The sequence below is a fragment of the Ruegeria sp. CDSA033 genome (assembly GCF_059612305.1).
This window is the reverse complement of record NZ_JBXWQI010000002.1, coordinates 168335-223808: the sequence shown is the minus strand read 5'-3', so window position 1 is coordinate 223808 and position 55474 is coordinate 168335. Positions and strand designations below refer to the sequence as shown.

The window sequence follows — 55474 nt, the reverse complement described above, 5'->3', positions numbered from 1 at the left end:
CGTATTCGTTTTGATCAGGGGCCAGCCGGGTCAGGAACCAGTTTTGACCGGCCAGCCGAAATGATCCGCGCGGACAATGCGGAGGACGTGCCCCAAGCGTTGGAGGCGCTGGACGAGGCGCGCGCGCAAGGGGCTTGGTTGGCCGGCTATGCCAGCTATGAGCTGGGGTACGTGCTGGAACCGCGCCTGTCTGAGCGCATGCCAGAAGGCCGCCGGCTGCCTTTACTATGCTTCGGCGTTTATGATCGCCCCATTCAGCGGGAATTGCCCGCTGAATGGGGCGGGGTGACCCATTTTGAACCGCGCTGGGACGAGGCACGGTACACGCAGGCGTTTCAACACGTGCATGACGCCATTGGGGCAGGGGATATCTATCAGGCCAACCTGACATTCCCGATTGATATGACTGTAGAGGGCGACAGCGCCGCGCTTTATGCCGCGCTCACGGCCGGACAGCCCGTGGGTCATGGCGCGCTGATCCAGCAGGATGGATTGCCCGATCTACTCAGCCGGTCGCCTGAACTGTTCTTTCGCACAAACGCGGACCGCGGGATCGAAACCCGCCCGATGAAGGGGACCCAACCCCGCAGCGAGGATATGGCCGAAGACGCCCGGCGTCGCGCGTTCCTGGCAGTCGACGAAAAGAACCGGGCTGAAAACCTGATGATCGTCGATCTGTTGCGTAACGATATCAGCCGCGTCGCGATGCCCGGATCCGTCAAGGTGCCCGAGCTGTTCAAGGTCGAAACCTATGCGACCGTGCATCAGATGATCTCGCTGGTGCAGGCGCAGCTGCATATGGGCGCCGAGCTGTCCGATATCCTGACGGCTCTGTTTCCCTGCGGTTCCATCACCGGTGCCCCCAAAATTCGTGCCATGGAGATTCTGTCCGATCTCGAACCCTGGCCTCGCGATGTTTATTGCGGTGCGATCGGCTGGGCCGCGCCGGACGGGCGTTCAGAATTCAACGTGGCGATCCGGACGCTGATGGTCGAGGATGGCGCGGCCACCCTCAATGTCGGCGGTGGAGTGATTTGGGACAGCACGGCCCCATCGGAATATGAGGAAGCGCTATGGAAAGCTCGCTTTGCCCACCAGCTGACCCTGACTTCCGCCTGATCGAAACACTGGCCTTTCGACCCGGGCAAGGGTTTGTTCGCCGGGATCGGCATCTGGCCCGTATGTCTCGGTCAGCTGCGGCCATGGGCATTCCTTTCGATGCGGGCGCGGCCATCCAGGCACTGGAAACCGTTGTAGGGCAATCACCTCTGCGGTGCCGGCTTACCCTGGCAGTTGATGGAACATACGATGTGACAACCGGAGCTTTGGCCGACAACCCACCATTATGGCGGGTCACGGTCACCGATATGCGGCTTTCCGCGTCGGATGTTTGGTTGCAGCACAAGACGACACAACGCTCTGTTTATGACACGGCCCGCGCATCGTTGCCTGACGGAATAGACGAATTTCTGTTCCTGAACGAACGTGACGAACTGTGCGAAGGGACCATCACCAACCTGTTCTTGCACATGCCGGACGGCCGCCGTCTGACGCCAAAGCTGACCTGTGGGTTGCTTCCGGGAATTTTGCGTGAAGAACTACTTGATAATAAACAGGTTACCGAAAGCGCCTTGTTCTTGACCGATCTGAAAAACGCGGAAAAAGTTTTCGTAGGGAATTCCTTACGTGGCCTGATCCGGGCGGAGTTGGCGGTATTGTGAGCAAACAAAGCGATTGGGCGCATGACGGGGCGCTTCACCTGCGGTTACGGCTGGAATTCGGTCTGTTCTTTGTCGCAGTACCAGTTCTGATCGCGGTCTTTTTCCCTCCGGATTGGATGTTTCCGTCGCTATTCACGTTCACGGCCATCGGTATCATCCTGCTCCATTACACGCCCGGTTTTACGTGGGCCGAACTTCGGTACAACTGGCGCAATTGGACGTGGCGCGAGCTTGCTTTGTTCATTGTCACCATGATTGCTTTCTGCTCGGCGGTCGTCATGGCGACGCGGCCGGATGTTGCATTTCGCATGCTTCTCTACCGGCCCGAATTCCTAGCAGTGATCTGGCTGGCTTACCCGATTGCTTCGGCCCTTCCGCAAGAGCTTTTGTTCCGGTCGCTGTTCTTCCGCCGCTACCAGGCGATCCTTCCAAACGGGAAGGCGGCTTACCTGCTGAACGCGTCCCTGTTTTCGCTGGCCCACCTGATGTACTGGAGCTGGATTGTCGCCGTCATGACCTTTGGCGGAGGGCTGTTGTTCACTTGGGCCTACCGCCAACGCGGGTCATTTGTCTATGCGGTCCTGCTGCACGCGATTGCGGGAAATATCATCTTTGCGGCGGGTCTGGGCATCTATTTCTATTCCGGCAACGTGCAAAGGCCGTTTTGACAGCGCGACCTGCCTTGACTTTCCAAGCCTGACAGGGTGTACCGGCGCGACGAATTCTGCGCCCGAAGGGATATATCCATGCACGCCTACCGCAGCCACACCTGCGCCGCACTGACCGCCGCTAATGTCGGTGAAACCGTCCGCCTGTCCGGTTGGGTGCATCGGGTACGAGATCACGGCGGCGTGCTGTTTATTGATCTGCGCGACCATTTCGGTGTGACACAGGTTCTGTGTGACGGCGACAGTGCAGCTTTTGCCGAGCTTGAGAAAGTTCGTTCGGAATGGTGTATCCGCATCGACGGCACCGTCAAAGCACGTGACCCAGAACTTGTGAACTCGAAACTGCCGACCGGCGAGATCGAAGTTTACGTTCGTGAACTGGAAGTGCTGGGCGCGGCTGAAGAGCTGCCGCTGATGGTGTTCGGAGATCAGGAATACCCCGAGGAAACGCGTCTGCGCTACCGTTACTTGGACCTGCGCCGCGAGGCGATGCAGCAGAACATGACCCTGCGTTCGGACGTTGTCGCCTCGATGCGCAAGCGCATGTGGGATCAGGGCTTCCGCGAGTATCAGACGCCGATCATCACCGCATCTTCGCCTGAAGGCGCGCGTGACTTCCTTGTGCCGTCGCGTTTGCACCCGGGCAAGTTCTACGCGCTGCCGCAGGCACCGCAGCAGTTCAAACAGCTGATCATGGTGTCGGGCTTCGACAAGTATTTCCAGATCGCGCCCTGCTTCCGTGACGAAGACCCACGTGCCGACCGCTCGCCCACCGATTTCTACCAGCTTGACCTTGAGATGTCGTTTGTCGAACAGCAGGACGTGTTCGACACGATCCAGCCGGTTCTAACCGGTGTGTTCGAAGAGTTCGGCGGAGGGCGTAAGGTCGATCAGGAATGGCCGCAGATTTCCTACAAGGATGCGGCATTGTGGTACGGTTCCGACAAGCCTGACCTGCGGAATCCTATCAAAATGCAAGTGGTCTCCGACCACTTCCGCGGGTCTGGCTTCGCGATTTTCGCGAAGCTGCTGGAGCAGGAAGGCACCGAAATCCGCGCCATCCCAGCGCCGACCGGCGGCAGCCGCAAATTCTGTGACCGCATGAACGCATTCGCTCAGAAAGAGGGTCTGCCCGGCATGGGCTACATCTTCTGGCGCGATCAGGGCGAAGGGATGGAGGCCGCAGGTCCGCTGGCTAAAAACATCGGCCCCGAACGCACCGAGGCCATCCGTCAGCAACTGGGTCTGGGTGTCGGCGATGCGGCATTCTTCCTGGGTGGCAAGCCCAAAGCCTTTGAAAAGGTCGCTGGTAAAGCGCGTGATGTGATCGGTGAGGAACTGAACCTGACCGAGAAAGACCGCTTCGCCTTTGCCTGGATCGTGGATTTTCCGATCTACGAACAGGACGAAGAATCCGGTGCCATTGACTTTGAACACAACCCGTTCTCGATGCCGCAGGGCGGAATGGAGGCTCTGGAAGGCAATCCTCTGGATGTGCGAGGCTATCAGTACGACTTGGCTTGCAATGGGTATGAGCTGGTGTCGGGTGCAATCCGAAACCACAAGCCCGAGATCATGCTTAAGGCCTTTGAGCTGGCAGGCTATGGCGAGGATGAAGTCAAAAGCCGCTTTGGTGCGCTGTTCAACGCCTTCCATTATGGTGCCCCGCCGCACGGTGGCTGCGCCGCTGGTATCGATCGTATCGTGATGCTGCTGGCCGATGAAGCCAACATCCGCGAGGTCATGATGTTCCCCATGAACCAGCGTGCCGAGGACCTGATGATGGATGCGCCATCCGATCCGACATCGGACCAGATGATGGAGCTGGGCCTGCGGATTATCCCTCAGGACTGAGAATAACAAAACCCGCTGCTAACCCTGCAGCGGGTTTTTTCAAAGCTTGCACAAAGGTCATGGCTGTGGACCGGTGTTCATCGCCTTCTCGCAGGCCTGCATAGTCCGCTAGTCGGGGGGCTATTCCCATGGGTCCCTAAATGACTTCCGGCTGGAGCGAATATCGCGGGCGGTGGCGCGGGTTTGCCAGTAGACCCAAAGACACAGGATCGTTGCGGTTATGAAGTAAGCGGTCATCATCTCAAATCGCCTCACGCTGTTGCAAACGGGACTGCACAATCCCGGCGACCTGAGCGGCCACGGCCGTTACTGGGGTCCCGTCTGCCCGGGATTCGGCAAGCCGCTGCGCCGCTTCTGCCAGAACCGTATCGTCGGCATCGCGGGCGACCCCGCGCAGAAACTGTGCCGCGTAATCCAGCGTACGCTGATCATTCGGGCCAGCCAGAATGTCGGCGATATGGGCCATGTCATCCTGATAGGCCAACGGATCGGCGTTAATGATCTCATCCCGGACGGCATGCAGGCTGCTGGGGCGGCGATCTTCGGGCAAACGTTCCAGGATGGACGTCTGAAAATAGGCCAGCGATTTGAGGGGTTTCGCCAGAAACCCGTCGGCACCGGCCCGCATTGCAGTGCGTTTCATGTGGTCATCCCCGGACATGCCAAGAATGGCCCCAATACGAGGCGCAGCCTCAGACAGATCGGCGATCAGATCCGCGCCGGACCCGTCCGGCAGACCCATGTCCACGATGATGACAGAGGGGCGGTAGATCTGCAGGTGACGCCGTGCCGATTGCAGGCAATCCGCCCGCCTGATGCGCGCGCCGCTGTGCAGGCACATCAAGCGGATGGCGTCGCAGGCATAGCGGCTGTCTTCCACAACCAGAATAGTTTGTCCCAGCAGGGGCCGCGTGGCCGTCGGCTGCGCGGGAGAGGCGAAGGGGCTCGAATCGTCCATGGCGGAACTCCTAATCAGCAGATACCTCACGCTAGGAACTTCTGGCTAACAGGGCGTTAACGGCAATTTGGCGCACTTGTTCTTTGTTCAATCTGCCCCCATAACCGCTGCAACGCAGAATAGAGGAGAGTTCCATGATTGGTCGACTGAACCACGTAGCCATTGCCGTACCCGATCTTGAGGCCGCCTCTGAGCAGTACCGCAACGCGCTGGGCGCGAAAGTCGGCGCGCCACAGGATGAGCCGGATCACGGCGTCACAGTTGTGTTCATCGAACTGCCCAATACCAAGATCGAACTGCTCTATCCGATGGGCGATGACAGCCCGATCAACGGGTTTCTGGAAAAGAACCCCGCTGGCGGCATCCACCATGTCTGCTATGAGGTCGAGGATATCATCGCTGCCCGCGATCACCTGAAAGAAACCGGCGCACGCGTGCTGGGTTCGGGTGAGCCCAAGATCGGTGCGCATGGTAAACCGGTGCTGTTCCTGCACCCCAAAGATTTTAACGGCTGCCTGGTCGAGCTGGAACAGGTGTAACCTAACCCCGGAGGGGATGAGATGTCGATTACTGGTGCGGCCGTTCTGTTCGCCGTGATCTGGTTCATGACCTTGCTGGTGGTGCTGCCAATCCGCATCAAGACGCAGGGCGATCTGGGTGATATCGTTCCGGGCACCCACGCGGGCGCACCGGAAGAGCATCACCTGAAGAAAAAGATGTGGATCACCACCGGTATCACGGTGGTGCTCTGGGCCATTGTAGCAGGCATCATCCTGTCCGGCGTGATTTCTGTGCGTGATTTCGACTGGTTGAACCAGCTGGAGCCGCGCGGCTGATCTTTAAGCCATAGGCCCTGATAGCTTGTGGTAGATATGGGTGAACGTTGCGACCCCAAGGATTGGGATCACAAGGTTCACCAGGGGCACGGATAGCGGGATCGCCATCAAAATGCCTGCCATCCATATGGTCGTTGCGTGTTTGGCGCGCAGCTTACGTGCACCTTCCCGACCCAACCTGCGCATGGCAGCCAACGTAAAGTATTCCCGTCCCAACAAGAAACCGTTCATGCCCCAGAAGATGAAGGGTGCGAGCGGAGTAAAGATCGCATAGAGGATCAGGGCCAGCAGATTGGCAACGACCAAAACGCCCATGAAGCTCAGCCCGTCGCGCAGGCTTTCGCTGAATGGAATGCCGGGCACAGCAGGCAAAGATGGGTAATGCTTGTCTTCGACCGCTTGCGCAACGTCTTCCAGAAACATCGACGTAATCGCCGAGGCCACCGGAACCATCAGAAATATTGGCAGGATCAGGACGACAAAGATGCCGGAATAATTCAGCACGTCGTTCAGCCACGGCACGGCCCCGATAAAGGGCAGAGAGATCTCGTTCCCCGACAGCCGGTTGATCAGCCAAATCGCCAAAGCACAGGCGGCGATCAGCAAAACGATCGTCAGGCCAACGCCGCGCAACAGGACAGCCCGGAACTTTGGGTCGCCGATCTGTCCCAGCGCTGCAAAAAAGGCGTTGAGAATGGTCATTCCGAAACCCACTGCGTCAACCCATCCACGTCAGGGCGGGGTCTTTCGGGCGGTGCTTTGCCCTCGGTCGCGATATGGACCAGACCCGCGACGCGTTCGTATTCTTGCAGCCCGAACGCCTTTTGGCAAAAGTCGCGGTCGTGGGTCTGCCAACCGGACAGCCAGTTTGCGCCCCAACCCGCAGCAAGCGCCGCGTTCAGCAAAGCCAGGCACACTGCGCCAGCGGAATAGGTCTGTTCGATTGCAGGGATTTTCGCGGAGGGTTTTTGAACCTCGATCACGGCGACCGCCAGATGGCCCATGTCGAACTGGTTGCGGGCCTTGGCTATGTCCTCAGCGGATTTACCCAGCGCCGAGCCACATTCTTCGGTCAATTGCGCAAAGCGCGGCATGGCACTTTTCTCAAGCACGATAAAACGCCAGGGTTCCAGCTTGCCATGATCCGGGCTGCGTGCAGCGGCGGTCAGCAGGGGCAACAGCTGGTCCCGCGTGGGTGCTGGTTCAATCAGCGTTTTTGCGGGGCGCGACCGGCGCGATTGCAGAAACTCCAGAGCGGCCGGATTCTTCAAGGACATATGTTAACTTCCTTTACATAGGCGGTTGTGTATGTGGTTGAACATCTGGCGGGTTTCAAGGGCAAGTGGCTGGATGCAGGAGATCAATTTCACTCCCTGAGCGTTCGTGCAAGGGTGTTCAAGAAGAAGAGAGGGAAGATGGCCAAACCAAAGCTGCGAAATGTACCGGATCTGAGCGCGCGCGCCGTACCCGATGAAGGGATCGAGGTCCGGGTCACGCCGAAAGCTGCAAAGGATGGGATTTTGACCGATCACGGAAACATTCGCATCTTCGTCACCGCGCCGCCCGAAAACGGCAAGGCAAACGATGCGGTGCGTAACATATTGGCCGTGGCCATGGGGGTGGCACCGTCTACTCTGATCCTCAGGCGGGGGCAGGCGTCGCGTGACAAGGTATTTGTCTATTTACCCTGATCCGGTGTTTCCCGGATTTGGTACACGCCTTCTGGCAAATCTAAAGCCGCCGCCAGATCGCGCACCTGTTCAGGGGATAACGTGATCCTCTGAATCTGATCAGTGCGCGGGTCCAATTGTTCAAGCGTCACACATTCGGCGAAGCTGTTGATGACGACATCCTCTTGCAAAGGCTTTGGGCCTTCGTCCACCAGAGTAATGACTGTCGAGTCGAATTCATGCTCAATCGAAAACATGAAAGCAGAGTGCAGGTCAGCCGAATGCAATGCAACCCGTACCTTACCAATCGGGCTGTGGTGATTGGCGCGGCTCCGCGCTATGGTCGTGAAAACGGGCCAACCGTTTCAAAGGATTATGAATGTATCGTCTGATCTGTTTGTTTCTTCCTCTTTTTCTGGCGGCCTGTAGTGCTGGCGAGATGCGATTGCAGCCCGCAACCCAATGGTCGGGGACCTTGGGTGAGTATCAGGTAGAGGCGGCCGCGGTTCGGGATGTCAGCCGCTCCATCGGCAAGGAAGCCCGGGCAGAGTGTCTGAAGCGGGCCAAAGTCAAAAATTGCGATTTCACGGTTCTTGTTGATCTCAATCCACAAGCGGAAGCGAATGCGTTTCAAACCTTGGATGACAGGGGCCAGCCGGTGATCATAATGACCCGATCCATGATTCAGTCGGCGCAAAATCCAGATGAGCTGGCTTTTGTACTCGGGCACGAGACTGCTCATCATCTGCTGCGTCACATTCCGCGCCAGGCCGAAAACGCACAGGAAAGCGCAGTCATTTTCAACAATCTGGGCAAGCTCTTTGGAGAAGAGGGCGAAGACCTGGAGCGTACACAGAAAATTGGGGCGGAAGTGGGTGTGCAATTGAACGTTAAGGCCTTCGAGCTTGAGGCTGACCAGTTGGGCACAATTATTACCCACAATGCCGGATACAACCCGTTGATCGGCGCAAAGTACTTTGACCGCATCCCAGAACCGGAGGACAGTTTTCTGGCGTCACATCCGCCGAATGCGCAGCGTGTGCAGATGGTTCAGAACACGGCCCAAAAACTTGGCCTGACGCAATGACCCAAATAACAAGGCTGGGCGTAATCCTGACGGATCGTGGATCAAAATACGCGGTGTCGGGGGCTGCAGTGCAAACGCGCGAGGACGTGGATGCCGTGCTGCAAGATCTCAAGTCCGACAAAGCCTATGCCAAGGCGACGCATAATACCTGGGCAGCGATCTTGCCGACAGGGGCTCTCAAGGCCGACGACGGAGAAAGCGGTGCCGGAATGGTCATCCTGCGCATGCTCGAAAGGGCTGGACTGGAGGGCCACGTCATCATTGTCACTCGCTGGTACGGGGGCAAAAAACTGGGCGGTGACCGCTTTCGCAGGGTGCAGGACGCCACCCGCGCCTATCTGGATCATATCGGCGCTGGGTCTTGACCTGAGTCAAAGGCCTATTCGGGCCGCTGCGCTATCCTGTCAGAACCGTGCGACAGGGAGACAGCGCAATGCTTGGCAAAAATACTCTGAAACGACATGCGGAACTGGTCGACCAGATGGCTACCCACGTCGGGGTTGTTCTGGAAGATGCGGCCATAGGCGGTGACGTCTCGATTGACCAGATCTCTGATGCAGTCTTGCGTTGCAGAGATTGTTCGAACCCGGATCATTGCGCGCAATTTCTGGCACAATCTGCCCAAGACCAGAAAACGCCGGAATACTGCAGGAACACGGCCCTGTTTGACCGCCTCACTTCGCTGTCGGAAAGCAAACGCGACGGCTAGGAAAAATATTGCCCGGCCATCGCCGCGTTTGACGGCGCTTCGTGCAAACAAAAGGCAGATCTGCCAATGACCCGAGATATTTTGGGCGAAGTGGAGAAACACTTTTGGCTAACCCGGTCGGTGGCCAGATGTATGGATGTTTCGTTGACCGAAGCGATGGCCGAGGGGCGGTTGACCACCAATGGTTATGCGGAGATCGTGACGCGCTGTCGTGCCTCTGGGTGTAGCGACCAATGCGAATTGTGGCTGTCGAAACAACAGGTCAAAGCCGATTCGGCCCCTGAATTCTGCGCGAATGAGGAAACGCTGAACGCTTTGAAGACTTAGTCAGAGCTTGGAATGCGAACCGTCGCACAGCGGCGGATTGGCCGTTTGTTTGCACCCGCAAAAGAACACCTTCTTGCTGGTTTCGGCAGTAAACTTCACCGGTTCAAACTGGGTTCCCTTGTGTGAACCATCGCAGAAGGGCTGGCGCTCTGACTTGCCGCAAGCACACCAGAAATAGGTTTTCCCTTCGGTCACTTCGACCGGGTAGGGGGCTTTTTGGGCAGGTTTCGGCTGATCTGACATGTGGCTGCTCCGCTTTTGGCTAATGTCGCGAAACAACTATATGGTCTTTGGACAGGGCGTGTAGAGCGCTTTTTTTCTTTATACAGCAGCATGGTTTTGCCGCTCTCACAAATCCGTGATTGATTTTGTTGCAATAATTTCAACGAGGTCGTATTTTGAGACTGGCCCCAGAAAAAAGGGCAATATGAGAAAATTTTTAGAGGAATGACGGACATGAAACTTAAATTTGCTGCCGTTAGCGCAATTGCCCTGGTTCTGGCTGCATGCTCGCAGCAGGAAGAGCCGACGCCGGTTTACATCACGCCTGAATACGACAAGTTCGGCACACCGAGCTGCCCGGCTGGAACCGAGCTGGCCACGACCGAAGCGGGACAGACCATCTGTAACCCGGTCGCTCAGTAAGAATTCTGCGGGCGGTCTTGTTTTGGCCGCCCGCTTACTCAACGCAGCCGACCGCCCTTGTTGGGCGTTTTTTGTGCCCGCTCTATGCCGACGCGGCCTCGGATCAGAATGCGTCGATAATGGGCAGTCAACGCCTCACCAGCCGTCAGTATCCGTGTCCAAATGACTTGCGGTGATAGTGTTGACGCTTTGACCCGTACCGTGGCGCATAAAGGTAGCGATAGGATTTCTTTTTTAGCTTTTGCTGAACGTAGGGCGCGTTCTTAGGAACCGGTTTTGCGTGGTAGACTTTGTGTGTGTAGACTTTCGGAGAATAATAGTGCCGGTGAATGCGGATATTATTGCGGTTATGAACATGCTGCGACTTTGACCCAACAATGACTTGGCCGCTCGTTTCAACGGTGATGCTGCCTGCAGTCGCCGGGACGGCAAAAAGTTGGGACGCAAGTATCGCGGCCATGCAATTGAAAGAGATTGCACGAAAGTATGCCATGAAAATCCTCCTTCTAGCGAGTTGAGGTTTTCATTCATGGTCCGGGGAAATCCCGTCTCAAGCCAATAAACTTAAATCACGCTCTGCCTATCGGGGGTGAACGGGCACATTAAGGTCAGGTGCGAGTGCCCCATAAATCGTATTCGCCGGCCTCATCGATCTCGACCGACACGATGTCACCAGGCTTCAGATCATCGAAACCCTCATCGATGAACAGATTCCCGTCGATCTCGGGCGCGTCTGCCTTGGTGCGGCACGTGGCGGCTTCGTCATCAATCTCATCCACGATCACATCAATGGTCTGGCCGACCTTGGCGGCCAGCTTAGCTTCGGAGATGGCCTGCGCTTTTTCCATGAAGCGGTCCCAGCGCTCTCGCTTTACCTCGGCCGGTACGTGATCCGGCAGGTCGTTTGATCGCGCGCCATCGACGTTTTCGTATTGAAAGCAGCCAACACGATCCAGTTGCGCCTCGTCCATCCAATCCAGAAGGGTCTGGAACTCGGCCTCGGTCTCGCCCGGATAACCGACGATAAATGTGGACCGTAGTGTGATGTCGGGGCAGGTTGCGCGCCATGCGGCGATCTCATCCAAAGTCTTGGCTGCCGCTGCCGGGCGCGCCATGCGTTTCAGAACGTCCGGATGGGCATGCTGGAACGGAATATCCAGATAGGGGAGGATGTTGGATCCGGCGTCTGCCATCAGGGGGATCAACTCGCGAACATGCGGGTAGGGGTAGACGTAGTGGAGCCGAACCCAGGCATCCAACTGCCCCAGCTCACGCGCCAGATCGGTGATGTGGCTGCGCACCTCGCGGTCCTTCCACGGGTTCACGTCATACTTCCGGTCCAACCCATAGGCGGATGTATCCTGAGAGATCACCAGCAATTCACGCACGCCATTGTCGACCAGCTTTTCAGCTTCGCGCAGTACCGCGTGGGCTGGGCGGCTCGCCAGCTTGCCGCGCATGTCGGGGATGATGCAGAACTTGCATTTGTGGTTACAGCCCTCGGATATCTTTAGATAGCTGTAATGGCGTGGTGTCAGTTGCACACTTGCGGCGGGCAGCAGGTCCACAAACGGGTCAGGATCAGGCGGCACGGCCGAATGCACCGCATCCAGCACCTGCTCGTATTGGTGCGGGCCGGTAACGGCCATGATGCGTGGGTGATGTTCGCGGATGTAATCCGGTTCCGCACCCAGACAGCCGGTCACGATGACTTTGCCATTTTCCACCAGTGCCTCACCAATTGCGTCCAGCGACTCGGCCTTGGCACTGTCGAGAAACCCGCAGGTATTCACGATCACGGCATCCGCGCCTGAATAGTCGGGCGAGATGCCGTATCCTTCGGCCCGCAGGCGCGTCAGGATACGCTCACTGTCGACCAGGGCCTTAGGGCAGCCCAAGGAAACCATGCCAATCGTTGGCTGGTTCGAACGTGGCGTCTCGGGCATCCGGGCGGCAGGCGCCAGGTCGGGGCGGAGGTTTGGCGGGTTCGTTGTCATTGCGCGGCATATAGTGGGGAACGCTTCCCCTTGCAAATGCAGCGCAGGCTTTGGATGATCTTTTTTAACGCATGAAAAAGGCGGAGAGCAGAATATGAAGTGGCTGTTGCGCATAGTTTTCCTGTTGGTGGCGGTTTTTGGCTTGGTCATCGGGGCCTTGCTGCTGATGCCCGGCGACAAGCTGGCCACCATATTGGCCGAGCAGGTCCGCACCCAGACCGGGCGTGACCTGAAGCTTACGGGCGATGTGAACCTGTCTTTCTGGCCCGTGCTGGGGCTGGAAACCGGTCCGGTGACTTTTGGAAATGCACAATGGGCCGGTCCTGAACCAATGCTAAGCGCCGAAAGCCTGGCCGTGGGGGTTGATGCTGCTGCGCTGATCTCCGGGGACCTGCGCATCAAACGGGTGATCGCCGACAATCCGGTTCTGCGGTTGGAACTTTCGGATGGGCGTGGGAATTGGGAACTTTCGGCACCCGCAAGCACTGCCTCGGCAGGCGCCGCAAGTGGCGCGGCACCGCAAGGGCAGCAGGGCGAGGTGACGCTGGATCATCTGAAGCTGACGAACGCGCGCTTGGTCTACATCGAAAATGGCGCGATTAAGTTCGATTTTGCCAATGTCAATCTGACGGCCAGTTGGCCGAACGTTTCAGCGCCTCTGCAGGTTCAGGCTCAGATGGCGGTGCCCGGGGGGGCGGTCGATGTCGACCTCAAGATTCAAGATCTGCCAGCTTACGCTTCCGGCGCGGTAACGCCGTTGGATTTGACCATGACCGCGCCCGGGGGAGAGTTCGGTTTTGTAGGGCGGGTCAATCTGGCTGGTGAAATGGATGGCAGATTGCTGGCCAAAACGACGAACACGGAACGCATGCTGGCTGCTTTTGGGCAGGCCGGTGTTGGGGTGCCATTGGGACTGGGGCGCGAGGCCGATGTGGCTGGGCAGATGACCTATACCAGCGATGGTCGGATTTCGCTGCGCAACTTGGTGGCGTTGCTGGATAATAATCGCCTGACTGGTGAGGCAGATATCGTTATCTCGGACCCGCCGCAGATTACCGCACGGCTGGAAGGCGGTGACCTAGATCTTACTCAATTCAATGATACGCCTGGTGGCGCTGGCGGAGGGTCAGCGCCGTCGCCTGACCAAGGGTGGTCGACCATCCCGATTGATGCGTCTGCGCTGGCCTTGGCGAATGGCAAAATCCGCCTCAAAGCCAATTCCATTGCCGTACCGGGACTGACGCTGGGACCCAGCGATCTGACGCTTAACCTTGATCGATCCAGAGCGGTTCTTCAGATGAACCCTGCCACATTGTTTTCAGGGCATCTGAACGGGCAAGTGGTTGCCAATAACCGGAACGGTTTGTCGTTTGGCGGCAATCTGACCGCGGATGGCATGGACGTACAGCAAGCTCTGTCCGCCCTTGGCGGGATCGAGCGGTTGTCCGGCACCGGATCAGGGTCGTTTGAGTTTCTGGGAGTTGGACAAACCGAGGATCAGATCATGCGCTCGCTCAGCGGCAAGGGCCGTGTGGACGTGGGCAAGGGCGTAATCTCGGGGTTTGACCTGGACCGCCTGATGGGCCGCAGCGGGGGCGAGCGCGGCACAACCGTGTTCAACAGCTTGTCTGCCAGCTTCACCATGGATCAAGGGGTGTTGTGGAACAACGACCTGTTGATGTCTCTGGATAACTTCCGGGCCGACGGTTCCGGTCGCGTCGGAATCGGCAACCGCGATATCGACTATCTTTTCACACCTGTGGCGCTGCGCGCGAATTCGGGAAACGGCATCGCGGTACCAGTGAAAATTGTCGGGCCGTGGAGCAACCCGTCGATCAAGCCGGATCTAACCAAAGTCATCGAAGCTGTTGCTGAAGGAAAGGCCAAAGAGCTTGAAGATGAGGCCAAGCAAAAAGTTTTGGACAAGGTCGGGGACGAGCTGAATACGACGATTACGGACAGCGATCAGATCGAAGACGCGATCAAAAACAAACTGGCAGACGAAGTGAACAAGGGGCTGTTGAAGCTGTTTGGCGGCAACTAAAAAGCGCCAATACGCAAGGGCGCCGGGGCAGAAGGTGCCCCGAAACGCAGTAGCACTTAGATGGTCTGATCGTAGTCGCCCACACCGGGTTCCGTGCGAATGACCGCGTCGATATCGGCAAAGATTGCGCGCATTTCATCCTCGCTTTCGCTGCTTTCGCAGACCACGACAAGGTTCGGAGTGTTCGAGGATGCGCGCACCAGACCCCAGCTGCCATTGTCCAGAATGACACGGGCGCCGTTGACGGTGACGACCTCTTTAATCGCGCGACCGGCAAAATTGTCTCCGGCATCAGCTTTTGCAACTAGCTTGTCGACCAGCCGCTGAAGAATGTCATATTTCTCTGTATCGGCGGCATAGGGTGACATGGTCGGCGTAGACCAGGTTTTTGGCAGCGCCTTGCGCAAGTCCGACATTCTTTGATCCGGGTTGCGATCCATCAGCTTGCAGATCTCAACGGCGACGCGCATCCCGCAGTCGTAGCCGCGCCCGATAGGTTCAGCCAGAAAGTAATGACCAGACTTCTCAAAGCCGGCCAGCGCATTGATCTCTTTGACCCGACGCTTCATGTGGCTGTGCCCGGTCTTCCAATAATCCGCTTTGACACCAAGGGCCTGCAGTTCGGGGTCGCTGGCAAACAGACCAGTGGATTTCACATCTGCCACAAAGGTCGAGTTCGGATACAATTTGGCCAGATCACGGGCCATGATCACACCGACCTTATCGGCGAAAATCTCTTCGCCCTCATCATCCACAACACCACAGCGATCGCCGTCGCCGTCAAAGCCCAGAGCCAGATCAGCCCCGCTGGCTTTCACAGAGGCGGACATGTCGTGCAACATCTCCATAGCCTCAGGATTGGGGTTATAGTGGGGGAAAGTATAGTCCAATTGGGTGTGGCTGGGCACCATTTCGACGCCAATGCGCTCGAAAATCTCAGGCGCAAAGGCCGAAGCCGTTCCATTACCAGTTGCGCACACGACTTTCAGGGGGCGGGACATTTTGAAATCGCCGACCAGATCGTCGATGTAAGCTTCTTTTACACCATCAACGAATTCGTATGTTCCGCCTTCATGCGGGGTGCCTTCACCGTTCAGGACGATGTCGCGGAGCTCTGACATCTCGTCGGGGCCGTGTGTCAAAGGACGATCAAAGCCCATCTTGACGCCGGTCCAGCCGTTAGGGTTGTGGCTGGCTGTGACCATGGCCACGGCAGGCACATCCAGATGGAATTGCGCGAAATAGGCCATCGGGCTGAGCGCGGGGCCAATGTCCTTTACCTGAATGCCAGCCTGCATAAGACCCAGGATCAGCGCGTTTTTGATCGCCAGCGAGTAGTCGCGGTAGTCGTTGCCCACCGCAATCACCGGTTCGATCCCACGTTTGCGCATCTGTGTGCCCAGACCCAAGCCAAGCGCGGTCATGCCGGGCAGGTTGATCTCTTCGGGATATTTCCAGCGCGCGTCATATTCGCGAAAGCCGGTCGGCTTGATCATCGGATCGCGCAGAAAACTCCAGGTGTTCGGGGTCACCTCTGGGATGGGTTTGGTCATGCTATTGCTCTTGCTTAAATCTGTATAGGATTGGCTTTGGCCAATGCATCAAAGCGCATCAATGTGTCAATCAATTGAGGCATTTGATCCAGATAGATCATGTTAGGCCCGTCTGACGGAGACTTGTCCGGGTCTTCGTGTGTTTCAATAAACACAGCGCCTACGCCGATGGCGGCAGCTGCGCGCGCCATCACCGGAGCAAATTCACGCTGACCGCCGGTCGAACCTCCAAGCCCTGCAGGCTGCTGAACCGAGTGGGTTGCGTCCATCACAACCGGATAGCCTGTCGCCGCCATCTGCGGGAGCGAGCGCATATCTGTCACCAAGGTGTTGTACCCAAACGAGGTGCCACGTTCTGTCAGCAGAATATTCGAGTTACCAACACTCTCGATCTTGGCGACAATGTTCGCCATATCCCATGGTGCCAGAAATTGCCCTTTTTTGACATTGATCGCCGCGCCTGTTTGGGCTGCGGCCAACACCAAGTCGGTTTGACGGCACAATAACGCGGGAATCTGCAAAACATCACAAACGTTGGCCGCGTCTGCGCATTGCTCTGGCGTATGTACGTCAGTCAGGACAGGCACCCCAATTTGTTTTTTCACACCTTCCAGAATGTCCAGTCCTTTAGCAATTCCGGGCCCACGGACACCTGAAATTGATGTGCGGTTCGCCTTGTCATACGAGGCCTTAAAGACGTACTGCGCACCGGCGGCATCACAGGCTTCTTTCATTTTGCCTGCGATCATCTGCGCATGATCCGCGCTTTCAAGTTGGCAGGGGCCAGCAATGATCGTCAGAGGCAGATCATTGCCGACCGTGAGATCGGAGATTTTTACATGTTTCATGTGTCTTACGAGGATACCTGTTCACGAAGGACCGACGCGGTAAGCGAGATCAACAGGTAGATACCAGCAAACAACAGAAAAGCCAAAATCGTATTTTCGAACTTGCGCGGATAGGTGGGTTCCTGACTTGGCACCGGCCTCACGGACACTGTCAGATAACGCACTTTGCGGTTTGCTTCAGTCCGTGTGGTTTCCATTTGCTGCATAGCTGTCTGCAGTATCATGTCTCTGGCAACAAGATCGGCCTGCGCCATTTGAATTCGTACACTGAGCCGGGCAAGCGAGTTTTCGCCTGCTGACACATCCAGCATTTCCGCGTTGAGTTCTGCCAACACAGCCTCAAATCGTGCGATGTCCGCACGGGCACCATCCACCTTGGCCTGGTTCGGACGACGATTGTCCAGCAATGCGGCCAATTGTAGTTCTTTGTCCTGAATCTGCGTTTCCATGGCGTCTATGCGGCCACGCAAACTGGCGATAACGTTCTGAGGGTCCAGCAACGCGCCTTGAATCTGAAGTTCGATCAGATCTTCCTGCGCTTTTCTGCGTTCCTGCTGGGCCATTTCAAAACCATCCAGCGCATCGCGCATCTGGTCTTCGCGCTTGAGTTCTGTAAGCCCGTTTATGGTTTCTTCGGCGTAGGACAGAAGACGGTCAGAGATAGCCACCGAAATCTGCGGATCAGGGGCCGCGACTTCCATCCGGATAATGCCGTCGCTCGGGTCGTATCCGATGGTGATCATGCGTCGGAAGAGCTTGTAGGCCTCTTCCAGCGTGGCGTCCGGCGAAAGCCGTTGAATAGGATCGATCCACTCCTGCTTGAAAATTTCTTCAAAGCCCATGTCACGCTCAAGCCTCAGCAAGGCATCCTTGGACTCCAGAAATTCCTGTGTGGCGACAGAATCCTGCGCAGTGGCGTATTGTGTGCCCGCCAAAAACCCGCCAAACGATGCTCCACCGCCGTCCGCTTGAAGGATCGAGAAGGCCGAGTCGCTGGCATACATCGGTGTCGCCACGCGGTAAAAATAGAACCCGACAACAAAGGTGGGCAGGAAGACGAAAACCGCCAGGCGGGCAAACAGGGCAAGCAGTTTGCGGCGGCGGCGGCGGGCGATGTCTTTCTGTATTTCGCCAATTTCAAACTCGCGCCGTTGCGTAGGGGACATCTCGGGCCCGGGCAGGGTCCTTCCACCTTCGCTGACCGTTTGCGGCAAATGAATAGTGACCTTGTCCTTGGTCTGATCCTCGGTCTGCGTCGATTCACCCGCCATCCCCAGTAAATTGGCGCGATGAAACGGATCGATGCCATTTTGGCGCAGCAAACGCACCGCATCATAGTCCGAAGTCGCCTCCAGCCCGTTCTTTTGCGCCAGTCTGCGTGCCATCCGCAGTTGGCGCCCGGTCAGCCCCTCGCGTTTGATGGCGTCAATCTCGGTATTGGACTCCGAGTCATTGGCCGCAGCGGGTGGCCGCGTCGCGTTGCGAATGCGCGAAATGGCGTCAGCGCGGTCTTCTTCCGTTCCCGCGTTGCGGCGTTTGCGGCGCCAATTGTAGATGCTAGCCTTGGGTTTGGTAGTCATATAGCTGCTTTGCCTCTTCCAAGGTGTCGAACATATAGAGCTGGCCATCCATCAAAACGGCAGCCTCTTGCGCAAATTTCTCCAGCACGGCGGGGCTGTGTGACACGATCACCAATGTTGTCGTGCGTAGTTTTTCCCGAAGGATGTCGCCGGCCTTCCTGTTGAATTCAACATCAGTCGACGCCGGCATCCCTTCGTCAATCAGGTACATGTCGAAATCCAGGGCCAACATCAACGCAAACGTAAAGCGCCCCTTCATACCGCTGGAGTAAGTGGCCAAGGGTTGGTCGAAATACTCTCCCAATCCGCATAGCCATTTGCAGTAGGCTTCGACGTAATCGGGGTCCATCCCGTAGATGTTGGCGACGTAGCGCGCGTTTTCCAGGGCGGACAGTTTGTTTGCGACACCTCCGGTGAAACCCATAGGAAAAGACACTCGGCAGGACTTTCGAATCACGCCTTCATCGGGCTTTTCCAGGCCGGCCATCATATTGATCAAGGTGGTCTTGCCGGTTCCGTTAGGTGCAAGAATGCCAATCGAACGGCCCAACTGAACCCGAAACGAGACGCTGTCCAGGATCACCTTGCGGCGTGTCCCGGTCCAGAAGGACTTACTGACATTTTCAAACTCAAGCATTGAGGGCCTGCTGCTTGCACCATTTTAAAAGTACCGGATGTGCCGGTAATCGGGTTGTTATCCTACGTTTTATGTGGGCCATATTATGTCGAGTTTTGGTGGCAATGATCAATGCACCGGCACGTGTGCTGTTAGTAATGTGACTTTTCCATCGGTTGGACCCACGCATTGCGTTGACTATCTTTGAGAGTGACCGTCAACCAATTTGATGCAGGAAACCTTGCCATCTGATGAATTCGCTACAGAAAGAAATCTCGGCCTGCCGTATTTGCGCGGAAAGATTTGCCGCGACAGAGACCGCCCATCAGCCGCGCCCAGTGGTCTGGTTTCAGCCCGGGACGCCAGTTTTGATTGCCGGTCAGGCCCCTGGCGCACGGGTGCATGAGTCGGGCCGACCGTTCACCGATCCGTCCGGAGATCGTTTGAGGGACTGGCTTGGGGTGGATGAAGCTGTGTTCTACGATCGGTCACAGGTTTCGATCGTGCCGATGGCTTTTTGTTTTCCGGGGTATGATACGCGCAAGGCGGATTTGCCGCCGCCCCCCGTCTGCGGGAAAACCTGGCACAACAAAGTCATGCAAACGCTGGGGGAAATACCCCTGACTATTTTGGTGGGTGGGCACGCTCATAAATACCACCTGCATGCGCGCAGCTCGGTGACGGAAACGGTTCGCAACTGGCGGGACCATGCGCCGCGCGTCTTTGCCTTGCCTCATCCCTCGTGGCGGAATACGGCATGGATGAAGAAAAACCCGTGGTTCCAGACCGACCTTCTGCCGGTTCTGCGTGCACGGGTGCAAGAGGTTCTGAATGACTGAAACCACGGCTCTGGACACTGCCTACGCCGCAATGACTGCCGCCCCACAAGATGATGCAGCGCGATTGAGGTTCTTCGAACGGCTTGCCGACAGCGAGCTGTTTCTGATGCTGACAGAAGAGGCGAAGGGCGAAAACATCTCACCCGAGTTGTTCGACGTCGCCGATGGGCGCTTTGTGCTGGCCTTTGACCGAGAGGACCGGTTGGCGCGGTTTGCCGAACGTCCTGTCCCTTATGTGGCGCTTTCGGGCCGGGTGTTGTCCTCCATGCTCGCGGGGCAGGGGATTGGGCTGGGCCTCAACCTCGAAGTTGCGCCGTCCTCTGTGCTGATCCCGTCCGAGGCGCTGGGATGGCTGGCGGAAACCTTGCAGCATGGGCCAGAGGAGGTTCAGCAACGGGTGGCAGAGTTCTTGCCCCCTGCGGGTCTGCCCGACGAATTGTTGACCGGGCTGGACGCGAAACTTGCCACGGCCATTGGGTTGGCTGAAGCCGCATATCTGGTCGGAACGAAATCCGAAGGCGGCGGTTCCGGTCACCTGCTTGGGTTCATAGGTGTAGTCGAAGGGGCCGAGCCCGCTCTGGCCAAGGCTGCGTCCGAGGCGTTGACGTTTTCCGGGATTGAGGCAGGGGCAATGGATGTCGGGTTCTTCAGTGCACACGATCAGGCTGCTGCCTCATTGGCGCGGGTCGGTTTGCGGTTCGACCTGCCACAGCCAGAGGCCCGCGTTGTCACGCAGACGATACCCGGCAGCAACCTGGATAAACCGCCTATTCTGAAGTAGGAAATAAGCCCCGCACACGACTGATCTGCGGGGCTTTTTGTGATTATTCCGCAGCAGCTTCCAGTTTGTCTTGGGTGCGGGTTTCGAAATCGCTGGCCTCGTGGCGTTCGTGCAGCTGGGTATGAGGCTCACCGAACGGGCGGTTGACCATGCGGCCCCGCTGAACGGCAGGGCGTGCGTCGATGGCCTTGGCCCACCGCATGACGTTCTTGTAGGATTCCACGTCCAGGAATTCTGCGGCGCTGTACAGGCGGCCCAGAACCAGCTGGCCATACCAGGGCCAGATCGCCATGTCCGCGATGGTGTAATCCTCGCCCGCGATATACGTCTTGTCGGCCAGTTCACGATCCAGAACGTCCAGCTGGCGCTTGGTCTCCATCGTAAAGCGGTCAATTGGGTATTGGAATTTTTCAGGCGCATAGGCGTAGAAATGGCCAAATCCGCCGCCTAGATAGGGCGCGCTGCCCATCTGCCAGAAGACCCAATTCATGACTTCCGCACGCTCCGGTCCGGACGCGGGCAAAAACGCACCAAACTTTTCGGCCAGATGAAACAGGATCGACGCGCTTTCGAACACGCGTGTCGGCTTGTCGCCCGAGCGATCCCAAAGAGCCGGGATTTTCGAATTTGGGTTGGCCCCGACAAAGCCCGAGCTGAACTGATCGCCTTCGCCGATATTGACCAGCCAGGCGTTGTATTCGGCACCTTCGTGACCCAGCGCCAGCAGTTCCTCCAGCATCACGGTCACTTTGACGCCATTGGGGGTGGCCAGCGAATAAAGCTGCAGCGGGTGCCGTCCAATCGGCAGTTCCTTGTCGTGGGTGGCGCCAGCGATTGGGCGATTGATGTTGGCAAATTGGCCGCCATTCTGGCTGTCCCATGTCCAGACCTTTGGGGGCGTATAGGTCGGTTGCTCGCTCATTTCTTGCCTTTCTTCGCAAAGTGCAGGTGAATTGTCCGTCCATCACAACAGCTAATGTTGCAAAGCACCGAGTCCAACCCCCCAGAGCGCAGCGTTTTTGTAACAATCCTCACCCGACATCTCACGAATTCTCATTCAACGTCACAGCGACGCGAGGGGGACTTCGCAAGCGATCTGAATCACCTATTGTATGTTCAGACCCGCAAGTTCGGGCAAATCAACAACCCCGAGGACAAAAGGACTTACCACCATGAAACGTTTTGCCCTGACTGTAGCTGCGGCACTGACCCTTGCCGCTCCGGCTTTTGCTGGTGACCAGTATATCGATGGCACCGGGTTCGCCGTATCCGGCTACGATGTCGTCGCCTACCGCGGTCTGGATCAGGTTGCGGTTGGTCAATCTCAGCCCGCACCTGTACGCGGCCGTGCAGATATCACCGCGGAATACAATGGTGCCACCTGGGCATTCTCGTCTGAAGAGAACCGCGACAAATTTCAGGAGAACCCAGCCTTCTACGCACCGCAATATGACGGACATTGCGCATACGGTGTGTCGAAGGGCGGCAAAGTCCCTGCGAACCCGAATCTGTGGCGCATCGTCGATGACAAGCTTTACCTGAACATCACCGATGTGGTCGTCGGTTTCTGGGAAGAAGACGTGCCAGGCAATATCAACCTCGCCGAAGGCAACTGGCCGGGGATCGAACCCGATGGCGCATCCTCCAGCGTGATCCCGAAATTCACCTCGGACGGCCCGGTTACAAACTAAGTGGCCACTCACCAAGTCAAAGCCCGGCTCATTTCAGCCGGGCTTTTTCGTCAATGCGCAAACGAGAATTCGTCCCGCATCTGCTGATCGGCATCGAACCGAATGCGAACGCTTTTGGCCCCGGGGAACGTACGCGCAGTAATCGCTTCGGGCACAACAACCTCGCCGCCGCCAGAGTCGTTGGACTGGAAATTCAGTACCTCGGTTTCCGTCTGGCGTGAGCTCGCCAAAACCGACGTGGGCAATGCCACGCGGTTTGCACCTTCATAGACCGGCGTTGAGACAAAGAATGTCAAATGGCGCCCAAAGAACCCGACTGCATCGGGCACATGGTCCGATTTGCACATCAGTTCAGACTCCGGCGTTTCGACCTCGTCCGATCGGTCCGGCAACGCTGTGTTCAGCAGGGCGCGGCATGCGTTGATGTCGGCGGTTTCCAGTGTAAGAATACGACGGCGCAGTTTCGGGCGTCGGGGTTTTCCCGATCCAACACCTTTGCCCGCCAGCCCTTCCTTGCGCAAAAAATCATATGCATCTTTGGCGCGGGTAAATCCGGAACTATCGCCCTCGGCCTGGTCTGGATGACCATGGAACGCAATGTCCCGCCAAGCGCTTCTGATGTCGTCCGAACCGGCGTTTTGATCCAACCCCAAAGCATGCAGTGCTTCTGTGCGGGCTTTGATCTTCTCAACAGTTTCCATAACCCAATTTACTCATTACAAAATACAAAAACGTCACTGCTTCAGTTTGAGCAGGACGGTGAATTTGTCAAATTTCACGCAAAATTGAAGTGCTTACGGGAACAATTGCAGCGCGTCGCGGCAATTGTTCTTAGTTTCTTTCCTGGCAGTGGGATACCGTCTTTTGGGCCGACCCGGTTAGGCCACGTTTTGCAGATCAGCCTTCGGCGTGATGCCAAGGGCAAAGCACACGTCACGCGTCAATTCCGGCCGGTTCAGCGTGTAGAAATGCAGCTTGTCCACGCCCCCGTCGATCAGGTCCGAGCACAGCTCGGTACACAATGCTGTAGCCAGCAAATCCTCACGATCGTCGCGCACGGCCTTTTCAAACGCCTGTTCGACCCATTGGGGAATGCGCGTGCCACATCGTTTAGCGAAATTGCGTGCACCTTTCCAGTTCTCGATCGGCAGAATGCCGGGCACAATAGGCTTGTCGATGCCGGCTTTTTCGCAGGCATCACGGAACCGGAAAAACGTTTCGGCCTCAAAAAAGAACTGGGTCAGGGCCTCATCTGCGCCTGCATCCAGTTTGGCTTTGAGCCAATCAATATCGGTGCGGGCGTTTTGTGCCTCGGGGTGAATGTCTGGGTAGGCGCCGACTCGAATGTTGAACATCTCGGTCTCAGCCAGGGCCGAAATCAGTTCAACCGAATTTGCAAAACCGTCGGGGTGCGGTTGGAACCGGTCCTGACCAGCAGGCGGGTCGCCGCGCAGAGCCACGATGTCCTGAACACCAGCCCGCGCGAAGGTATCCGCAATTTCCAGCGTTTCTTGCCGCGAGGCATCAACACATGTCAAATGCGCGGCAACTGGTAAGCCTGACGATTTGTGCAGGGTCGCCACCGCATCGCGTGTCAGTTCCCGCGTTGTGCCGCCCGCACCATAAGTGACCGAGACAAATCGAGGCTCTAACGGGGCCAAAGTCTGGACGGTGTCCCAAAGACGAAACGAGGCTTCGAGCGTCTTGGGCGGAAAGAACTCGAATGAAATTTCTGGCTTGGTCATCACGGCCTCATTTGATTGGTACAAGGACCTTGTGCCAGTTTGGGCAATGTGAGACAAACTCATATTATTCAAGAACAACATGAGTATCACTGCAATGCACATTGAATTCCGCCACCTGCGCACGATCAAGGCGATCCACGAATGCGGTGGGCTTGCCCGTGCGGCGGATCAACTGAACATCACCCAATCCGCGCTGAGCCATCAGATCAAAGGGTTAGAGGATCAGGCGGGGGTTGAACTGTTCCTGCGCCGGTCCAAGCCGATGAAACTGTCGGCGGCCGGGTTGCGGCTGCTGCGATTGGCCGAACAGATATTGCCGCAAGTTCAGGCCACACAACAGGAATTCACGTCGCTTCGGGATGGGCGCACGGGGCGGATGCATATCGCGATCGAATGTCACGCATGTTTCGAATGGCTGTTCCCGGTGCTTGAATCTTTCAGGAAATCCTGGGGTGACGTGGACGTCGATATCCGCCCGGGTTTGGCATTTGACGCCCTGCCTGCGCTGCAAAAAGAAGAAGTCGATTTGGTCGTTTCGTCCGACCCCGAGGACCTGCCGGGCATCGAGTTCATTGAACTGTTTGACTATGACGCCGTTTTTGTCGCTGCATCATCCCACCCTTTGGCTCAGAAGGACTTCATCGAGGCCGAGGATTTCCGTGGTCAGACCCTGATTACCTATCCGGTGGAGCGCACCCGGCTGGATGTGTTCAGCCAGTTGCTGATACCCGCGCGGGTCGAGCCGGCCGCGATCCGGCAGGTTGAATTGACTGCTGTGATCCTTTTGCTCGTCGCGTCGAACCGCGGTATTTCGGTGCTGCCTGACTGGGTTGTGCGCGAAGTGAAGTACAATTCCGACTACGTCACCCGCCCCCTGACCAAGGACGGCATCACACGCAGGCTTTACGCGGCAGTGCGCAGCGAGGATCTGGAAAAACCCTTTGTGCAAGAGCTGATCAAGCTGGCTGAAACCGAGGCTCGCAAGCTGCAAGAGCAATAGGCAAAAAACGCGGGTCTGCTATGCGCATCATTCCTCTTGGCAAGGGCGCTTTGCATCAGTATACGCGCGGTTTGACCGGACAGGAGCCTTTGGACAATGGTTGGCAGTGCAAACCTCAACATCATGATCAAAGCCGCGCGTAAGGCGGGGCGTTCTTTGGTCAAGGATTTCCGTGAAGTCGAGAACCTTCAGGTTTCGATGAAAGGCGCAGGCGACTTTGTTTCCAAAGCTGACATTGCTGCCGAGGCGATCCTGAAAGAGGAACTGCTGGGCGCGCGTCCGACCTATGGCTGGCTGGCCGAAGAGGGTGGCGTGATTGAGGGCGAAGACCCGACCCGCCGCTGGATCGTTGATCCGCTGGACGGCACCACGAATTTTCTGCACGGTCTGCCGCACTGGGCAATCTCGATTGCGTTGGAACACAAAGGCAAGATCGTCGCCGGTGTTATCTATGACGCTGCCAAGGATGAGATGTTCTTTGCCGAAAAAGGCGAGGGCGCTTGGATGAACGACATGCGTATCCGCGTCTCGGGCCGTCATCGGATGATCGAGTCGATTTTCTCGACGGGCCTGCCTTTTGGTGGCCGTTCGGACCTGCCTGCAACGCTGCAGGATCTGGCGCGCCTAATGCCTGCTTGTGCTGGTGTGCGCCGTTGGGGTGCCGCCGCGCTGGACATGGCTTATGTGGCAGCGGGGCGTTACGAAGGCTTTTGGGAGCGTCGCCTGAATTCCTGGGATGTGGCCGCCGGAATCATCATCGTCCAAGAAGCGGGCGGATTTGTTCAGGCGCTAAACCCTGAAGGCAACGTTTTGGAAGACGGTGAAGTGATCTGTTCGAACGAGCCGATTTTCGACCAGTTTTCCAAGGTGATCCGAGGCTAATCAGCCACATAGCAATTCCGTAAGCGCGCCCCGATTGAGGCGCGCTTTTTTTGTTTTCAGAGGGTCGCGCGTTGCGCCAGACCTGCTTCGTCCGCCAACCGCGCGGCGACGGATGCAACAGCGAGGTCCTGCAGACCCACGCCAGTTCCGTCGAACAGGGTGATCTCGTCAGCACTGCTTCGCCCGGGGTGATCGCCGTTGATGACCGCACCAATTGGGGTGATTTGTGTTTCGGTCAAAGTGCCGCTTCCCATGGCGTGCTGCGCCTCGCCAATCGTCGCGGATTGGGCGACCTCGTCGGTGAAAACGGTGGCCGAGGCGACCAGCGCCGGGTCGACCTCCATCTTGCCTTTCGTGTCTGTGCCCATACAGGCCAGATGCGTGCCGGGTTTGATCCAGTCTTTCATCAATAGCGGCTCGAACGCCGAGGTGATGGTGATGATGACATCCGATTGGGCACCCAGCTCTTGTTGACTGACGGCTTCGAATTCCAGTCCGAATTCCTCGGCGACAGCCGCCAAACGCGGCAGCATGTCCGGGTGCGGATTCCAGGCGACAACTTTTTCAAAGTCCCGCTGTTCAGCGGCGGCGCGTAGCTGAAAGGCCGACTGATGTCCGGCGCCAACCATGCCCAGCACTTTGGCGTCTTTTCGGGCAAGATGTGCGATGGAAACCGCTGATGAAGCTGCTGTTCGCACGGCCGTTAGGTAGTTGCCACCCACCAATGCCGAAAGCCGCCCCGTGTCGGGATCGAACAGAAAAACCGTGGATTGGTGATTGGTCAATCCTTGTTCGGCATTGCCCGGCCAATAGCCGCCGGACTTAACGCCCAACACCTGTCCATCCCGATCAAAACCGGATTTGAACCCATACAGTGCATCAGCATAACCCAGTGCCTCGCGAACGACAGGAAAGTTCCATGCCCCGCCGTTGGCCATCGTACCAAACACGGATTGGACCGCGTCAAAGGCCTGTTGGCGGCCCACCAGCTGTTCGCACAGGTCTTCGCCCACAATCAGCAGGCCATCTTGCGTGGTCATAGCATCCCTCATCAATAAGCCTTTCCGCGGGCCGACACGGGCCACAGAGTCTCGACCTTGCCGTCGCGCACGCCGACATACCAATCGTGGACGTTGCAGGTGGGATCACAATGTCCGGGCACAAGCCGAAGCTTGTCGTTCACCTTCAAAACGCCGTCGGGGTCGCCGATGACACCGTGCTCGTCCGAGCATTTGAGGTATTCCACATCGTCGCGCCCAAAGATGAAGGGCAGGCCGCTATCGACCGATTGCGCCTTGAGGCCGGCGTCGCAGATGGCCTTGTCAGTCTTGGCATGGCTCATCACGCTGGTCAGAATGAACAGCGCGTTTTCCCATTCGCCCTGATCGATCCGCTTGCCGTTCTCGTCCAGAATGCGCCCATAATCCGCATCCATGAAAGCGTAGGATCCGCACTGCAATTCGTTGTAAACGCCCGAATTGCTCTCGAAGTAGTATGATCCTGTTCCACCGCCCGAAACCAGCTCGCAGTCGATGCCTTCGGTTTTCAAACCGTCAACCGCGTCTTTGACCATGGCGATGGCTGTATCCAGCTTCTCTTTGCGCGCCTCATAGGTGTCGAGGTGCTGCATCGCGCCCTGATAGGCCTGAATGCCGGTAAATTTCAGGTTGGGCGCTGCGTTGACTGCCTTTGCTATATCGACAACGGCTTGGGTCGTGGTCACGCCGCACCGACCTGCACCGCAGTCAATTTCGACAAAGACTTCAAGTTCCGTGCCGTGATCGACAGCGGCTTTGGACAAATCGGCGACATTGTCGATGTCGTCCACGCACACAATAGTGCGCGCGCCCAATTTGGGCAGTTGCGCCAATCGGTCGATCTTGGCCGGGTCGCGGACCTGGTTCGACACGAGGACATCCTTGATGCCGCCCCGCGCGAATACCTCAGCCTCAGATACCTTTTGACAGCAGACGCCAACCGCACCGCCGAGCTGTTCTTGCAGCTTGGCGACGTCGACGGACTTGTGCATCTTGCCGTGCACGCGGTGGCGCATACCGTGGGCCTTCGCATAATCGCCCATCTTCTTGATGTTCCGCTCCAGCGCGTCGAGATCCAGGATCAGGCAAGGGGTCTGGATTTCGCTTTCATCCATGCCGATGGCAGCGGGAATATCGAACCCGACTTCCAGCTCTTTGATGTTTACAGGTTTGTTCATGTCTTTCCTCCTTACCCTTTCATCCAGGGCAGTTTGTCCAGATCCACGTTGCCGCCGGTGATGATCACACCGACGCGTTTGCCGCGGAATACGTCCGGGTTCTTGAGTATGGTTGCCAGAGGCACGGCCGATGACGGCTCCATCACGACGCGCAGGTATTTCCACGTCAGTTTCATCGCTTCGATGATCTCGTCGTCAGAGGCGGTGAAAATGTCGGTCACATTTCGGGACACGAAGTGCCACGTGTTCTCTTTCAGCGGCACCAGCAGCCCGTCGGCGATCGTTTTTGGCGCATCGTCAGCGATGATGTGACCTGCTTTGAAGGACCGATACGCGTCATCCGCCTGTTCTGGCTCGGCGGCATAGATTGCGGTGTCGGGGGCCAGGTTCGACACCGTCAGGCACGTGCCCGAGACCATGCCCCCGCCTCCGATCGGGGCGATGACCGCATCCACTCCGTCTGTCTGTTCTAACAATTCGGCCGAGCAGGTGGCCTGACCCGCAATGACGCGCGGGTCGTTATAGGGGTGCACGAACTCTCCGCCTGTTCTGGCTTGAACTTCGGCAAAGGTCGCCTCGCGGGATGAGGTTGACGGCTCGCACTCCGTGATCGTACCTCCATAGCGGCGCACGGCGTCCTTCTTGGCTTGCGGCGCAGTGCGCGGCATCACCACGTTACAGGGAATACCCCGCCGTCCGGCGGCATAAGACAGGGACAAAGCGTGGTTGCCACTGGAGTGTGTGCAAACACCCTTGGTCGCCATATCATCACTCAGGCCGAAAACCGCATTGCTCGCACCGCGTACTTTGAACGCACCAGCCTCTTGGAAGTTCTCGCATTTAAAGAACAGCTGCGCTCCGGTCAGGTTGTTCAAATAATCCGACTCCATGATCGGCGTGCGCCGGATGAAGGGTTTGATCCGTTCATGCGCAGCGCGCATATCGTCGATCGTCAGATCGGCTGCGGGGATGTGATCCAGCATTGCCATCCTCCTCAGGCTGCGGCCTGGGCGCGGTCAGATGGGCCGGTGCGATAGAAATCCTGTGCGGCCGCGACCCCGCTGCCCAAAGTGATCGGATAGTTCAGATCGGCCATCGCCATCTCGATTGTGCTAAGGCCGGACAGAACCATCACATCCGTCAGACTGCCCAGATGGCCGATGCGGAACGCCTTACCATTCAGTTGACCAAGTCCAATACCAAAGGACACGCCATAAGCATTGAACGCGTGGTCAGTCAGTGTGTTGCTATCATACCCGTCTGGCACGTAGATCGCGCTGACAGTGTCAGAATACAGATCGGGCGATTGCGCGACCAGTTTCAGCCCCCATGCGTCAACGGCGCGGCGCACACCTTCGGCCAGTCGGAAATGCCGGGCATAAACGTTCTCAAGCCCTTCTTCGAACAGCATCTTGAGGCTTTCGCGCATGCCGTAGATCAGTTGCAGCGGCGGAGTATAGGGAAACCCGCCCGAGGCATTGGCTGCCATCATATCGTCGAAGTCAAAGAAGGTACGCGGCAGCTTGGCGCTTTTCATCGCGTCCTGTGCCTTTGGGCTGACGCATAGGATTGCCATGCCGGTCGCCAGCATAAACCCCTTTTGCGACCCCGATACGGCGATATCGACGCCCCAAGCGTCAAAGTCGAACGGCATCGAGGCCAAAGAGCTGACGCAATCGACAAACAGCATCGCAGGATGATTTTCTGCATCCATCGCTTGGCGAACCGCGGCGATGTCCGAACGCACCCCAGTGGCCGTTTCGTTGTGCGTGACCAGAACAGCGCGGATTTCATGCGCAGTGTCATCGGCCAAAGCGGCCTGAAACTGATCAGCGGGCGCGCCGGTGCCCCAAGGACATTCGACGATCTGAACGTCCAGCCCATGACGCTCGCACAGGTCGATCCAGCGGTGGCTGAACACGCCATAGCGCGCAACCAGAACCTTGTCGCCGGGGCTGAGTGTGTTGGTTACGGCTGCTTCCCACCCACCGGTGCCGCTGGCTGGGAAGGTCACGATCTGGCCGGTCGTGGTGCCGAACACCTTTTTTGTGTCCTCAAGAACGGGCGCAAAGGTTTCGACAAAATCCGGCGCGCGGTGATCCTGCGTCTGAACCTGCATGGCAAGACGCAACCGGTCTGGAATGTTGGTTGGGCCGGGTATGAAAACCGGGTTTTGGTTGGACATCTGTTATTCCTCCGCTTTGGATGTAAGTGTCCGGGAAAACCTCACGGCGTGCAATTTTCTTGAAAAATATTTTCATTTTTGCGACTAAATATTTAACGCGCTGTATTTATGCAGTTTTTCGTTTTTCATTTTTTGGACCTCAAAAATGAACGGTTCAGAAATATTCTGGCGTTGTGCAAGGGAGTAGGGTGATGGACAATCAGAAAAGGCCGCGTGGCAGGCCCAAATCCCTGTTCAAGGAAAGTTCGGCCGGGACCATGCAATCGCTGGATCGGGCGCTGGGCGTCTTGACCACGGTGGCCCGGTTGGAACGCGCAGCGCTCAGCGATCTGGCACGCGAGATCGATGTGCCGACGGCCACGACGCACCGCATTCTGGTGACCTTACAGAAACACGGCTTTGTTGCCTTTGACGACGAGCGTCAGGAATGGATGATCGGGATCGAGGCATACCGGACCGGCGCTTCGTTCCTGCGCCGCAACAGCGTGCTTGAAATCGGGCGGCCAATCCTCAGACGTCTTATGCAGGACAGCGGTGAGACCGCCAACCTGGCGGTGCCGGATGGGTCCGAGGTGGTCTTTGTCGGGCAGGTCGAAACTCCGAACCCCATTCGCGCCTTTTTCCCGCCCGGGGCACGAACGCCGATGTATGCCTCGGGCATTGGCAAGGCGATCCTTGCCGCGATGACCGAAACGGGGTTGGCCAAAACGCTAGGGGCGATTGATCCGGTGGAATTCACCGCGAACACGCAGATACCGGGCGATGGACTACAACAGGATCTTGCCAAGACCCGCGCACGCGGCTGGTCGCATGACCGGGAAGAAAGATATCAGGGCATGTCCTGTATCGGCTCGGCGATTTTCAATGACCGGGGGGAGCCATGTGCAGGGATCTCGGTATCGGGTCCGACCGCTCGGTTCGGAGCGGATCGTGCGCATGCGCTGGGTGAATTGGTTCTGGCCGCAGCGCGCGAAATCACCCATCTTAGCGGCGGTCAGACCCCGAAAACCTGAAGCCCTGCTACCTGCGGGGTACGCGGGGAATACGCGACTGAGTTAGCTTGTACTTGTGTTCAGGATGCGGCGGATGGCCGTGGGTGCGGCCCCAAAAATCAGTGCCGCCGCGCCGCAGCCAGATTGGGATGCACAAGATCAGACCCACGAAAAACCCACCCGTATGGGCCCAATAGGCCACCCCGCCTTCGTCCGGGTTGCTGGCCAGACTGCCAAAGAACTGCATAGCCAACCAAACCCCCAGCATGACAAAGGCAGGTATTGTGAATATGCGGAAATAGACGATGAGTATCAGCAGGATATCCACGCGGGCCTTTGGGAATAGCAGCAGGTAACCACCCATGACACCCGCAATCGCACCGGATGCGCCAATGGTCGGCACGACCGAGCCCGGCGCTGTGAAGACATGGATCAGACCCGCTCCGATCCCGGCGGCAACGTAGAATAGCAGAAAGGGCAGGTGGCCCATTTCATCTTCGAGGTTGTCGCCAAAAATCCACAGGAACAGCATGTTTCCAGCAAGATGCATCCAACCGCCGTGCAGGAACATCGAGGTCACGAGTGTCTCAAACGCAAAACCGTCCGTGATCCGCGCCGGGATAATCGCATAGTCGAAATACAGCTGATTGATCAGCCGGGCATCGTTCATGATGCCCACATAGCTGAGGAATATCAGGATATTGGCCGCCATCAGCAGATAGACGACATAGGGTGTTCGCCCCGAAGGGTTATGGTCGCGGATTGGAAACATGAGGCGACGCTGGGCTTTTCCCGGCCCAGCGTCAAGGCATGCTTACGCCGCACCCCCAAGCAATGCGGCATTGCCGCCCGCGGCTGTTGTGTCAACGCACAGGTGGCGCTCGGCCAGGACTCGTGCGCGGTCCGGAAGACCGGGGATCAGCGGCAGGATCGGACCGTCCCGGCGGGCGAGGTGACGTTCGATCTCACGCGCTGTATCGTCATCGCCCCACCAAAGAACGCCCGATATCCCGGTCACGTTCTCCAACCGATGCAAGTCTAACGAACCGGTCGCCTGAATGACCGTTCCCCCCAGCGCCTGAACAGCGTCGGCTTGCGCGCGCGCGGCCTCGGCTCCGGGGCCCATGCACAGCAACGGCGCGCGTGCGAATTCGCTCAACCGATTGGATTCGCCTGTCGGGCCGGGCAGGGATTGGGTCTGCACCGGTGCGGGCGTACCTTGAACATCCGGAAGCTCGCTCATCGGGCTATCCCATTGCTTGTCGGATTGCTGCTGGTCCGGGGCGCAGAACCGCGTCATGTAATTTGGCCCACCCGCCTTGGGGCCTGTGCCCGAAAGCCCCTCACCGCCAAATGGCTGAGATCCTACGATGGCACCAATCTGATTTCGGTTGACGTAGATGTTTCCGGCGTGCACTGCCTCGGTGATGTGCTGTACGCGGTCGTCGATCCGAGTATGCAGGCCAAAGGTCAGCCCGTATCCGGTTGCGTTTATGTCGGCGATGATCTGATCAATCTCAGATGCCTTGAAGCGAACGACATGCAGGACAGGGCCAAAAATTTCGTGCTGCAAGGCGGAAATGCCGGGTATCTCGATAAGCGTCGGGGCGATGAACGTCCCTTCGGGCGGTATGGGCGTGTCCTTTAAAACGCAGCCTGCGGCGCGGGCATTGGCAACGTGATCTGCAATGCCCTGGCGCGCGGTCTCGTCAATAACCGGTCCGCAATCGGTTGAGATCAACCAAGGATCTCCGACCTGGAGAGCCTGCATTGCACCGGTTAGCATTGTCAGCAAATCGTCGGCGATATCTTCCTGGACATAGAGACACCGCAAGGCGGAACATCGCTGTCCGGCAGATTGAAACGCGCTTTCGATGATAGACTGAACGGCCTGTTCAGGAAGGGCGGTACTGTCCACGATCATCGCGTTCAACCCGCCGGTCTCGGCGATCAGAGGCGTGCCGGGGCGCAGGTTGTCAGCCATGGCTGCGCGTATTTTCAACGCGGTCGCCGTCGATCCGGTAAACGCCACGCCGGATACGCGCGGGTCAGAAGTCAACGCCGCGCCAACGGACGGGCCGCCGGGCAATAATTGCAGCACATCGCGGGGAACGCCGGCCTCGTGCAGCATTTGAACGGCCCGATGTGAGATCAGTGGCGTTTGCGGTGCGGGCTTGGCCAGAACTGCGTTGCCTGTGGCCAAGGCCGCTGAAATCTGGCCTGTGAAGATAGCGAGCGGGAAGTTCCAAGGGCTAATGCAGGTGAAAACGCCTGCCGGTTCCGCATCGGGAATGTTCGCAGCGTAGTAGCGCAGGAAATCGACCGCCTCACGTAGTTCGGCAACGGCATCGGGCAGGGACTTACCTGCCTCGCGCGCGAGCAAGGCGAAAAGCTCGCCAAAATGAGCCTCATATAGATCGGCAGCAGTATTCAAGATACGCGACCGTTCTGCTGGTGGTGCCTGCCACGGTGCCGCGGAATTCAGGGCAAGCTCGACATCCTCGGCGCTGGCAGGGGCGATTGCTCCGGGGCGATCCTGTGGTTGGGCCGGATTGGTGACCGGTTGGTCCTGTTCCGGGCTTGCATCGCCGGACAGCAGCGGCTGGGCATACCAATGGTGCGCTCGGAAAGCATCCCGCGCGGCGTCGATCTTGTCCAATGTCGGGGTGTGGTGAAGGTCGAAACCCTTCGAATTGACGCGTTCCGGTTGGAACAGGTCCGGCCCGGTTGGCAGCGGTCGTACCTGATCCACAATGGTCAGGAACGGATCAGCGGCGACCTCTTCCGGTGGAACGTTCTCGTCTACAATTTGGTTTACGAATGATGAGTTTGCACCGTTCTCCAGCAGACGCCGCACCAGATAGGCCAGCAGGTCCCGATGCGCCCCGACCGGCGCATAGATCCGGCAACGTGTGTTGTTTTGGTCTTTGACTAGCTGGTGCAGGGTTTCGCCCATTCCATGCAGGCGCTGGAACTCGAATGGCTGGTCATCGGCCATGTGAAGGATCGCACTGACCGTATGGGCGTTGTGGGTGGCAAATTGCGGGTAAATTCGATCGGTCATACCCAGCAGCTTGCGCGCATTCGAGATGTAAGAAATGTCCGTGGCCGCCTTGCGGGTAAACACGGGAAAGCCATCGATGCCTTCAACCTGAGCTCGTTTGACCTCGGTATCCCAGTAGGCCCCTTTGACCAAACGAACCATCAGCTTTCGATCGTGACGCCCAGCCATGTCATACAGTGTGTCCAGCACGATCCCGGCACGCGGGCCATAAGCCTGAACGACGATACCCAGGCCGTCCCAACCATCCAGGGCCGGTTCGGCCATCACCGCCTCGATCACCTGCAAAGACAAGGACAGGCGATCTGCTTCTTCAGCGTCCACATTTAAGCCCATACCTGCCGCCTTGGCCAAAAGGGCCAACGCCCGCAACCGGGGCACCAGTTCTTCCATGACTTCTGCTTCTTGCGCCAACTCATAGCGTGGATGGAGCGCCGACAGCTTGACGGAAATCCCCGGATTGGCCCGGATATCGTCGTGAATGCAGGCTTCGGCGATTGCAGCAATCGCCCGTGAGTAGGACAGGTGATAGCGGGCGGCATCGGCTTCGGTTCGCGCGGCTTCGCCCAGCATGTCATAGGAATAGGTGTAGCCTTTTGCCTCCATACCGCTGGCGCGATCCAAGGCGGATTGGATGGTCTCGCCTAAGACAAACTGGCGACCCATTTCCTTCATCGCGCGCCCGACGGCCGTTCGGATCACGGGTTCGCCCAGCCGTTTGATCGCACCGCGCAAGACACCGACCGGAGAGGTCTTGTCTTCATCCAGCACCTTGCCTGTCAGCATCAGGGCCCATGTGGACGCATTGACCAGAGACGATGAGGATTGACCCAGATGCTTGCCCCAATCCGACGGGGCAATCTTGTCCTCGATCAGCGCGTCAATGGTGTCGGCATCGGGGACGCGCAGCAGCGCCTCGGCCAGACACATCAACGCGATGCCTTCGTCGGTGGACAGGCCGTATTCGGCCAGGAACACTTCCATCATACCGGGTGAGGTGCTGGACCTGATATCAAGCACCAATTGCGCCGCAGCCGCGCAGATCGCGGCGCGGTCGGCTTCGCTCAGATCAGCATTTGCGATCAACGCGTCAAGAATTCTCGACGGATCGGCATAGGTTTTGGCATCAATGCGGGCGCGCAGGCTGTGTGACATGTGTCCTCCGGTCTTTTGAGTAATATAGTGTCGATTTTTCGGGACGATTGCCTTAGTTTTGTCTTTGGTCAGGCGATCAGCCTGTTTTTTGAGGTTTGGGCGATGCAAAAAGACTTTCCGGGGCTGGATCGGTTTGACACATCAATTCTGGCGATTCTGGCCGAGGACGGCCGGATCCCCATCGCCGATCTCGCGCGGCGTATCGGGCTTTCGAAATCCCCAACTCAAGCACGTGTGAAGAAACTTGAGGCTGATGGCATCATTACCGGATATCGTGCCTTGCTGGACCCCATTCGCCTTGGTTTGGACCACGTAGCCTTTGTCGAAGTCCGATTGACTGACACGCGCGAGAGAGCTTTAGCCGATTTCAACGCGGCCGTTCGTAAAGTGCCTGAGATCGAACAAGCCCATATGATTGCGTCGAATTTTGACTATCTTCTGAAAATTCGCACCGGGTCTATGTCGGAATACCGCGCGGTTTTGGCCGAAAAGATCTCATCATTGCCGCATGTCGCCAGCACTTCAACCTTTGTCGCGATGGAGGCTGTGAAAGAGACCGGGATGTCTGGGGCCTTGGATGCGATGGGTTGACGAACACGTTGCACGCGTCACCATTGGCGCATGAAACGCTTTGCTTACGCCTCAATTTTCTATGCTGCGACCGTTTTTGCGGCCAATGCGCAAGACTGCCCTGTCGCGCCAGACCATTCCGCAGATGTATCGGCGGTTCTGGAACAGATACAAAGCGCTGAAACCGAACAGTCCGCTCGTGCACTGTCCGGTCAGTTATGGGAGTTCTGGACCGATGCCCCGGACGAAAGCGCGCAGGCTGTTCTGGATCGAGGCATGACACGCCGAAATGCGTGGGACCTGCTGGGCGCGATTGAAGATTTTGACAAGCTGGTCGCGTACTGCCCGTCTTATGCCGAAGGATACAATCAACGGGCCTTTGCCCACTTTCTGCGTCAGGACTTTCAATCGGCGCTGCCTGACTTGGACAAGGCAATCGAGCTGTCGCCCAACCATGTTGCCGCGATCAGTGGCCGAGCGCTGACTTTGCTAGGGCTTCAACGCGTTGATGAAGCCCGCGAGGCGTTGTCTCAGGCATTGGAACTGAACCCTTGGCTATCGGAACGTCATCTCATGGCTCCGGGAGGACCGTTGGCCGTGCCGGGTGAGGATATTTGAAAAAAACGCCCCCGAGCGGTAAGGCCGGGGGCGTTTTGATTATCAAGATTTTAGCCGACCAGACCGTTATCGGTCCGCTTGATTGCTATCACCGACGACTGTGGCGTGCCGCCGTCCGGCCAGTTGCTGCCGGGGTGCTGGATGCCGACAAACATGGTGCGCAGATCGCTGGACCAGGCCAGACCGGTGACCTCACAGCCGTTCGGGCCGGTCATGAAACGCGCGATCTCGCCAGTGATCGGATCCCCAACCAGCATCTGGTTGTTGCCGTTGCCTGCGAAGTCTCCTTCATTGTCGTCATTGCCGTCCGTCTGGATCCAGATCAACCCGGTCGAGTCTATCACCATGCCATCGGGTGAGTTGAACAGGTTCCCTTCATTCACGTTTGCCGAGCCGGCGCGATCGTCCGAGTGAACCGTCGGATTGCCCGCCATCACATACAGATCCCAGTCGAAACCTTCGGCGGCGTGATCGTCATTCGCTGGTCGCCAGCGCACGATCTGACCGTACTTATTGGCTTCACGCGGATTGGCGGCGTTGACTGAAGTGTCATCACCCCCCGCGTTTGGTTTAACACCACGGTTCTTGTTGTTGGTCAGGCAGCAATAGGCCTCAACCGCTACGGGGCTGGAGGCCACCCATTCGGGGCGGTCCATCGTGGTGCCACCAGCTTTTGAGGCCGCCATGCGGGTGAAGATGGAAATCTCTGCCACATCCATACCTGTGGTTTCCGGCGTCAAAGCCAGCCATTCGCCCTTCATGTCGTCGTTGAATTTGGCGACGTACAGCGTGCCGTCGTTCAGCAGGCTCTCGGTTTCTCCGCCCGGTTGGTAGGTGCGATTCGAGACGAACTTGTACAGGTACTCGCCCCGCTCGTCGTCGCCCATATAAACAACCACGCGGCCATCTGCGGCCAGAGTGACCTCGGCGTTCTCGTGCTTGAAACGACCCAGCCCGGTGTGCTTGACCGGCGTGCTATCAGGCTTGGTCGGGTCGATCTCAACGATCCAGCCCGCACGGTGCGGCTCGTTCGGGTTTTTCGACGTATCGAAACGTGGATCGAACAGCTCATACCCGTTCCAGCTTTCGGCCTTGACGCCATAGCGTTTGAACCCATCTGCAACCTTCTGGTCGTAGCTGGCGTTTTCGTCGCTGGACCCGAAGTAGCCGTTAAAGTTCTCTTCGCAGGTCAGGTAGGTGCCCCAAGGAGTTTTCCCGGCACCACAGTTGTTCATGGTGCCCAGCGACGTTGTACCGGTCGGGTCGGCTTGGGTCTTCATCAGGTCGTGACCAGCGGCGGGGCCTACGATCTTCATTGGCGTATTGTGGTGGATACGGCGGTTGAAGGGGCTGTCTTTGACAACCGACCAGCCATCGGGGCTTTCGGTGATTTCCATCACGGTCACGCCCTGAATGTTCTGCAGTTTCAAAACGTCCTCGGCGCTGGCCGGAACACCTTCCTGAGCGGCGGGCATGTTGATCTTGCGGTTCGGATATTCGTGGTTGATCGCGACCAGCTCGTGACCCTGGAACGAGAAGGTCTCCATCCCGTCGGTGTTTTCGCCGAAGATGCGATCCGATTTCTCAATCGGGCCACCATCGGTGATGTCATAGCCGTCGGCATCGGAAAACAGCGGGTCGCCCCAGCGCGTCATAACCTTCCACTCATAGCCTTCAGGTACGTGAACAGTGCCGTCAGTCTGTGCGGCAATCGGAGTAAAGGCAAAGCGCGAGGCCGTAACAGCGTGTGCTGCAGTTGAGCCCAGCAGGCCCGTGCCCATTGCGCCGGCACCCGAGCCAAAGGCCACTACGCCAGCCAGAAACCCACGGCGCGAGATGGCGTTTTCGACGACGCGATCAAAATCGTTTTCTTCGGGGCGGGGGAAATGCAGCTCGTCCCAATCGTCGGCGGACAGGGTGGTGTTATCAACGTCTTTCATGAATGGCTCCTGGCTGTCTTAGAGTAGTCGATGAAAGGCATGTAGGGCGACTTTGTGACATGTTCTTAACAACATTATTAATGACTTCATTTGGCCCTCAAGAAAAAGCAATCGGCTGGCGAAAGCATACCAAAGCTTTCTACCAGCCGCGCTTTTTGTGTTGGTAAAATGTTCTTGTGACGATCAGGTTGCGTGATCCCAGCGAAATGCCGTTTTAAGCCAGGCGCTGCCCTGCTTCGTTAAAGCGATAGGCTTTCTCGGATGCATATCCGAATCGCAATTCTTGACCTTCTGCGATGGCATGTTGGCCAAACAAACGGGCTGTGACGTCGTGATCCTGAACTTTGGCTATCACATTGGTGTCCCCGCCCAGTTTTTCCACATGGCTAACACGCGCGGCAAGCGGGCCGTCATCTGACAGGAACAGGTCCTCGGGGCGAATTCCGATCGTGTTCTGACCGCTTTCTTGAACTAACGCTTCAGGCAGGAAGTTCATAGAAGGTGAGCCCAGAAACCCGGCGACGAACTGATTTGCGGGGTTGTTGTACAGTTCCATCGGGCTACCGATCTGCTCAACCCGACCATCGCGCAGAACAACGATCTTGTCGGCCAGCGTCATCGCTTCGGTCTGATCATGGGTGACGTAGATCATCGATGCATCCAGAGCTCGGTGAAGATTGGCAATCTCGATCCGTGTATTCATTCGCAGGGCGGCGTCCAGATTGGACAGCGGCTCATCAAACAGGAACAGTTTAGGTTCACGCACAATGGCGCGCCCGATGGCGACGCGCTGGCGCTGGCCGCCTGACAGCTCGGACGGGTAGCGGTCCAGATAGGGTTCAAGGTTCAGCATCCGGCTGGCTTTGGCCACGCGGCCTTCGATTTCCGATTTGGGCTGCTTTTCCTGCTTCAGTGCAAGGGTCATATTGCCCCGAACGCTGAGGTGGGGATAGAGCGCATAGCTTTGGAAAACCATCGCGATCCCACGCTTGGATGGCGGCACCAGATTGACCTGCTGCCCGCCAATGTTGATCTCACCGGACGATGCATCCTCGAGCCCCGCAATCACGCGCAACAGGGTGGACTTGCCACAGCCCGACGGGCCGACAAAGACGACGAATTCACCTTCTTCGACCTCCAGCGTGATGTCTTTCAGGACATGCACGTTGCCAAAGGACTTGTTCACATTGTTCAGCGTCAGGGCGGTCATGATGCGGGCTCCTCAAGGGAAACGGGCTGGCCGGTTCGGATGCTTTGATCCGCAGCCAGACAAATGGCGAGCGATTGGATGGCGTCATTCATATGACGGGTCAGGTCGATATCTTCGGCGATGGCGCGCAGCATATAAGCCTGCTCAGCATCACAAAGGTCTTGATGGCCGGGTTCGTCCGGCATCTCGATCATGTGGTCGCCTTGCGGTGTATGGACCAGCAAGCCGCCGACTTTGGTATGGCCGTCAATGTCGGCAGACGCACCCTTGTTTCCATCGGTAATCGAAACGGACCCGTTGGGCGAAACGATATCTTTCACGAAGAACGCGGTTTCCGACATCATCGGCCCCCATCCGGCCTCATACCAGCCGACCGAGCCGTCGTCGAAGACCACCTGAAACTGGCCGTAATTGTACATGTCCGGTGCGATTTCATCCGACAGGCGCAGGCCCATACCATGCACCCGGACGGGCTGCGCGTCGGTGATCTGGCACATCACGTCGACATAGTGCACACCGCAATCGACAATGGGCGAAGTGGTCTGCATCAGTGCCTTATGCGTTTCCCATTCTGCGCCTGACGATTGCTGGTTCAGGTTCAACCGGAACACGTAGGGCCCGCCAAGATTGCGCGCCTCATCGATCAGCCGCATCCAAGAGGGGTGATGGCGCAGGATATATCCAACCACCAGCTTGCGATTCAGCCGCGCGGCCGCCTCAACCACACGCCGGGCGTCGGCGACATTAGTGGCCAGCGGTTTTTCAACAAACACATGTGCGCCAGCCTCCATCGCCGCACAGGCAAAATCCGCGTGGCTATCAGAGTAGGTCGCGACCACGACCAGATCGGGTTTGGTTTCGGCCAGTGCCAAGTCGAAATCGGAATAGGCCGGGTAATCGATGAGATCCGGGTGATGCACACGGCCGGACCGGTTCACCAAACCAACGATCTGCGCGTCGGGATGGTGATGGTGCGCCAGCGCGTGGCTCAAACCCATATTACCAAGGCCTGCAATCAGTACGCGGGTCATTTGACTGCTCCGGATGTGATGCCGCGGATCAGCTGGCGCGAGAAGATGACGTACAGGACAAGCACCGGTAGAATGGCCATCGACAAGGCCGACAGGACCGCGTTCCAATCGGTCACGAACTGGCCGATGAACACTTGGCTTCCCAGCGTCAGGGTCTTGGTTTCTTCGGCTGGGGCGAGGATCAACGGGAACCAAAGGTCGTTCCAGATCGGGATCATGTTGAACACGGCCACGGTCGCCATCGCGGGCCGGACCAGAGGCAGGACAAGGCGGAAGAATATCGTGTATTCGGATAATCCGTCGATGCGCCCGGCATTTTTCAGGTCGTCGCTGACTTGTCGCATGAATTCAGACAGGATGAATACCGCCAATGGTAATCCCTGGGCCGTGTATACAAGGATCAGCGCCCAGAGCGAGTTTACCAGCCCGGTCGCCACCATCATCTCAAGGATCGCCACGGTGCCGATGCGGATGGGGATCATGATCCCCAGCGCCAGATACAGCCCCATGATCAGGTTGCCCTTGAACTGGTATTCCGACAACGCATAGGCGGCCATCGCGCCAAACAACAGAATGAAGGACAGCGATGCCACGGTGACAATCATCGAGTTCTGGAAATACAGGAAGAAGTCCCCCTGCTTCATCACCGTCTCATAGCCGATCATCGAGAAGCTGTCCGCATTGGGCAGAGCCAATGGTTCGCGAAAGATCGCGCGGCGGGATTTGAAGCTGTTGATCAGGATCACAAAGACCGGAAACAGCGCGATCAGCGTATACAGGATCAGCGCGCCGTGCATCGCGACCATGTTGAGGGGGTTATGACGTGCTTTGTTCATCGCTTGGCCCTCACAATTGATACCGGCGCATCCGTGTCTGGATGCCGAACAGGTAGATGCAGACCCCCACAAGGATGATGGCGAACATCGCCCCGGCGATAGCCGAACCCATATGCGGGTCACCCAGTTGCAGCTGGAAGCCGAAGAATGTGCGGTACATGAAGGTACCAAGAATATCGGTCGAGAAATCCGGCCCCGCCAGCGCGCCTTGTGACGCGTAGATCAGATCGAATGCGTTGAAATTCCCCACGAAGGTCAGGATCGAGATGATCCCGATCGAAGGCAGGATCAGCGGCAGTTTGATCTTCCAGAAGGCCGCGGTTCCGGTGATTCCGTCGATCTCTCCGGCCTCAAGAATTTCTTCGGGGATGGTCAACAGCGCGGCGTAGATCAACATCATCGGGATGCCGACAAACTGCCAGACCGAAATCAGCGCCAGTGTGGTCAATGCATATTCCTCTTTCCCCAGCCACGGGGCGAACAGCGACTTGAGCCCGACAGCATCCAGCATCGACGGCGCGATGCCCCAAATCGGCGAGAGGATCAGTTTCCACGCGAACCCGACGATCACAAAGCTCAGGATCGTGGGGATGAAGATCGCCGACCGATACAAGGCCGCAAACCTCAGGCGCGGGTGGCTGAGCAGGGCGGCCAATGCAATCCCGATCGGGTTTTGAACCAGCATGTGGATCAGGAAGAACCAGAAGTTGTTGCCTAACGCATTCCAAAACTGTTCGGACCAGATCGGATCAAAGAAAAGGGTTTGAAAGTTCTGCAATCCAACGAAAACGCGGCTTTGGTCAATCTCGGTGTAAAGCGCCAGACGCAGCGTGTTGAACAGCGGGAAGATCATCACCGCCGTGTAAACAAGAACGGCCGGTGCAAGAAACACAAGGATATGCCAGCGGAAGCGGGGGCGGTTCATGGGATTGCTTTCAAAGGAGTGTCGGGGATACCCGGGCGATCACTAGCGCCCGGGTATGTGTCAGATCAGGGCTTACTGGTGCGGAGCGTACCAGGAGGACAGACCTTTTTGCAGGTCTGCGCCCAGTTCTTCGGGGCTGTTGGCGCCCTTGATGGCGGCAACGGATGCGCCCCAGGTCTCGTTCTCAAGGTTCGGCGTGCCGCGCGACAGGATCTGATATGTCGAACGGATAGTCGATTCACATTCATCGCGCCATCCGACGAACTCTTTGGCCAACGGATCTGCCAGCTCGACCGGAGTGTTGGACAGCGGGAAGAAACCCGGGACGGCGTTGCCAAAGATTTCGGCAAACTCGGGGCTTGCGACCCACGCGAGGAAGGTCTCAGCGGCCTCGGGGTGCTCGGAAGCAGCATTCATGCCGATGCCGATATCCGTGTGGTCAGAGATATAGCAGGTGTCGCCCGCGTTTTGGACCGGCGGCTTGAACGCGCCCATCTCAAAGTCGGCTTGTGTGTTGAAGCCAGCGATTTCCCACGATCCGGCAGGGTAGATAGCGGCCCGGCCCAGAGTGAAGATGTTCTGGCTGTCGGGATAGGTCTGTGCCTCATATCCGTCGCCCAGATACTGTCCCCAGCGCGCCAACGTGGCATAAGGGGCAGTCCAGGCTTCATCTGTCAGTTTCTGCTCGCCCGCGATCAGGGCCTGACGACCTTCTTCGCCCTTCCAATAGTTTGGGCCGATGTTGTTGTAGCCCATTGTGGCGGCTTCCCACTGATCGTTGGTGCCCATCGCCATCGGAATGTAGGTGCCGTCTTCCTTGATCTTGTCGAGTGCAGCAAAGAACTCTTCTTCGGTGGTAGGCACGTCGATGCCCAGCTCAGCAAACGCATCCTTGTTGTAAATGAAGCCGTGGATCACCGACGCCATCGGAACACAGAAGCTGGCCGAGCCGTCATCCGTCTGCCATGCCGATTTTGCCACGTCCGAAAAGTTGCTCATCGCGTCGACCGAGGACAGATCGGTCAGGTGCCCGGCCTCATACAGTGCCAGCGACGCATCAAACGGACGGCACGTGATAAGATCACCGGCCGAACCCGCATCCAGTTTCGAGTTCAGCACGGCGTTGTATTCCGCCGGAGCTGATGGGGTGAACTGCAGTTTGATCCCAGGGTGTTTGGCTTCGAACGCCGGGATGATCTGTTCCTGCCACAAGGTCAGGTCGTCATTGCGCCAGCTTTCGATGATCAGCGTGACGTCCTCGGCATAGGCGCTTGAAGCCATCAGGGTCGTGCCCAGTAAGGCCAGTTTCAGGCTATTGCGTTTCATTCGTGTTCTCCCAGTTGGTTAGCAGTTATTTATCTTGTTCCAGTGCGGATTTCAGAACCCCGCCGCTTGCGTCCAGAACGGCCGAGGCATCTTTGGGTGATATGCCACGTGCAGCGACTAGCACCGCCGGCTTCACGTCTCCGTTCGCGGCGTCCAGCGCGAGTTTTGCTTTTTTTGTATCAACTTTGGCGATCCGCGCGACGATCCCCGTCGCCCGCGCGCGCAACTTGTCGTTGTCGGCGCGCAGGTTGACCATCATGCCGCCGTGAACATGGCCAAGTTGCAGCGCCATGAGAGACGACAGCATGTTCAGAGCGATTTTCTGAGCTGTTCCAGCACCCATACGCGTCGAGCCCGAGATCAATTCCGGCGGCGTTGCCAAAAGAATCGGAATATCCGCGCTTTCCAGCAAAGGGCTGCCTGCGTTATTGGCAATTCCGATAACCGTTGCGCCCTGTGACTGTGCCATATTGCTGGCGGTCAGGGTGTATGGCGTCGATCCGCTTGCGGACACTGCGATGATCGTATCCGTCGGTTGCAATGTCGAAAGCGCGTCCGCTAGTCCGTCGGCTTCGTCTTCTGCGCCTCCGGGCATTTCGACGCCGGTAGGCAGGCCGCCTGCCATATGTATACGGAGTTGGTTCGTAGGGATTGAGAAGGTGCCGCCCAGCTCTTGCGCGTCGGCAGCGGCCATCAACCCGGACGAGCCTGCGGCCACATAGTGTAGCACGCCGCCCGCGCGGATGGTCTGCGCCATGGCGTTGCCGCCCTGCGCGATCGCGTCCAACGCGCCCCGCGCTGAGGTCGCGGCTGCAATCTGCCCCTCAACCAGCGCCCGAGCAGAGGCGACAGGGTCTTGTGGGTCCAGCTTGTTGGCGTCTGGATGCAGTTGTTCGGTCGGCGGCAGCGTCAAAAGAATCCCCCTTTGCGGTTCCCAATACAATACCTATTCAATACCACTTGTCCATAATTTTATTTTTCCAGTGGAAATCAACATATTCTGCATCAAAACAGAGAAAAGCTGCAGAAACTGGCCTATTTTGGCCTTCCTAAATTCAAATAGGTATTATAATGGTATTGTCATGACTGAGTCTCTGAGCAATGCTGTACTAGCCATAGATGGTGGCGGAACCCGATGCCGGGTTGCATGTGAAGTCGCTGGTATTGTCCATTCTGTTGAAACCGGGGCTGCCAATGTCTCGACAGATTTCGATGCGTCCGTCCTGCAGATGAAATCGGGGATCACCCAGATTGCGCAAACGCTTGCTGTAGATGTTCAGGATCTGACTCAGTTGCCCGCCTTTGTCGGATTGGCTGGCGTCACAGATGACCATATTGCCCGTCGCGTGCAGAGCGCGCTGGGCCTAACGCGGGCGTGCGTTTCCGATGATCGACCAGCCGCGCTGCGGGGCGCGCTCGCGTCTCAGGACGGCTTGATCGCCCATTGTGGCACGGGGTCCTTTGTTGCTTCGCAGAAGGATCGGGTGATGCGGTTTGCCGGGGGGTGGGGGCCAGTATTGGGGGATGAGGCATCTGCGCAATGGGTTGGTCGTTTTGCATTGGCAGAAGCATTGAATTCCGTGGATGGAATTCAGGTCACTAGCGATCTTACGCAGAAATTTCTGGATGATTTTGGCGGTAGTGCAGGGATCGTCGAATTTGCCGGGCGGGCGACGCCGACAGAGTTCGGCGCGTTGGCCCCGATGGTTACCACTGCAGCAGTTTCCGGAGACGACGTCGCCAGAAAAATTATGCAGGCCGGTGCTACTTACATCGCCGATATGGCGGCACGTCTCGGATGGCAGCCAGAAGTCGCGATCTGCCTGACCGGCGGTATCTCTCCGCACTATGCGCACTATCTGCCTGCTGCCATGCAGTCAGAGATACGCCCTCCATCGGGCGAGCCGTTGGCCGGGGCACTGGCTTTGGCGAAGGAGGTCCCGCATGAGCATTGCTGAATTCCTACGCTCTGATCTTTGGCTGACCTCGGAAAATGGTCCCCGCTACGTGCAGTTGCGGCGCAGGTTGCAAGAGGGGATCGATACGGGCGTCCTTGCGCCGAACTCATCGCTGCCATCCGAACGGGAACTGGTGGAAATTACTGAGTTGTCCCGCGTAACCGTGCGCAAGGCGATTCAGGAGCTGGTGCAGGAAGGTGTGATCGAGCAGCGCCAAGGGTCAGGGTCCTTCATTCGGGAACGTGTTCAAAGGGTTGAACAATCGCTGAAACACCTGACCTCGTTCACCGAAGATATGTCGAGCCGAGGAATGGAGACAACTTCAAAGTGGTTGGAGCGCGGAGTATTTGCGCCAACCCCGGAAGAGGTCACTGCGCTGAATCTGTCAGAGGGTGAGCAGATATCCCGCATTTACCGCCTGCGCGAGGCGGACGGGCGTCCGCTGGCGTTGGAACGTGCTGCGCTGCCACTGGATATCCTGCCGAACCCAATCGAAGTCACGACGTCTCTGTACGAAGTGCTTGATGGTCTGGGGCGCCGCCCGGTGCGCGCGGTGCAAAAGATATCGGCTCTGAATCTAGCCGCGCGAGAAGCGGAACTGCTGGAGGTGCCCGAAGGTGCGGCGGGGCTGAACATTGAGCGTATCTCATTTTTGAAAAACGGGCGGGTCGCAGAGATGACGCGGTCGCTCTATCGCGGCGACGCTTATGACTTTGTCGCTGAATTGCGCCTATAACCGGAAGGACCGGGATCAAATGTCCGAAAAGAACTCGAAAATGCGTCAGGAAATTCTGGAGATCCCTGATGCCGTCGACAGATTGCTCAGCACGGGGGCAGACAATATCCGAGCAGCTGCGCAAAGCGTAAGGGATACGGATCCACGTTTTTTGATCTCGGTCGCCCGGGGATCATCCGACCATGCCTGCAGCTATTTGAAATATGCCAGTGAACTGCTTCTTGGATTACCGGTTGCCTCAGTAGGGCCATCCGTCAGTTCGATTTACGGGGTGGATCTCAGGGCAAAAGGATCTGTCTGCCTGTCCATTTCGCAATCCGGCCAAAGCCCGGATATCGTTGGCCTCACAGGGTCTTTGCGAAACTCTGGCGCACTGACAATTGCGGTGACCAACAACTCGGAATCGCGTCTGGCCGACGTGGCGGATGCAGTTCTGCCATTGCACGCGGGGCCGGAACTGAGCGTCGCAGCAACCAAGACATTTGTGACCTCTTTGGTGTCCGGTCTATGGTTGCTGGCCGAGGTCAAAGAGGATGCTGAATTGATCGGGGCGATCCAATCCTTGCCCGAATACCTGGCGCGAGCGGCCCAATGCGATTGGTCGTCTGCAGCCGAAACAATCAGCGGGCGGTCTTTGTTTACGCTTGGTCGGGGGCCTTCTTATGCGATCTCTGACGAAGCTGCATTGAAGATCAAAGAGACATGCCAAATCCATGCCGAGAGCTATTCAGCGGCCGAAGTGCTGCATGGCCCGGTGTCGATTGTCGAAGAAGGGTTTCCGGTGATTTCGTTCGCGGCCAATGATGCAGCCGAACAGGCGACTGCCGATGCGGCTGATGCCTTGGCCGAAAAAGGTGCTGCGGTTTTTGCGACGACCACCAAAGTATCGCGTGCGCAGGCTCTGCCAGTGGTTCGAACGGATCATTGGATCACCGACCCAATAACGGCGATTACGTCTTTCTACAGCATGGTAGAGGCCGTCGCCAGTGCGCGGGGGATCGACCCGGACGCACCGCGGCACCTTAAAAAAGTGACCGAAACGGTATGACAGAACGCAAGGTGATCTTTCGAAACGGGCCGATTTTCGACGGCAGCCGGTTAATAAACGGCCACGCGATTGTTTTTCGCGAGGGGCGCGTGGGTGAAGTTTTCCCCGACGCTGAGGTGACCGAAGAAAAGGACGTTGTAGATTTGAACGGCGATATCCTCAGCCCCGGTTTTGTGGATCTGCAGGTCAATGGCGGCGATGGCGTTATGTTCAACGATGATCCGTCGGTCGAAACGATCCGCAGAATTGCCGGCGCCCATCGCCGATTGGGTGTGATTTCGCTGCTGCCCACTCTGATCACCGACGAACCCGGCAAAACCCGCGCAGCAATAGATGCGACGATCGAGGCGGTACGTGAACAGGTGCCGGGCGTTGCAGGGCTGCATTTGGAAGGGCCGCATTTGTCGGTCGCGCGGAAAGGGGCGCACGACGGTAATTTGATAAGGCCGATGGAAGCGGCGGATTTGAACACGCTGATAGAAGCGGCTAATGCACTTCCCTGCCTGAAGGTAACTGTCGCCCCCGAAGCTGTGTCCGAGCAGCAGGTCCGCGCCATGAGCGACGCTGGTATCCTTGTCTCGCTCGGGCACAGCGATGCGGATTTTGCGACTTGCCAGCGGTATGCTTCCGCCGGCGCGCGTTGCGTAACCCATCTGTTCAACGCGATGAGCCAGCTGGGCAATCGTGAACCCGGCCTCGTCGGCGCGGCGCTGGCCAGCGGAACGCTGTCTGCAGGGCTGATTGCCGACGGTGTCCATGTGCACCCCGCCGCGATGCGCGCTGCTTGGGCTGCAAAAACTGCGCCGGGTCAAATCTTTCTGGTCAGCGATGCGATGGCTGTGGCGGGTACTGATCAAACCGAATTCACCCTTGAAGGCCGCAAAATCACGCGAACCGACGGCAGGTTGACACTGGCGGACGGAACGCTGGCCGGCGCAGATTTGGACCTGATGACCGCCGTTGGTGTGCTGGTCAACCAAGTCGGTGTGCCGTTGCAGGACGCACTGGCGGCGGCCACTTCTTATCCGGCTCAGCTGATCGGGTTGGCCCCGCCAACGGTCTTAGAATACGGTTCGGTGATCCGGATATCTGCCGATTTCAGCCGTTGCGAATGGCTGCCCGCGCAATCTTGAGTTTGTCTTTAACTGCCAGAACGACTGTCTGCGGGATGCGGTATACCGCCTGTCAATTTTTGTCGACGAATTTGAAATCTGGCTTCGAACGGCGCTTGACGACATCTGACGCATCGCTTAAACCGACCAGCGCTGAGCGGGCGTCGTATACTGGCTATTACCTCAGCCTTCCAAGCTGATGAAGCGGGTTCGATTCCCGCCGCCCGCTCCAAATCAGCCCTAAAATTCTGCGTCAAATAGCCCTTTTATGTTGGGTCATATATTGTGGTTCTTGACCCGGCTTGCCGTGGCCGCCAAGAAGCGAACACTTAAGTGCGAAAAAGACGTAAGGGCCAATTATGGCAAACTCTGCCTCAGCCACGCCTAAGGGCAAACCTGCACCCGGTGCCACGGAAGAGCGTGCTGGATCGCGGAAGATAGGCGTTCTGTCGTCTCTTTGGCCATTTATGAAGCCGTATCGGGCCCTGATGACGGGTGCGGTATTGGCGCTGGTGTTGACGGCCAGCATGACGCTAACCCTGCCACTTGCGGTACGCCGAGTAGTCGACAATTTCCGCATTGAAGATGGTGAGCTGCTGGATTGGTACTTTCTGGCGGCACTGGGCATTGCCGCGATTTTGGCGGTGGGAACTGGCATCCGGTATGCGCTGGTGACCCGGTTGGGTGAGCGCGTTGTGGCCGATATCCGCAAGGCCGTGTTTAACCGCGTCATAGGAATGAGCCCCGAGTTCTACGAACGGGTCATGACCGGAGAGGTTCTCAGCCGTATCACCACGGACACGACCTTGATTCAGTCTGTGCTGGGATCGTCCGTATCCATTGCCTTGCGCAATATGCTTTTGTTCGCGGGTGGTTTGGTTCTGATGCTGCTGACCTCGGCCAAGCTAACGGGTTTGGTGCTTTTGCTGATCCCGGTTGTGGTGGTGCCGATACTTGTTCTGGGGCGTCGTTTGCGGGTCCTCAGCCGCGAGAATCAGGACTGGATTGCGGCCTCGTCGGGCAACGCAGGCGAGGCACTGAGCGCGGTTCAAACCGTTCAGGCCTTTACGCATGAAAAAGCCAGCCGAAAGCAGTTCGGCGATATGACCGAAACCTCTTATGCGGTTTCTCTTCGACGTATTCAGACGCGCGCCGTGATGACGGTAATCGTTATCTTCCTTGTGTTTTCGGGCATCGTCGGTGTGCTGTGGATGGGGGCAAACGATGTTCGCAACGGCGTGATGACCGAAGGTGTTCTGATCCAGTTCGTAATTTACTCGATCATCATGGCCGGTTCTGTCGCCGCCCTTTCTGAGATTTGGAGCGAGCTGCAACGTGCGGCCGGCGCGACCGAGCGTCTGGTGGAATTGCTGAACGCGCAGGATACCGTGATTGATCCGGACAAGGCAGCGTCGCTACCTACACCTGTTCGGGGCGAGATCCGTTTTGAGGATGTGATCTTCCACTATCCGGCCCGTCCGGATGTTGTGGCACTGGACCATCTGACCCTGTCGATCCAACCGGGTGAAACCGTGGCTTTCGTTGGTCCATCGGGTGCAGGCAAAACCACAGTGATTCAAATGATCCAGCGGTTCTACGATCCGGACTCTGGTCATGTCAGTCTGGACGGCGTTGACCTGCGTGACCTCGACCGATCCGATTTCCGGCAGCACATGGCATTGGTGCCCCAGGACCCGATCATCTTTGCAGCCTCGGCCCGCGAGAATATCCGGTTCGGGCGCCTGGACGCCTCGGATGCAGAGGTTGAGGCCGCCGCGCGCGCAGCTGCGGCACATGAGTTCATCTCGAAACTGCCCGAAGGCTATGACAGTTTTGTAGGAGAACGTGGTGTGATGCTGTCGGGTGGTCAGAAACAACGCATCGCCATTGCTCGCGCCATCCTGCGTGATGCACCGGTTCTGCTACTTGACGAGGCGACCTCGGCCCTTGATGCCGAAAGCGAGCGCGCGGTTCAAGGCGCGGTTGACCAGATGCGCGCCGGGCGCACCACACTGATCGTGGCCCACCGTCTGGCGACGGTCAAAAAGGCGGATCGGATCGTTGTGATGGAAGCCGGTCAGATCGTGGCCCAAGGCACGCACGAGGATCTGGTCGTTCAGGATGGCTTGTATGCCCGTCTGGCGCGCCTGCAATTCACCGACGGAGTTGCGGCAGAATAGCCTGACGTTGGGGAAGTCAGTTTTACGCCGCTGCGTAATTCTACAAATTTGGGCGTGGCCCCTCTAACCCGTCGCTTGCACCTGCGGGGTTTTGCTTCCATCTTGTTTTGGAAAAAACCGCGCAAGACGCGGGAGAAAAACAGGGAGGAGTCACATGGCCTTTGTGGGTTTGGAAGACAAGGCGAGAATGGAGCAGGAAATGTCGTGGGAGGATCGGGATGTTCCGGTCACTTTCCACCAGTTGCTGTCACGCACAGCAGGCAAATTTCCGAACAGTGATGCGGTCAGCTTTCAGCTCATGTCTGGTCCGACAGACAAGGCCGAGACTCTGACGTGGTCGCAACTGCTTGGCAAAGTCAATCAGGCAGCGAACCTTTTTCGGTCTTTGGGTGTCGGTGAGAAAGACGTGGTGGCCTATGTGCTGCCCAACTGTAACGAAACGCTGGTCACCATGATGGGCGGTGCAGTCGCAGGGATCGTGAACCCGATCAACCCGCTGCTAGAGCCCGAGCAGATCGCCGCAATCCTGCGCGAAACCGGTGCCAAAGTGGTTGTGACGTTGAAGTCCTTCCCCAAAACGGATGTGGCGCAAAAGGTCGAAGAGGCGGTGCGCCACGCGCCCAACGTCAAAACCATTCTCGAGATTGATCTCAACCGCTATCTGACGCCGCCAAAATCCTGGCTGGTGCCCTTCCTGCGCCCCAAAATGGGCGACAAGGAAAAACTGGCGCATGCGGACTATAAGAACTTCAATAAAGAACTGGCCAAGCAACCAACGACGCTGACTTTCGAAGACAGCAAGGAAGATCGCGTTGCCTGCTATTTCCACACCGGCGGCACGACCGGTATGCCGAAGGTGGCGCAGCACAAATACTCGGGCCTGATCTACAACGGCTGGCTTGGGAGCACGCTGCTGTTTTCCGAAGAAGACGTGATCATGTGCCCGCTGCCGATGTTCCACGTTTTTGCCGTGCACGTGATCATGATGGCCGCTGTGTCGTCAGGCGCCCATGTGGTATTCCCAACGCCTGCGGGATATCGCGGCGACGGCGTGTTCGACAATTTCTGGAAATTGATCGAGCGCTGGAAAGTAACGTTCATCATCACCGTACCCACAGCGATTGCTGCCAAGATGCAGCGACCCGTGGATGCGGATATCTCAAGCGTGAAGACGGCGTTCTCGGGCTCGGCCCCTCTGCCGGTAGAATTGTTCCGGCGCTTTGAAGAGGCAACCGGCGTGACCATCGTGGAAGGCTACGGTCTGACCGAAGCCACGTGTCTGGTGTCCTGTAACCCGGTGGACGGGGAAAAGAAGATTGGCTCGATCGGTATTCCGTTCCCCTATACGGATGTGAAAATCCTGCAGGATGGTCCGGACGGACCAATGGAATGCGCCGCAGATGAAATTGGTGAGATTTGCATTTCGAACCCCGGTGTCTTTGCGGGCAATACCTATACCGAGGCGGACAAGAACGTAGGTCTTTACCACTTCGACAAATACCTGCGCACAGGTGATCTGGGACGCTTTGACGGGGACGGTTACCTGTGGATCACAGGTCGTGCCAAGGACCTGATCATTCGCGGCGGTCACAACATTGACCCGGCCGAGATCGAAGAAGCTCTGCTGGGGCACGATGCTGTCGCGTTTGCCGGTGCCATCGGGCAGCCTGACGCCTATTCGGGCGAGGTGCCTTGCGCCTTTGTCGAACTGGTCGATGGGGCCTCGGTGACCGAGAAAGAGCTGATGGACTATTGCAATGTGCATGTCCACGAACGTGCGGCGCAACCCAAGCACATGACCATTCTGGATGAGCTGCCCAAAACTGCCGTGGGGAAGGTCTTTAAACCCGAACTTCGCAAACAGGCGATCACGCGTATCTATAACGGCGCGTTGGAAGAGGCTGGTCTTGAGGCGCGCGTTGTGTCCGTTACCGACGATAAGAAGCGTGGACTCGTTGCGCAGCTTGACGCGAAGGGTTCCGCAGAGGACGATGTCAGCAAAGTGCTGGGATCGTTCACCCGGCCGTGGGAGTGGGCTGCCTGACCGGGAGGAAACATGGATTATGAACGTCTGATTGATGAAGAGACTTGGGCGTTCATAAAACGAACGGCTGAAAGCTATCCGGATGACGCGGTCGACCTGTCGATCGATGATCAACGCCGGGTCTACGACACGATGTGTCGCGACTTTCGCCAACCCCGCCCACAAGGGGTCGAAACACAGGACAGGCAGGCCGATGGTGTGCCTGTCCGCGTTTACAATGCAGGTCAGCCGACACGAACCGTCATCTATTTTCATGGTGGCGGTTTTGTTGTTGGCGGATTGGACAGCCACGACGATGTATGCGCCGAGATTTGCGCGCAGACCGGGTATCGGGTTGTGGCCGTGGACTATCGCCTGTGCCCCGAACATGTACATCCTGCGCAGTTTCAGGACAGCTGGACCGCTACGAACTGGGCCGTGCAGGAGTTTGGCGATCCTATTGTCCTGGCCGGTGACAGCGCCGGTGGCAATCTGGCGGCAGCGGTCGCCCAATATGGGCGAGGGCGGTTGCAGAATGTGCTGGGGCAGGTGCTGATCTACCCAGGCTTGGGCGGCGACAGCGCGAACGGGTCGTATATCGAACACGCCCACGCGCCGCTATTGACGCTGGATGAGATCGTTTTCTACGAAAAGGTACGTTGCGGTGGCACTGTCCCGCAAAACGACCCGACATTTGCGCCGCTTCACTACACGGATTTCTCGGGCCTGCCGCCAACTGTGGTGGTGACCGCAGATTGCGATCCGCTGCGAGATGACGGTTCCGCCTATTGCGACAAGATTTCCGCTGCCGGAGGGCAGGCGCATTGGATCAACGAGCCGGGTCTCGTTCATGGATATCTGCGCGCGCGTACCAGTGTTAAGCGCGCGGCAGACAGCTTTGAGCGAATCTCAGTCGCGATCGAGGCGCTGGGCCAGCAGATCTGGCCCTACGATTGATCTCTCACTTCAGGAACGGTTTCGCCTTCATCGTTGCGGCAATGGGCGCGCCCATGCGATTCAGGATCGTAGGCGCCAGCTGTAGCTGGTCGATTACCGTGTCGACCTCGGGGCCTTCCGCGTCGCCAAAGTAGTACAGTGCCGTTTCCTGTTGCAGCGGGCCGCGCCCGCCGTGATGACCGCGTTCGTCCTGGCCGTGATCGGCGGTCACGATGACCTCATAGCCCAGTTGCCGCCAACGCGGGATGAAGGGGGCCAGCATCTCATCCGCGACGAAACAAGCGTGGTCCATCTCTTCGCAATCATGGTAGAAACGGTGCCCCATACTGTCCAATGTGCAAGCATGCAGCAGGCCGTAGTCCAGCCCGTGACGCAGGCAAAGGTTGGTCAGAGTGGCATAGAGATCCACGTCGGACGGGGTCATCTGATTGGCTTTGCCATAGCCGGTCATGGTGTGAAAGCGACCGTGGTTGATTGTCTTGCTCTCAGGCTCATCATATTCGATGTCGCGGACGTAATCGAACGGGTGGCGGTTGAAGAACTGCGACCAATAACTGTGGGTGACAGCGCCGGTTACACCGCCAGCTTCACAGACCTGGCTGAAGACGTCCTTATGGCCTAGGCGAAAGACATTGCCGTTGCCGGTACAGCCATGCTCCTGTGGTGTGACACCGGTGTGGATTGAGGCATAGCAGCTGGCGGATGTGGACGGCAGAACAGCGCGCAGTTTCCACACGCGCGCCTCACCGCTGTCGACCCAACCTTCAAGGTTACCGAACAACCGTCGGAAATTGCGCCACGGAACACCGTCCAGGATGATAAGGAGTAGTTTGCGGTCCATGTCTTTGGCCTTTTGACTAAATTTTTCTGGCGACCCTAGGGGATTCGCGATCAGGGGTCTGCCCGTTCGCGCCCCCAATAGCAAAATCCCGACACCTGTCATCGAACAAGGCGCCGGGATTTCAATTTTTCACTTACCTGTCACGGAAAGGGCAGGGGTCAGTTCCCGGCGCTTTCCATTTTGCGGTGGGCAACGACCTCTTCCAGCCAACCCAGATGCATCTCGGGGACGGAACTGAGCAGCAGGTCGGTATAGTCGTCGAACGGCGGGCTCAGCACCTCGCTTTTCGACCCATAGCGAACCACCCGACCCTGATACATCACCGCGATACTATCGCTGATCGCGCGCACCGTCGCCAGATCGTGGGTGATGAACAGGTATGCCACGTCCTCGATCTTTTGCAGGTCCAACAGCAGTTTCAGGATGCCGTCCGCCACCAGTGGATCAAGTGCCGAGGTGACCTCGTCACAGATGATCATCTTGGGCTTGGCTGCCAGCGACCGT

Annotated in this window: 56 protein-coding genes and 1 tRNA gene (2 of these 57 cut by a window edge); 29 read left to right on the top strand and 28 right to left on the bottom strand. The window is 57.6% G+C overall.

Features of this window, described 5'->3' with window-relative positions:
* From AC2FLA_RS04400 to aspS, 4 genes are all read left to right on the top strand, one after another.
* On the top strand, window positions 1-1119 hold the 3' portion of the coding sequence (locus AC2FLA_RS04400; RefSeq protein WP_496720972.1) for an aminodeoxychorismate synthase component I. 9 nt of this gene lie to the left of the window's left edge; 1119 of the gene's 1128 nt are visible here — the last part of the coding sequence; its start codon lies beyond the left edge, outside the window; its stop codon occupies window positions 1117-1119.
* Complete coding sequence (locus tag AC2FLA_RS04395; RefSeq protein WP_496720789.1) at window positions 1074-1721, top strand: aminotransferase class IV family protein; 648 nt, start codon at window positions 1074-1076, stop codon at window positions 1719-1721. Before AC2FLA_RS04400 ends, AC2FLA_RS04395 begins: the two co-directional genes overlap by 46 nt.
* Window positions 1718-2389: a CPBP family intramembrane glutamic endopeptidase gene (locus AC2FLA_RS04390; RefSeq protein ID WP_496720787.1), complete on the top strand. Its 672-nt coding sequence runs from the start codon at window positions 1718-1720 to the stop codon at window positions 2387-2389. Before AC2FLA_RS04395 ends, AC2FLA_RS04390 begins: the two co-directional genes overlap by 4 nt.
* A gap of 78 nt (window positions 2390-2467) precedes the next feature.
* Window positions 2468-4243, top strand: coding sequence for an aspartate--tRNA ligase (gene aspS / locus AC2FLA_RS04385; RefSeq protein WP_496720785.1), 1776 nt, complete (start codon window positions 2468-2470; stop codon window positions 4241-4243).
* Between the two features lie 241 nt (window positions 4244-4484).
* Here aspS and AC2FLA_RS04380 read toward each other — a convergent pair whose 3' ends face one another.
* Window positions 4485-5201 carry a response regulator gene (locus AC2FLA_RS04380; protein ID WP_496720784.1) on the bottom strand — a complete coding sequence of 239 codons (717 nt, stop codon included), beginning with the start codon at window positions 5199-5201 and terminating at the stop codon, window positions 4485-4487.
* A 134-nt stretch (window positions 5202-5335) separates the two neighbouring features.
* Between AC2FLA_RS04380 and mce the strand changes: the two genes are divergently transcribed.
* Both mce and AC2FLA_RS04370 read left to right on the top strand, forming a co-directional pair.
* Window positions 5336-5740 (top strand): methylmalonyl-CoA epimerase, encoded by a 405-nt coding sequence (gene mce / locus AC2FLA_RS04375; RefSeq protein WP_058275955.1) that lies wholly within the window; start codon window positions 5336-5338, stop codon window positions 5738-5740.
* A 21-nt stretch (window positions 5741-5761) separates the two neighbouring features.
* Window positions 5762-6037 carry a DUF1467 family protein gene (locus tag AC2FLA_RS04370; RefSeq protein ID WP_282151748.1) on the top strand — a complete coding sequence of 92 codons (276 nt, stop codon included), beginning with the start codon at window positions 5762-5764 and terminating at the stop codon, window positions 6035-6037.
* Between the two features lie 3 nt (window positions 6038-6040).
* Here AC2FLA_RS04370 and AC2FLA_RS04365 read toward each other — a convergent pair whose 3' ends face one another.
* Together AC2FLA_RS04365 and AC2FLA_RS04360 are read right to left on the bottom strand one after the other, a co-directional pair.
* Complete coding sequence (locus tag AC2FLA_RS04365) at window positions 6041-6739, bottom strand: EI24 domain-containing protein (RefSeq protein ID WP_109313239.1); 699 nt, start codon at window positions 6737-6739, stop codon at window positions 6041-6043.
* Window positions 6736-7314 carry a nitroreductase family protein gene (locus AC2FLA_RS04360; RefSeq protein ID WP_496720781.1) on the bottom strand — a complete coding sequence of 193 codons (579 nt, stop codon included), beginning with the start codon at window positions 7312-7314 and terminating at the stop codon, window positions 6736-6738. The genes AC2FLA_RS04365 and AC2FLA_RS04360 overlap by 4 nt, the downstream gene beginning before the upstream one ends.
* A gap of 138 nt (window positions 7315-7452) precedes the next feature.
* Between AC2FLA_RS04360 and AC2FLA_RS04355 the strand changes: the two genes are divergently transcribed.
* A complete protein-coding gene (locus AC2FLA_RS04355; protein ID WP_496720779.1) occupies window positions 7453-7728 on the top strand; it encodes a DUF167 domain-containing protein in 276 nt (91 codons plus the stop codon).
* Here AC2FLA_RS04355 and AC2FLA_RS04350 read toward each other — a convergent pair.
* Window positions 7716-7964 (bottom strand): DUF8831 family protein, encoded by a 249-nt coding sequence (locus AC2FLA_RS04350; protein ID WP_058275565.1) that lies wholly within the window; start codon window positions 7962-7964, stop codon window positions 7716-7718. The genes AC2FLA_RS04355 and AC2FLA_RS04350 overlap by 13 nt on opposite strands.
* Before the next feature lie 122 nt (window positions 7965-8086).
* Here AC2FLA_RS04350 and AC2FLA_RS04345 point away from each other — a divergent pair, with 122 nt between their 5' ends.
* The 4 genes from AC2FLA_RS04345 (at window position 8087) to AC2FLA_RS04330 (ending at window position 9830) form a co-directional block, all read left to right on the top strand.
* Window positions 8087-8794 (top strand): M48 family metallopeptidase, encoded by a 708-nt coding sequence (locus AC2FLA_RS04345; protein ID WP_496720778.1) that lies wholly within the window; start codon window positions 8087-8089, stop codon window positions 8792-8794.
* Window positions 8791-9159: a YigZ family protein gene (locus AC2FLA_RS04340; protein ID WP_496720777.1), complete on the top strand. Its 369-nt coding sequence runs from the start codon at window positions 8791-8793 to the stop codon at window positions 9157-9159. The genes AC2FLA_RS04345 and AC2FLA_RS04340 overlap by 4 nt, the downstream gene beginning before the upstream one ends.
* 68 nt (window positions 9160-9227) lie before the next feature.
* Window positions 9228-9503, top strand: a complete 276-nt coding sequence (locus tag AC2FLA_RS04335) for a DUF6455 family protein (protein WP_496720776.1) — start codon at window positions 9228-9230, stop codon at window positions 9501-9503.
* Window positions 9504-9569: 66 nt separating this feature from the next.
* Window positions 9570-9830 (top strand): DUF6455 family protein, encoded by a 261-nt coding sequence (locus AC2FLA_RS04330; RefSeq protein ID WP_496720775.1) that lies wholly within the window; start codon window positions 9570-9572, stop codon window positions 9828-9830.
* Here the strand turns inward: AC2FLA_RS04330 and AC2FLA_RS04325 are convergent, their stop codons facing one another.
* Window positions 9831-10073, bottom strand: a complete 243-nt coding sequence (locus AC2FLA_RS04325) for a CDGSH iron-sulfur domain-containing protein (protein WP_058275570.1) — start codon at window positions 10071-10073, stop codon at window positions 9831-9833. It abuts the gene before it with no gap.
* Between the two features lie 213 nt (window positions 10074-10286).
* On the opposite strand from AC2FLA_RS04325, the gene AC2FLA_RS04320 reads away from it, so the two are divergent.
* A complete protein-coding gene (locus AC2FLA_RS04320) occupies window positions 10287-10475 on the top strand; it encodes a hypothetical protein (RefSeq protein WP_058275732.1) in 189 nt (62 codons plus the stop codon).
* A 608-nt stretch (window positions 10476-11083) separates the two neighbouring features.
* Here AC2FLA_RS04320 and rimO read toward each other — a convergent pair.
* A complete protein-coding gene (gene rimO / locus AC2FLA_RS04315) occupies window positions 11084-12472 on the bottom strand; it encodes a 30S ribosomal protein S12 methylthiotransferase RimO (protein WP_496720774.1) in 1389 nt (462 codons plus the stop codon).
* 94 nt (window positions 12473-12566) lie between these two features.
* Between rimO and AC2FLA_RS04310 the strand changes: the two genes are divergently transcribed.
* Window positions 12567-14516: an AsmA family protein gene (locus tag AC2FLA_RS04310; protein WP_496720773.1), complete on the top strand. Its 1950-nt coding sequence runs from the start codon at window positions 12567-12569 to the stop codon at window positions 14514-14516.
* Between the two features lie 56 nt (window positions 14517-14572).
* Here the strand turns inward: AC2FLA_RS04310 and AC2FLA_RS04305 are convergent, their stop codons facing one another.
* From AC2FLA_RS04305 to AC2FLA_RS04290, 4 genes are read right to left on the bottom strand one after another with little or no spacing between them, the layout of a single operon-like run.
* Complete coding sequence (locus tag AC2FLA_RS04305) at window positions 14573-16069, bottom strand: phosphomannomutase/phosphoglucomutase (protein ID WP_496720771.1); 1497 nt, start codon at window positions 16067-16069, stop codon at window positions 14573-14575.
* Window positions 16070-16083: 14 nt separating this feature from the next.
* Entirely contained in the window at window positions 16084-16917 is an 834-nt protein-coding gene (kdsA, locus tag AC2FLA_RS04300) for a 3-deoxy-8-phosphooctulonate synthase (protein ID WP_496720769.1), read from the bottom strand.
* Window positions 16918-16922: 5 nt separating this feature from the next.
* The gene (locus AC2FLA_RS04295) at window positions 16923-18497 is read right to left on the bottom strand and encodes a KpsE/RkpR family capsule polysaccharide export protein (protein ID WP_496720767.1); all 1575 of its coding nucleotides are present in this window, start codon (window positions 18495-18497) and stop codon (window positions 16923-16925) included.
* Complete coding sequence (locus AC2FLA_RS04290) at window positions 18475-19134, bottom strand: ABC transporter ATP-binding protein (RefSeq protein ID WP_282151737.1); 660 nt, start codon at window positions 19132-19134, stop codon at window positions 18475-18477. Before AC2FLA_RS04290 ends, AC2FLA_RS04295 begins: the two co-directional genes overlap by 23 nt.
* Before the next feature lie 230 nt (window positions 19135-19364).
* Between AC2FLA_RS04290 and AC2FLA_RS04285 the strand changes: the two genes are divergently transcribed.
* Together AC2FLA_RS04285 and AC2FLA_RS04280 are read left to right on the top strand one after the other, a co-directional pair.
* Window positions 19365-19952, top strand: a complete 588-nt coding sequence (locus AC2FLA_RS04285) for a uracil-DNA glycosylase family protein (RefSeq protein WP_108859324.1) — start codon at window positions 19365-19367, stop codon at window positions 19950-19952.
* Window positions 19945-20733 (top strand): SseB family protein, encoded by a 789-nt coding sequence (locus tag AC2FLA_RS04280; protein WP_496720764.1) that lies wholly within the window; start codon window positions 19945-19947, stop codon window positions 20731-20733. The genes AC2FLA_RS04285 and AC2FLA_RS04280 overlap by 8 nt, the downstream gene beginning before the upstream one ends.
* Window positions 20734-20776: 43 nt before the next feature.
* Here the strand turns inward: AC2FLA_RS04280 and yghU are convergent, their stop codons facing one another.
* The gene (gene yghU / locus AC2FLA_RS04275; RefSeq protein ID WP_496720762.1) at window positions 20777-21655 is read right to left on the bottom strand and encodes a glutathione-dependent disulfide-bond oxidoreductase; all 879 of its coding nucleotides are present in this window, start codon (window positions 21653-21655) and stop codon (window positions 20777-20779) included.
* A 250-nt stretch (window positions 21656-21905) separates the two neighbouring features.
* On the opposite strand from yghU, the gene AC2FLA_RS04270 reads away from it, so the two are divergent.
* Window positions 21906-22424: a YHS domain-containing (seleno)protein gene (locus AC2FLA_RS04270; RefSeq protein WP_496720760.1), complete on the top strand. Its 519-nt coding sequence runs from the start codon at window positions 21906-21908 to the stop codon at window positions 22422-22424.
* Window positions 22425-22474: 50 nt separating this feature from the next.
* Here the strand turns inward: AC2FLA_RS04270 and AC2FLA_RS04265 are convergent, their stop codons facing one another.
* A complete protein-coding gene (locus tag AC2FLA_RS04265; protein WP_496720758.1) occupies window positions 22475-23125 on the bottom strand; it encodes a J domain-containing protein in 651 nt (216 codons plus the stop codon).
* 177 nt (window positions 23126-23302) lie between these two features.
* The gene (gene metF, locus AC2FLA_RS04260; RefSeq protein WP_496720756.1) at window positions 23303-24169 is read right to left on the bottom strand and encodes a methylenetetrahydrofolate reductase [NAD(P)H]; all 867 of its coding nucleotides are present in this window, start codon (window positions 24167-24169) and stop codon (window positions 23303-23305) included.
* A gap of 94 nt (window positions 24170-24263) precedes the next feature.
* Here metF and AC2FLA_RS04255 point away from each other — a divergent pair, with 94 nt between their 5' ends.
* Both AC2FLA_RS04255 and AC2FLA_RS04250 read left to right on the top strand, forming a co-directional pair.
* Window positions 24264-25169: a LysR family transcriptional regulator gene (locus tag AC2FLA_RS04255; protein ID WP_496720970.1), complete on the top strand. Its 906-nt coding sequence runs from the start codon at window positions 24264-24266 to the stop codon at window positions 25167-25169.
* A gap of 96 nt (window positions 25170-25265) precedes the next feature.
* Window positions 25266-26051 (top strand): inositol monophosphatase family protein, encoded by a 786-nt coding sequence (locus AC2FLA_RS04250; RefSeq protein WP_058275936.1) that lies wholly within the window; start codon window positions 25266-25268, stop codon window positions 26049-26051.
* A gap of 56 nt (window positions 26052-26107) precedes the next feature.
* Here AC2FLA_RS04250 and bhcD read toward each other — a convergent pair whose 3' ends face one another.
* The 4 genes from bhcD to bhcA are packed head-to-tail and all read right to left on the bottom strand — an operon-like array spanning window position 26108 to window position 30451.
* A complete protein-coding gene (gene bhcD / locus AC2FLA_RS04245) occupies window positions 26108-27091 on the bottom strand; it encodes an iminosuccinate reductase BhcD (RefSeq protein ID WP_496720754.1) in 984 nt (327 codons plus the stop codon).
* Between the two features lie 11 nt (window positions 27092-27102).
* Window positions 27103-28266 (bottom strand): 3-hydroxy-D-aspartate aldolase BhcC, encoded by a 1164-nt coding sequence (gene bhcC / locus AC2FLA_RS04240; protein ID WP_496720752.1) that lies wholly within the window; start codon window positions 28264-28266, stop codon window positions 27103-27105.
* 11 nt (window positions 28267-28277) lie between these two features.
* Window positions 28278-29249, bottom strand: a complete 972-nt coding sequence (gene bhcB / locus AC2FLA_RS04235) for a beta-hydroxyaspartate dehydratase BhcB (protein WP_496720750.1) — start codon at window positions 29247-29249, stop codon at window positions 28278-28280.
* An 11-nt stretch (window positions 29250-29260) separates the two neighbouring features.
* Window positions 29261-30451: an L-aspartate--glyoxylate aminotransferase BhcA gene (gene bhcA / locus AC2FLA_RS04230; RefSeq protein WP_282119028.1), complete on the bottom strand. Its 1191-nt coding sequence runs from the start codon at window positions 30449-30451 to the stop codon at window positions 29261-29263.
* A gap of 191 nt (window positions 30452-30642) precedes the next feature.
* Between bhcA and AC2FLA_RS04225 the strand changes: the two genes are divergently transcribed.
* Complete coding sequence (locus tag AC2FLA_RS04225; protein WP_496720747.1) at window positions 30643-31464, top strand: IclR family transcriptional regulator; 822 nt, start codon at window positions 30643-30645, stop codon at window positions 31462-31464.
* A 7-nt stretch (window positions 31465-31471) separates the two neighbouring features.
* Here the strand turns inward: AC2FLA_RS04225 and AC2FLA_RS04220 are convergent, their stop codons facing one another.
* Window positions 31472-32215 (bottom strand): rhomboid family intramembrane serine protease, encoded by a 744-nt coding sequence (locus tag AC2FLA_RS04220; protein ID WP_496720745.1) that lies wholly within the window; start codon window positions 32213-32215, stop codon window positions 31472-31474.
* Window positions 32216-32257: 42 nt separating this feature from the next.
* Complete coding sequence (putA, locus tag AC2FLA_RS04215; protein ID WP_496720743.1) at window positions 32258-35659, bottom strand: bifunctional proline dehydrogenase/L-glutamate gamma-semialdehyde dehydrogenase PutA; 3402 nt, start codon at window positions 35657-35659, stop codon at window positions 32258-32260.
* A 102-nt stretch (window positions 35660-35761) separates the two neighbouring features.
* On the opposite strand from putA, the gene AC2FLA_RS04210 reads away from it, so the two are divergent.
* Window positions 35762-36250, top strand: a complete 489-nt coding sequence (locus tag AC2FLA_RS04210; protein ID WP_496720968.1) for an Lrp/AsnC family transcriptional regulator — start codon at window positions 35762-35764, stop codon at window positions 36248-36250.
* Between the two features lie 30 nt (window positions 36251-36280).
* Window positions 36281-36847, top strand: a complete 567-nt coding sequence (locus AC2FLA_RS04205; RefSeq protein WP_496720741.1) for a tetratricopeptide repeat protein — start codon at window positions 36281-36283, stop codon at window positions 36845-36847.
* Window positions 36848-36897: 50 nt separating this feature from the next.
* On the opposite strand, the gene AC2FLA_RS04200 is transcribed toward AC2FLA_RS04205, so the two are convergent.
* The 7 genes from AC2FLA_RS04200 to AC2FLA_RS04170 form a co-directional block, all read right to left on the bottom strand.
* Window positions 36898-38787: a PhoX family protein gene (locus AC2FLA_RS04200; protein WP_496720739.1), complete on the bottom strand. Its 1890-nt coding sequence runs from the start codon at window positions 38785-38787 to the stop codon at window positions 36898-36900.
* A 214-nt stretch (window positions 38788-39001) separates the two neighbouring features.
* Window positions 39002-39997 (bottom strand): ABC transporter ATP-binding protein, encoded by a 996-nt coding sequence (locus AC2FLA_RS04195; RefSeq protein WP_282151722.1) that lies wholly within the window; start codon window positions 39995-39997, stop codon window positions 39002-39004.
* Entirely contained in the window at window positions 39994-41028 is a 1035-nt protein-coding gene (locus AC2FLA_RS04190) for a Gfo/Idh/MocA family protein (RefSeq protein WP_496720737.1), read from the bottom strand. Before AC2FLA_RS04190 ends, AC2FLA_RS04195 begins: the two co-directional genes overlap by 4 nt.
* Window positions 41025-41864 (bottom strand): carbohydrate ABC transporter permease, encoded by an 840-nt coding sequence (locus AC2FLA_RS04185; RefSeq protein WP_058275926.1) that lies wholly within the window; start codon window positions 41862-41864, stop codon window positions 41025-41027. Before AC2FLA_RS04185 ends, AC2FLA_RS04190 begins: the two co-directional genes overlap by 4 nt.
* A gap of 10 nt (window positions 41865-41874) precedes the next feature.
* Window positions 41875-42789 carry a carbohydrate ABC transporter permease gene (locus tag AC2FLA_RS04180; RefSeq protein WP_058275594.1) on the bottom strand — a complete coding sequence of 305 codons (915 nt, stop codon included), beginning with the start codon at window positions 42787-42789 and terminating at the stop codon, window positions 41875-41877.
* Between the two features lie 72 nt (window positions 42790-42861).
* Window positions 42862-44115, bottom strand: coding sequence for an ABC transporter substrate-binding protein (locus AC2FLA_RS04175; RefSeq protein WP_496720734.1), 1254 nt, complete (start codon window positions 44113-44115; stop codon window positions 42862-42864).
* A 25-nt stretch (window positions 44116-44140) separates the two neighbouring features.
* Window positions 44141-45028, bottom strand: a complete 888-nt coding sequence (locus tag AC2FLA_RS04170) for an N-acetylmuramic acid 6-phosphate etherase (protein ID WP_496720732.1) — start codon at window positions 45026-45028, stop codon at window positions 44141-44143.
* Window positions 45029-45197: 169 nt separating this feature from the next.
* On the opposite strand from AC2FLA_RS04170, the gene AC2FLA_RS04165 reads away from it, so the two are divergent.
* From AC2FLA_RS04165 to AC2FLA_RS04130, 8 genes are all read left to right on the top strand, one after another.
* Complete coding sequence (locus AC2FLA_RS04165; protein ID WP_496720730.1) at window positions 45198-46073, top strand: glucosamine kinase nucleotide-binding domain-containing protein; 876 nt, start codon at window positions 45198-45200, stop codon at window positions 46071-46073.
* Window positions 46060-46809, top strand: a complete 750-nt coding sequence (locus AC2FLA_RS04160; protein ID WP_108859343.1) for a GntR family transcriptional regulator — start codon at window positions 46060-46062, stop codon at window positions 46807-46809. The genes AC2FLA_RS04165 and AC2FLA_RS04160 overlap by 14 nt, the downstream gene beginning before the upstream one ends.
* Window positions 46810-46828: 19 nt before the next feature.
* Window positions 46829-47857 (top strand): SIS domain-containing protein, encoded by a 1029-nt coding sequence (locus AC2FLA_RS04155; protein ID WP_496720966.1) that lies wholly within the window; start codon window positions 46829-46831, stop codon window positions 47855-47857.
* The gene (gene nagA, locus AC2FLA_RS04150; RefSeq protein ID WP_496720728.1) at window positions 47854-48990 is read left to right on the top strand and encodes an N-acetylglucosamine-6-phosphate deacetylase; all 1137 of its coding nucleotides are present in this window, start codon (window positions 47854-47856) and stop codon (window positions 48988-48990) included. The genes AC2FLA_RS04155 and nagA overlap by 4 nt, the downstream gene beginning before the upstream one ends.
* 136 nt (window positions 48991-49126) lie before the next feature.
* Window positions 49127-49201: transfer RNA gene (locus tag AC2FLA_RS04145), tRNA-Gly, on the top strand.
* Window positions 49202-49328: 127 nt separating this feature from the next.
* Entirely contained in the window at window positions 49329-51149 is a 1821-nt protein-coding gene (locus tag AC2FLA_RS04140) for an ABC transporter transmembrane domain-containing protein (protein WP_496720726.1), read from the top strand.
* A 154-nt stretch (window positions 51150-51303) separates the two neighbouring features.
* Window positions 51304-53193 carry an acyl-CoA synthetase gene (locus AC2FLA_RS04135; protein WP_496720725.1) on the top strand — a complete coding sequence of 630 codons (1890 nt, stop codon included), beginning with the start codon at window positions 51304-51306 and terminating at the stop codon, window positions 53191-53193.
* Between the two features lie 12 nt (window positions 53194-53205).
* A complete protein-coding gene (locus AC2FLA_RS04130) occupies window positions 53206-54129 on the top strand; it encodes an alpha/beta hydrolase (RefSeq protein ID WP_496720723.1) in 924 nt (307 codons plus the stop codon).
* 4 nt (window positions 54130-54133) lie between these two features.
* On the opposite strand, the gene AC2FLA_RS04125 is transcribed toward AC2FLA_RS04130, so the two are convergent.
* Both AC2FLA_RS04125 and AC2FLA_RS04120 read right to left on the bottom strand, forming a co-directional pair.
* Window positions 54134-54970, bottom strand: a complete 837-nt coding sequence (locus tag AC2FLA_RS04125; protein ID WP_496720721.1) for an alkaline phosphatase family protein — start codon at window positions 54968-54970, stop codon at window positions 54134-54136.
* Window positions 54971-55128: 158 nt separating this feature from the next.
* Window positions 55129-55474 carry the 3' end of an ABC transporter ATP-binding protein gene (locus tag AC2FLA_RS04120; RefSeq protein ID WP_496720719.1) on the bottom strand. 1292 nt of this gene lie beyond the right edge of the window, so 346 of the gene's 1638 nt are visible here — the last part of the coding sequence; its start codon lies off the right edge, out of view; it ends in the stop codon at window positions 55129-55131.

Coding starts and splice junctions, on each gene's coding strand:
- AC2FLA_RS04395 (WP_496720789.1), top strand. CDS start 1,074: ATGGAAAGCTCGCTTTGCCCACCAGCTGACCCTGACTTCCGCCTGATC.
- aspS (WP_496720785.1), top strand. CDS start 2,468: ATGCACGCCTACCGCAGCCACACCTGCGCCGCACTGACCGCCGCTAAT.
- AC2FLA_RS04380 (WP_496720784.1), bottom strand. CDS start 5,201: ATGGACGATTCGAGCCCCTTCGCCTCTCCCGCGCAGCCGACGGCCACG.
- mce (WP_058275955.1), top strand. CDS start 5,336: ATGATTGGTCGACTGAACCACGTAGCCATTGCCGTACCCGATCTTGAG.
- AC2FLA_RS04370 (WP_282151748.1), top strand. CDS start 5,762: ATGTCGATTACTGGTGCGGCCGTTCTGTTCGCCGTGATCTGGTTCATG.
- AC2FLA_RS04365 (WP_109313239.1), bottom strand. CDS start 6,739: ATGACCATTCTCAACGCCTTTTTTGCAGCGCTGGGACAGATCGGCGAC.
- AC2FLA_RS04360 (WP_496720781.1), bottom strand. CDS start 7,314: ATGTCCTTGAAGAATCCGGCCGCTCTGGAGTTTCTGCAATCGCGCCGG.
- AC2FLA_RS04355 (WP_496720779.1), top strand. CDS start 7,453: ATGGCCAAACCAAAGCTGCGAAATGTACCGGATCTGAGCGCGCGCGCC.
- AC2FLA_RS04350 (WP_058275565.1), bottom strand. CDS start 7,964: ATGTTTTCGATTGAGCATGAATTCGACTCGACAGTCATTACTCTGGTG.
- AC2FLA_RS04345 (WP_496720778.1), top strand. CDS start 8,087: ATGTATCGTCTGATCTGTTTGTTTCTTCCTCTTTTTCTGGCGGCCTGT.
- AC2FLA_RS04340 (WP_496720777.1), top strand. CDS start 8,791: ATGACCCAAATAACAAGGCTGGGCGTAATCCTGACGGATCGTGGATCA.
- AC2FLA_RS04335 (WP_496720776.1), top strand. CDS start 9,228: ATGCTTGGCAAAAATACTCTGAAACGACATGCGGAACTGGTCGACCAG.
- AC2FLA_RS04330 (WP_496720775.1), top strand. CDS start 9,570: ATGACCCGAGATATTTTGGGCGAAGTGGAGAAACACTTTTGGCTAACC.
- AC2FLA_RS04325 (WP_058275570.1), bottom strand. CDS start 10,073: ATGTCAGATCAGCCGAAACCTGCCCAAAAAGCCCCCTACCCGGTCGAA.
- AC2FLA_RS04320 (WP_058275732.1), top strand. CDS start 10,287: ATGAAACTTAAATTTGCTGCCGTTAGCGCAATTGCCCTGGTTCTGGCT.
- rimO (WP_496720774.1), bottom strand. CDS start 12,472: ATGACAACGAACCCGCCAAACCTCCGCCCCGACCTGGCGCCTGCCGCC.
- AC2FLA_RS04310 (WP_496720773.1), top strand. CDS start 12,567: ATGAAGTGGCTGTTGCGCATAGTTTTCCTGTTGGTGGCGGTTTTTGGC.
- AC2FLA_RS04305 (WP_496720771.1), bottom strand. CDS start 16,069: ATGACCAAACCCATCCCAGAGGTGACCCCGAACACCTGGAGTTTTCTG.
- kdsA (WP_496720769.1), bottom strand. CDS start 16,917: ATGAAACATGTAAAAATCTCCGATCTCACGGTCGGCAATGATCTGCCT.
- AC2FLA_RS04295 (WP_496720767.1), bottom strand. CDS start 18,497: ATGACTACCAAACCCAAGGCTAGCATCTACAATTGGCGCCGCAAACGC.
- AC2FLA_RS04290 (WP_282151737.1), bottom strand. CDS start 19,134: ATGCTTGAGTTTGAAAATGTCAGTAAGTCCTTCTGGACCGGGACACGC.
- AC2FLA_RS04285 (WP_108859324.1), top strand. CDS start 19,365: ATGAATTCGCTACAGAAAGAAATCTCGGCCTGCCGTATTTGCGCGGAA.
- AC2FLA_RS04280 (WP_496720764.1), top strand. CDS start 19,945: ATGACTGAAACCACGGCTCTGGACACTGCCTACGCCGCAATGACTGCC.
- yghU (WP_496720762.1), bottom strand. CDS start 21,655: ATGAGCGAGCAACCGACCTATACGCCCCCAAAGGTCTGGACATGGGAC.
- AC2FLA_RS04270 (WP_496720760.1), top strand. CDS start 21,906: ATGAAACGTTTTGCCCTGACTGTAGCTGCGGCACTGACCCTTGCCGCT.
- AC2FLA_RS04265 (WP_496720758.1), bottom strand. CDS start 23,125: ATGGAAACTGTTGAGAAGATCAAAGCCCGCACAGAAGCACTGCATGCT.
- metF (WP_496720756.1), bottom strand. CDS start 24,169: ATGACCAAGCCAGAAATTTCATTCGAGTTCTTTCCGCCCAAGACGCTC.
- AC2FLA_RS04255 (WP_496720970.1), top strand. CDS start 24,264: ATGCACATTGAATTCCGCCACCTGCGCACGATCAAGGCGATCCACGAA.
- AC2FLA_RS04250 (WP_058275936.1), top strand. CDS start 25,266: ATGGTTGGCAGTGCAAACCTCAACATCATGATCAAAGCCGCGCGTAAG.
- bhcD (WP_496720754.1), bottom strand. CDS start 27,091: ATGACCACGCAAGATGGCCTGCTGATTGTGGGCGAAGACCTGTGCGAA.
- bhcC (WP_496720752.1), bottom strand. CDS start 28,266: ATGAACAAACCTGTAAACATCAAAGAGCTGGAAGTCGGGTTCGATATT.
- bhcB (WP_496720750.1), bottom strand. CDS start 29,249: ATGCTGGATCACATCCCCGCAGCCGATCTGACGATCGACGATATGCGC.
- bhcA (WP_282119028.1), bottom strand. CDS start 30,451: ATGTCCAACCAAAACCCGGTTTTCATACCCGGCCCAACCAACATTCCA.
- AC2FLA_RS04225 (WP_496720747.1), top strand. CDS start 30,643: ATGGACAATCAGAAAAGGCCGCGTGGCAGGCCCAAATCCCTGTTCAAG.
- AC2FLA_RS04220 (WP_496720745.1), bottom strand. CDS start 32,215: ATGTTTCCAATCCGCGACCATAACCCTTCGGGGCGAACACCCTATGTC.
- putA (WP_496720743.1), bottom strand. CDS start 35,659: ATGTCACACAGCCTGCGCGCCCGCATTGATGCCAAAACCTATGCCGAT.
- AC2FLA_RS04210 (WP_496720968.1), top strand. CDS start 35,762: ATGCAAAAAGACTTTCCGGGGCTGGATCGGTTTGACACATCAATTCTG.
- AC2FLA_RS04205 (WP_496720741.1), top strand. CDS start 36,281: ATGAAACGCTTTGCTTACGCCTCAATTTTCTATGCTGCGACCGTTTTT.
- AC2FLA_RS04200 (WP_496720739.1), bottom strand. CDS start 38,787: ATGAAAGACGTTGATAACACCACCCTGTCCGCCGACGATTGGGACGAG.
- AC2FLA_RS04195 (WP_282151722.1), bottom strand. CDS start 39,997: ATGACCGCCCTGACGCTGAACAATGTGAACAAGTCCTTTGGCAACGTG.
- AC2FLA_RS04190 (WP_496720737.1), bottom strand. CDS start 41,028: ATGACCCGCGTACTGATTGCAGGCCTTGGTAATATGGGTTTGAGCCAC.
- AC2FLA_RS04185 (WP_058275926.1), bottom strand. CDS start 41,864: ATGAACAAAGCACGTCATAACCCCCTCAACATGGTCGCGATGCACGGC.
- AC2FLA_RS04180 (WP_058275594.1), bottom strand. CDS start 42,789: ATGAACCGCCCCCGCTTCCGCTGGCATATCCTTGTGTTTCTTGCACCG.
- AC2FLA_RS04175 (WP_496720734.1), bottom strand. CDS start 44,115: ATGAAACGCAATAGCCTGAAACTGGCCTTACTGGGCACGACCCTGATG.
- AC2FLA_RS04165 (WP_496720730.1), top strand. CDS start 45,198: ATGACTGAGTCTCTGAGCAATGCTGTACTAGCCATAGATGGTGGCGGA.
- AC2FLA_RS04160 (WP_108859343.1), top strand. CDS start 46,060: ATGAGCATTGCTGAATTCCTACGCTCTGATCTTTGGCTGACCTCGGAA.
- AC2FLA_RS04155 (WP_496720966.1), top strand. CDS start 46,829: ATGTCCGAAAAGAACTCGAAAATGCGTCAGGAAATTCTGGAGATCCCT.
- nagA (WP_496720728.1), top strand. CDS start 47,854: ATGACAGAACGCAAGGTGATCTTTCGAAACGGGCCGATTTTCGACGGC.
- AC2FLA_RS04140 (WP_496720726.1), top strand. CDS start 49,329: ATGGCAAACTCTGCCTCAGCCACGCCTAAGGGCAAACCTGCACCCGGT.
- AC2FLA_RS04135 (WP_496720725.1), top strand. CDS start 51,304: ATGGCCTTTGTGGGTTTGGAAGACAAGGCGAGAATGGAGCAGGAAATG.
- AC2FLA_RS04130 (WP_496720723.1), top strand. CDS start 53,206: ATGGATTATGAACGTCTGATTGATGAAGAGACTTGGGCGTTCATAAAA.
- AC2FLA_RS04125 (WP_496720721.1), bottom strand. CDS start 54,970: ATGGACCGCAAACTACTCCTTATCATCCTGGACGGTGTTCCGTGGCGC.